The 57,671-nt window shown below is 56.9% G+C and carries 52 protein-coding genes (1 of these 52 only partly in view); 23 read left to right on the plus strand and 29 right to left on the minus strand.

The features are described 5' to 3' along the window. Both QCE58_RS11780 and QCE58_RS11785 read left to right on the plus strand, forming a co-directional pair. A protein-coding gene (locus QCE58_RS11780) for a S8 family peptidase (RefSeq protein ID WP_250521277.1) crosses the window boundary here: on the plus strand, window positions 1-525 show its end. Its footprint begins 2,088 nt before the window's first position; only the last 525 of its 2,613 coding nucleotides appear in the window; its start codon lies off the left edge, out of view; its stop codon occupies window positions 523-525. Between the two features lie 24 nt (window positions 526-549). Then, window positions 550-2,046 (plus strand): S8 family serine peptidase, encoded by a 1,497-nt coding sequence (locus tag QCE58_RS11785; protein WP_250521278.1) that lies wholly within the window; start codon window positions 550-552, stop codon window positions 2,044-2,046. A gap of 523 nt (window positions 2,047-2,569) precedes the next feature. Here the strand turns inward: QCE58_RS11785 and QCE58_RS11790 are convergent. Continuing rightward, a complete protein-coding gene (locus QCE58_RS11790) occupies window positions 2,570-3,283 on the minus strand; it encodes a ParA family protein (RefSeq protein ID WP_250521279.1) in 714 nt (237 codons plus the stop codon). Window positions 3,284-3,818: 535 nt separating this feature from the next. Here QCE58_RS11790 and QCE58_RS11795 point away from each other — a divergent pair. Beyond that, a complete protein-coding gene (locus QCE58_RS11795) occupies window positions 3,819-4,622 on the plus strand; it encodes an H-NS histone family protein (RefSeq protein ID WP_250521280.1) in 804 nt (267 codons plus the stop codon). Between the two features lie 1,154 nt (window positions 4,623-5,776). Here QCE58_RS11795 and QCE58_RS11800 read toward each other — a convergent pair. From QCE58_RS11800 to QCE58_RS11815, 4 genes are all read right to left on the minus strand, one after another. Further along, window positions 5,777-6,688, minus strand: a complete 912-nt coding sequence (locus tag QCE58_RS11800) for a LysR substrate-binding domain-containing protein (RefSeq protein ID WP_250521281.1) — start codon at window positions 6,686-6,688, stop codon at window positions 5,777-5,779. A 63-nt stretch (window positions 6,689-6,751) separates the two neighbouring features. Further along, window positions 6,752-7,699: a CoA ester lyase gene (locus QCE58_RS11805; RefSeq protein WP_250521282.1), complete on the minus strand. Its 948-nt coding sequence runs from the start codon at window positions 7,697-7,699 to the stop codon at window positions 6,752-6,754. Further along, window positions 7,696-8,874, minus strand: a complete 1,179-nt coding sequence (locus QCE58_RS11810) for a CaiB/BaiF CoA-transferase family protein (protein ID WP_250521283.1) — start codon at window positions 8,872-8,874, stop codon at window positions 7,696-7,698. The genes QCE58_RS11805 and QCE58_RS11810 overlap by 4 nt, the downstream gene beginning before the upstream one ends. Before the next feature lie 35 nt (window positions 8,875-8,909). Then, entirely contained in the window at window positions 8,910-10,688 is a 1,779-nt protein-coding gene (locus QCE58_RS11815) for an L-lactate permease (protein WP_250521284.1), read from the minus strand. A 348-nt stretch (window positions 10,689-11,036) separates the two neighbouring features. Between QCE58_RS11815 and QCE58_RS11820 the strand changes: the two genes are divergently transcribed. Next, a complete protein-coding gene (locus QCE58_RS11820) occupies window positions 11,037-12,026 on the plus strand; it encodes a D-2-hydroxyacid dehydrogenase (RefSeq protein ID WP_250521340.1) in 990 nt (329 codons plus the stop codon). A gap of 167 nt (window positions 12,027-12,193) precedes the next feature. Here QCE58_RS11820 and QCE58_RS11825 read toward each other — a convergent pair whose 3' ends face one another. From QCE58_RS11825 to QCE58_RS11835, 3 genes are all read right to left on the minus strand, one after another. Further along, window positions 12,194-13,576, minus strand: a complete 1,383-nt coding sequence (locus tag QCE58_RS11825; RefSeq protein ID WP_250521285.1) for an MFS transporter — start codon at window positions 13,574-13,576, stop codon at window positions 12,194-12,196. Between the two features lie 92 nt (window positions 13,577-13,668). Next, window positions 13,669-14,079, minus strand: coding sequence for a carboxymuconolactone decarboxylase family protein (locus tag QCE58_RS11830; RefSeq protein ID WP_250521286.1), 411 nt, complete (start codon window positions 14,077-14,079; stop codon window positions 13,669-13,671). 44 nt (window positions 14,080-14,123) lie between these two features. Beyond that, the gene (locus QCE58_RS11835; protein ID WP_250521287.1) at window positions 14,124-14,801 is read right to left on the minus strand and encodes a GntR family transcriptional regulator; all 678 of its coding nucleotides are present in this window, start codon (window positions 14,799-14,801) and stop codon (window positions 14,124-14,126) included. Between the two features lie 366 nt (window positions 14,802-15,167). On the opposite strand from QCE58_RS11835, the gene QCE58_RS11840 reads away from it, so the two are divergent. From QCE58_RS11840 to QCE58_RS11890, 11 genes are all read left to right on the plus strand, one after another. Next, entirely contained in the window at window positions 15,168-15,635 is a 468-nt protein-coding gene (locus QCE58_RS11840; protein ID WP_250521288.1) for a nuclear transport factor 2 family protein, read from the plus strand. An 87-nt stretch (window positions 15,636-15,722) separates the two neighbouring features. Further along, entirely contained in the window at window positions 15,723-16,250 is a 528-nt protein-coding gene (locus QCE58_RS11845) for a type II 3-dehydroquinate dehydratase (RefSeq protein WP_250521289.1), read from the plus strand. 27 nt (window positions 16,251-16,277) lie between these two features. Beyond that, on the plus strand, window positions 16,278-16,676 hold the full coding sequence (locus QCE58_RS11850; protein ID WP_250521290.1) for a hypothetical protein: 399 nt from the start codon (window positions 16,278-16,280) through the stop codon (window positions 16,674-16,676). Continuing rightward, on the plus strand, window positions 16,673-17,518 hold the full coding sequence (locus QCE58_RS11855; RefSeq protein ID WP_250521291.1) for an alpha/beta fold hydrolase: 846 nt from the start codon (window positions 16,673-16,675) through the stop codon (window positions 17,516-17,518). Before QCE58_RS11850 ends, QCE58_RS11855 begins: the two co-directional genes overlap by 4 nt. A 118-nt stretch (window positions 17,519-17,636) precedes the next feature. Continuing rightward, entirely contained in the window at window positions 17,637-19,097 is a 1,461-nt protein-coding gene (locus QCE58_RS11860) for an NAD-dependent succinate-semialdehyde dehydrogenase (protein WP_250521341.1), read from the plus strand. Between the two features lie 174 nt (window positions 19,098-19,271). Then, window positions 19,272-20,177: a LysR substrate-binding domain-containing protein gene (locus QCE58_RS11865; RefSeq protein WP_250521292.1), complete on the plus strand. Its 906-nt coding sequence runs from the start codon at window positions 19,272-19,274 to the stop codon at window positions 20,175-20,177. Between the two features lie 115 nt (window positions 20,178-20,292). Then, entirely contained in the window at window positions 20,293-21,486 is a 1,194-nt protein-coding gene (locus QCE58_RS11870) for a CoA transferase (RefSeq protein WP_309779577.1), read from the plus strand. Window positions 21,487-21,499: 13 nt separating this feature from the next. After that, window positions 21,500-22,465 (plus strand): hydroxymethylglutaryl-CoA lyase, encoded by a 966-nt coding sequence (locus tag QCE58_RS11875; protein ID WP_250521293.1) that lies wholly within the window; start codon window positions 21,500-21,502, stop codon window positions 22,463-22,465. A gap of 1 nt (window position 22,466) precedes the next feature. After that, window positions 22,467-22,850, plus strand: a complete 384-nt coding sequence (locus QCE58_RS11880; protein WP_250521294.1) for a VOC family protein — start codon at window positions 22,467-22,469, stop codon at window positions 22,848-22,850. 135 nt (window positions 22,851-22,985) lie between these two features. After that, window positions 22,986-24,299 carry a dicarboxylate/amino acid:cation symporter gene (locus QCE58_RS11885; RefSeq protein WP_250521295.1) on the plus strand — a complete coding sequence of 438 codons (1,314 nt, stop codon included), beginning with the start codon at window positions 22,986-22,988 and terminating at the stop codon, window positions 24,297-24,299. 93 nt (window positions 24,300-24,392) lie between these two features. After that, on the plus strand, window positions 24,393-25,373 hold the full coding sequence (locus QCE58_RS11890) for a D-2-hydroxyacid dehydrogenase (protein ID WP_250521296.1): 981 nt from the start codon (window positions 24,393-24,395) through the stop codon (window positions 25,371-25,373). 383 nt (window positions 25,374-25,756) lie between these two features. Here the strand turns inward: QCE58_RS11890 and pdxA are convergent, their stop codons facing one another. The 4 genes from pdxA to QCE58_RS11910 form a co-directional block, all read right to left on the minus strand. Then, a complete protein-coding gene (gene pdxA / locus QCE58_RS11895) occupies window positions 25,757-26,758 on the minus strand; it encodes a 4-hydroxythreonine-4-phosphate dehydrogenase PdxA (RefSeq protein ID WP_250521297.1) in 1,002 nt (333 codons plus the stop codon). Window positions 26,759-26,783: 25 nt separating this feature from the next. Continuing rightward, entirely contained in the window at window positions 26,784-28,046 is a 1,263-nt protein-coding gene (locus tag QCE58_RS11900; protein ID WP_250521298.1) for a four-carbon acid sugar kinase family protein, read from the minus strand. A 91-nt stretch (window positions 28,047-28,137) separates the two neighbouring features. Beyond that, on the minus strand, window positions 28,138-29,466 hold the full coding sequence (gene dctA, locus QCE58_RS11905; protein ID WP_250521299.1) for a C4-dicarboxylate transporter DctA: 1,329 nt from the start codon (window positions 29,464-29,466) through the stop codon (window positions 28,138-28,140). Window positions 29,467-29,601: 135 nt separating this feature from the next. Then, entirely contained in the window at window positions 29,602-30,702 is a 1,101-nt protein-coding gene (locus tag QCE58_RS11910; protein ID WP_250521300.1) for an Ldh family oxidoreductase, read from the minus strand. Between the two features lie 210 nt (window positions 30,703-30,912). Between QCE58_RS11910 and QCE58_RS11915 the strand changes: the two genes are divergently transcribed. After that, window positions 30,913-32,790: a sigma 54-interacting transcriptional regulator gene (locus QCE58_RS11915; RefSeq protein WP_250521301.1), complete on the plus strand. Its 1,878-nt coding sequence runs from the start codon at window positions 30,913-30,915 to the stop codon at window positions 32,788-32,790. Between the two features lie 431 nt (window positions 32,791-33,221). Here the strand turns inward: QCE58_RS11915 and QCE58_RS11920 are convergent, their stop codons facing one another. From QCE58_RS11920 to QCE58_RS11950, 7 genes are all read right to left on the minus strand, one after another. Continuing rightward, on the minus strand, window positions 33,222-34,043 hold the full coding sequence (locus tag QCE58_RS11920) for a CoA ester lyase (RefSeq protein WP_250521302.1): 822 nt from the start codon (window positions 34,041-34,043) through the stop codon (window positions 33,222-33,224). 24 nt (window positions 34,044-34,067) lie between these two features. Beyond that, a complete protein-coding gene (locus QCE58_RS11925; protein ID WP_250521303.1) occupies window positions 34,068-34,928 on the minus strand; it encodes a MaoC family dehydratase N-terminal domain-containing protein in 861 nt (286 codons plus the stop codon). A 31-nt stretch (window positions 34,929-34,959) separates the two neighbouring features. Then, a complete protein-coding gene (locus QCE58_RS11930) occupies window positions 34,960-36,285 on the minus strand; it encodes an MFS transporter (RefSeq protein ID WP_250521304.1) in 1,326 nt (441 codons plus the stop codon). Window positions 36,286-36,340: 55 nt separating this feature from the next. After that, window positions 36,341-37,588 carry a CoA transferase gene (locus QCE58_RS11935; RefSeq protein WP_250521305.1) on the minus strand — a complete coding sequence of 416 codons (1,248 nt, stop codon included), beginning with the start codon at window positions 37,586-37,588 and terminating at the stop codon, window positions 36,341-36,343. Window positions 37,589-37,591: 3 nt separating this feature from the next. Further along, the gene (locus QCE58_RS11940) at window positions 37,592-38,374 is read right to left on the minus strand and encodes an enoyl-CoA hydratase/isomerase family protein (protein ID WP_250521306.1); all 783 of its coding nucleotides are present in this window, start codon (window positions 38,372-38,374) and stop codon (window positions 37,592-37,594) included. Between the two features lie 34 nt (window positions 38,375-38,408). Further along, a complete protein-coding gene (locus QCE58_RS11945; RefSeq protein WP_250521307.1) occupies window positions 38,409-39,236 on the minus strand; it encodes a GntR family transcriptional regulator in 828 nt (275 codons plus the stop codon). Between the two features lie 62 nt (window positions 39,237-39,298). After that, window positions 39,299-40,507 carry a CaiB/BaiF CoA-transferase family protein gene (locus QCE58_RS11950; protein ID WP_250521308.1) on the minus strand — a complete coding sequence of 403 codons (1,209 nt, stop codon included), beginning with the start codon at window positions 40,505-40,507 and terminating at the stop codon, window positions 39,299-39,301. Window positions 40,508-40,992: 485 nt separating this feature from the next. On the opposite strand from QCE58_RS11950, the gene QCE58_RS11955 reads away from it, so the two are divergent. Continuing rightward, window positions 40,993-41,310 carry a hypothetical protein gene (locus QCE58_RS11955; protein ID WP_250521309.1) on the plus strand — a complete coding sequence of 106 codons (318 nt, stop codon included), beginning with the start codon at window positions 40,993-40,995 and terminating at the stop codon, window positions 41,308-41,310. A 61-nt stretch (window positions 41,311-41,371) separates the two neighbouring features. Here QCE58_RS11955 and QCE58_RS11960 read toward each other — a convergent pair whose 3' ends face one another. The 5 genes from QCE58_RS11960 to QCE58_RS11980 form a co-directional block, all read right to left on the minus strand. Beyond that, window positions 41,372-42,187 carry an alpha/beta fold hydrolase gene (locus tag QCE58_RS11960; protein ID WP_250521310.1) on the minus strand — a complete coding sequence of 272 codons (816 nt, stop codon included), beginning with the start codon at window positions 42,185-42,187 and terminating at the stop codon, window positions 41,372-41,374. 75 nt (window positions 42,188-42,262) lie between these two features. Continuing rightward, a complete protein-coding gene (locus QCE58_RS11965) occupies window positions 42,263-43,480 on the minus strand; it encodes a pyridoxal phosphate-dependent aminotransferase (protein ID WP_250521311.1) in 1,218 nt (405 codons plus the stop codon). Beyond that, on the minus strand, window positions 43,477-44,118 hold the full coding sequence (locus QCE58_RS11970) for an RraA family protein (protein WP_250521312.1): 642 nt from the start codon (window positions 44,116-44,118) through the stop codon (window positions 43,477-43,479). Before QCE58_RS11970 ends, QCE58_RS11965 begins: the two co-directional genes overlap by 4 nt. Further along, the gene (locus QCE58_RS11975) at window positions 44,118-44,798 is read right to left on the minus strand and encodes an RraA family protein (RefSeq protein WP_250521313.1); all 681 of its coding nucleotides are present in this window, start codon (window positions 44,796-44,798) and stop codon (window positions 44,118-44,120) included. The genes QCE58_RS11970 and QCE58_RS11975 overlap by 1 nt, the downstream gene beginning before the upstream one ends. Window positions 44,799-44,819: 21 nt before the next feature. Next, entirely contained in the window at window positions 44,820-45,479 is a 660-nt protein-coding gene (locus QCE58_RS11980) for an RraA family protein (RefSeq protein WP_250521314.1), read from the minus strand. Window positions 45,480-45,612: 133 nt separating this feature from the next. Between QCE58_RS11980 and QCE58_RS11985 the strand changes: the two genes are divergently transcribed. Further along, complete coding sequence (locus tag QCE58_RS11985; protein ID WP_250521315.1) at window positions 45,613-46,548, plus strand: LysR substrate-binding domain-containing protein; 936 nt, start codon at window positions 45,613-45,615, stop codon at window positions 46,546-46,548. A gap of 12 nt (window positions 46,549-46,560) precedes the next feature. Here the strand turns inward: QCE58_RS11985 and QCE58_RS11990 are convergent, their stop codons facing one another. Next, window positions 46,561-47,439 (minus strand): LysR family transcriptional regulator, encoded by an 879-nt coding sequence (locus tag QCE58_RS11990; RefSeq protein ID WP_250521316.1) that lies wholly within the window; start codon window positions 47,437-47,439, stop codon window positions 46,561-46,563. A gap of 199 nt (window positions 47,440-47,638) precedes the next feature. On the opposite strand from QCE58_RS11990, the gene QCE58_RS11995 reads away from it, so the two are divergent. From QCE58_RS11995 to QCE58_RS12010, 4 genes are all read left to right on the plus strand, one after another. Then, the gene (locus QCE58_RS11995) at window positions 47,639-48,811 is read left to right on the plus strand and encodes a CaiB/BaiF CoA-transferase family protein (protein ID WP_250521317.1); all 1,173 of its coding nucleotides are present in this window, start codon (window positions 47,639-47,641) and stop codon (window positions 48,809-48,811) included. Further along, window positions 48,808-49,647 (plus strand): MaoC family dehydratase N-terminal domain-containing protein, encoded by an 840-nt coding sequence (locus QCE58_RS12000; RefSeq protein WP_250521318.1) that lies wholly within the window; start codon window positions 48,808-48,810, stop codon window positions 49,645-49,647. The genes QCE58_RS11995 and QCE58_RS12000 overlap by 4 nt, the downstream gene beginning before the upstream one ends. Before the next feature lie 48 nt (window positions 49,648-49,695). After that, window positions 49,696-51,042, plus strand: a complete 1,347-nt coding sequence (locus QCE58_RS12005; RefSeq protein ID WP_250521319.1) for an MFS transporter — start codon at window positions 49,696-49,698, stop codon at window positions 51,040-51,042. Between the two features lie 173 nt (window positions 51,043-51,215). Further along, entirely contained in the window at window positions 51,216-52,028 is an 813-nt protein-coding gene (locus QCE58_RS12010) for a CoA ester lyase (protein WP_250521320.1), read from the plus strand. Window positions 52,029-53,614: 1,586 nt separating this feature from the next. Here QCE58_RS12010 and QCE58_RS12015 read toward each other — a convergent pair. Next, window positions 53,615-53,845 (minus strand): hypothetical protein, encoded by a 231-nt coding sequence (locus tag QCE58_RS12015; RefSeq protein ID WP_250521321.1) that lies wholly within the window; start codon window positions 53,843-53,845, stop codon window positions 53,615-53,617. After that, on the minus strand, window positions 53,842-54,465 hold the full coding sequence (locus QCE58_RS12020) for an aminotransferase class V-fold PLP-dependent enzyme (RefSeq protein ID WP_309779581.1): 624 nt from the start codon (window positions 54,463-54,465) through the stop codon (window positions 53,842-53,844). Before QCE58_RS12020 ends, QCE58_RS12015 begins: the two co-directional genes overlap by 4 nt. A gap of 238 nt (window positions 54,466-54,703) precedes the next feature. Between QCE58_RS12020 and QCE58_RS12025 the strand changes: the two genes are divergently transcribed. Beyond that, a complete protein-coding gene (locus QCE58_RS12025) occupies window positions 54,704-54,976 on the plus strand; it encodes a hypothetical protein (RefSeq protein ID WP_250521322.1) in 273 nt (90 codons plus the stop codon). Window positions 54,977-55,059: 83 nt separating this feature from the next. Here the strand turns inward: QCE58_RS12025 and QCE58_RS12030 are convergent, their stop codons facing one another. Next, a complete protein-coding gene (locus tag QCE58_RS12030) occupies window positions 55,060-55,380 on the minus strand; it encodes a hypothetical protein (protein ID WP_250521323.1) in 321 nt (106 codons plus the stop codon). Between the two features lie 229 nt (window positions 55,381-55,609). Then, window positions 55,610-56,005: a response regulator transcription factor gene (locus tag QCE58_RS12035; RefSeq protein WP_250521324.1), complete on the minus strand. Its 396-nt coding sequence runs from the start codon at window positions 56,003-56,005 to the stop codon at window positions 55,610-55,612. Window positions 56,006-57,671 lie beyond the last annotated feature (1,666 nt).

A 57,671-nucleotide genomic window follows, 5' to 3' on the forward strand; every position in this document is an offset into this window, starting at 1 on the left:
TGTCGCGGTCTTGCACGCCTCACGCTCGTTTACTCCCCTCCTCTTGATTTCAAATACGGAGCGGAAGTCGCGCGCATCAACCTCGAGTTGGCACTTCGTCAGCGCAAGACAAACGCCAAGGCCGCACCTGACGACGATGAAGACGATGCTTCTGACGAAGAAGACGCATCTAGCGCTGGATGGCAAGGACGTGCGAAGCCGGTACATGCACACGGCCTCAAGAGAACTTCTCGCGAAGCCGCGTTGCTCGTTGACGGATTGAAGTGGAGTCCGGTTAAGGTGCTCGAGGGCAACTTCAAGGGCACCGGCCGGTCGGCAGAATGGCGACTGTGCGTCAACTACGTCCTGCGAGACCAGGCTGAGTTCCCTAAGGACGGCATCCCGTTCGCGGTCGTGTTGACTATCTCCGACCCGAGCTGCACCGCCAACGTGTACGGTGACCTCGCACAGGAATTGGTGGCGACGTCGGCCGTGCGTCTGAACGATATTCGCGCGGCGATGCGCATTCGCCCGCAAGCAAAGTAAACGAAATAGTCGGAAGTCAAGCACATGTCTGAAAATAGCAAAAAATATATCGTCATGCCGCGAACCATCGGAGAAAAGGAGTTCGTGGGTCCATTCGCCCAATCGGGTCGCAAGTCAGCGGTTCTCCAGTCCTTGCTGCAAAAGGCGTTTCCGCGAGGCGCACAGATTCCTGTTACCGCTTCGGCGCTCGACGATGGGTTGGCGGTTCTTGAGCTCACTGACACGCAGGTAGGCGCGTTCGAGGCAGCCAATCCGAAAGTTCCCCTTCATCCTGTTCGCAGATATCGTCTGGCCGCGGTCGATATCGACAAGGTCCTGATGACGAGTGCGCCTTTCAACTTCAGTGGCATTAACGCCATTCCCGGCAAGGCATTCAAAATCAAGGTGTGCGACGCTGAAGGTAACCCGTTAGCTGGCGTCACCGTGGTATTGAAGGAGCCCGGTATGGCTAAGCCTTTCTCGAGCGTCACAAATGAACGTGGCCGCGTCACTTTTGACTCAGCGAGCGGATGCGCTGAATACATCCGGGTTGCCCCATTCTCGGACTACTGGGCAGAAATGAGGCGCGGCCTGACATCGACCAAGCCCATAATTTTTACGTTGAAGAGCGTGACGCCGGCAGCAGCCGATTGCTTGAAGTACCATTGCTCTCAAGCACTCGAGCCCGACGTTTGCCAAAAGGAGGAGCCGAGAATCAAAGTTGCGGTCATTGATACGGGAATCGACGCGCATTGCGACCTCCCGAATGTGTCCGAGCGCACGTCGTTCACTCAGGCTGACGAGGAAGATGACCTTGGTGACAATGGGACTGGGCACGGTACGCACGTTGCTGGAATTATCGGAGCAAATGGCGTTTCACGAGGCTTGGCGCCCAATGCTGAGCTGATTAGCGTTCGAGTGTTCGAACGCGATTCTGCGACAACTGACACGACCTACGTGTATGAGGGAATCAAGGCTGCCATCGATGCCGGGGTCGACGTGATTAACCTGAGTCTTGGACAAGAGGCCGAGGATGACGTCCTTCGCGCAGCCATTGAAGACGCCGAGGCTGCCGGAATATTGGTTGTGGCAGCATCTGGGAATGAGGGGAGCAACGTTCCTCAGTACCCGGCCGTGTATTCAAGCGTGATTTCAGTAGCCGCTTTGGGTCGTAGAGGGACCTTCCCCGCGAATTCTGAACACTCGGCGCACCAAGCGCGGGCTATTGGCAGTGATACGGATGACTTTGTCCCAAATTTTTCGAATTGGGGAGCGGTGAATCTTGCAGCACCGGGCGTGGCCGTCATTTCGACCATTGGCACGAAAGGCTATGCCGCACTGGACGGGACGTCGATGGCTTGCCCGGTGGTGTCTGGACTTGCCGCCAAGCTATTGGAATCTTCGCCACTACTGAGGGGACGGACGCGTTCGCAAGCGCGCTTGGCGGACTTGAAGGCTTTGCTATACGACCAGTGCAATTTGCTCGGCTTTGGCACCTCTGACGTAGGTAGAGGTCTGCCTCACATGGGTGGAGTAACATGACAAGTCGTTTTGTTCTTGTCTTCAGGGGGCCTGGAGACATACCGCAGGAGGAGCTTCGTTCGATATGCGAGCACGCCAGCGCACGTGTCCTTGCTATCCGCCCCTCGAAAGCTGTAGTAGTTGAGGTAGATGGGTCTGGTGATACCCTGTTGGCAGACGTCAAAAAGTCCAATCAATGGGTAGCCAGCAAGCAGCGAACCTACAAGCTCGCTTGACGTCGCACGTCTTCCAAGGAGAGCCTGTCAATCGGCAGGCCATTTATCCTGATTGGCGAATCCGTAAAGTGTCGAGGCTCGCTGACGCAGCTACCTTTCCGGTCGAGCAACTCCTCGAAGCGTGTGAGCCTTTGACGACGAACTGGATACGTCTGGCCAAGTTTGACTGCAAGGCGCCCTCTGAACGAGGTACGCGGCGAGTCGTCGGAACTGCTCGGTGTAGCCACGGTCCCGATTTCATCTGAATATGCGCACAAATTGCAAATTGCAATGGCTGCGGGTTCCGACCTCGAGCGAGTCATAACGGACTACTGTTCGCAGAACATATGCGACGAACGCTGTGCCCAACGTCGGTACGTTCGAATGTCTCTGTCGCTTTCAGCCTTGAGCGCAAAACGTTTCTCTGCCGGAAATTCGTCGAGTAGGCATTCGACTACCCAAAGCATGTCATCTCGTGCCGCTTTGCCCCCGCCGAGGTCGAACACAGACAGTCCTGCTCTGTCGAGCCGGCAGAACTCTTGAAGGTGCCTGACATAAGCCTCGAGAATGGGGCCATGTTTCATGAGTTGGAGCACCCATAGGAGCGTTTCACTGCTCGTGTCGACTCTTGTTAGCACGAAGGCAAACCGCTTATTCAGACGTGCGCACTCCTTAGCAGTGTCAATCGCGCCGGGCAGTTCCATACCGCAGTCTCGTACAGGAATAAGTACGAAATCAGCCAACGCTATAGCCGCGGCGGTCACATCGGGATAGTGCGAGGGAGTGTCGACCACGAGCCACGCCCCACCGGACATGGCGTCCCCCGTCAGCCAGCGCCGCAGGCCGTCTGCACTGCTCTCTTCAAGGAGTTGCGGCGTCGGCGCAGACCGGTCCTGCCACCAATGCCGAACGGCTTGTTGCTGACACAAGTCTGCAAGGACGACCTGCCCTCCCCGACGAAACTCCAAACCGACAGCAAGCTCAACGGCAAGCGTTGTTCGGCCGACGCCGCCTTTCGTGTTCGCAATGACCAAGACTGGCATTTCAGCATCCTCCGCGGTGACCGTAGAACAGTATGCTGCCGAGAGTCCGCCTTTACAACTCTGTTGAGATGCCTGCGAAATGGCCATACGGTATGAACATCCGAGCAGTCCTCCGTTGCCACTTTTATCAAGAAATGCGAAGCTGGCAACAAGAGCAATGTCTCCACTTCGTGTGCGAGCAAAGCGGTTGGAAAAGACGGAAAGCCGCTCGCGGGTGCTGCCAAAACGTCGTTCATGAAAAAGTGCGAGGCTGATGCCGGCAAATAATCTTTGAGCTAAGAAGGCTGGTCTGATTGCCGTTGGGTGTGCGTCCGGCTTTGAGCCAGCCAGCCTCCTTCGCCGCGTGTCGATTTATGGAAGTTGAATTTTCGCCGCCCGCTTTTTTGTGGCTGCCCCGTTCCCGTATCACGCTCCTCAAAAGTCTCCTCGCCCCCGGGATTTACCTGATTGAGCTTCCGATACAAGCGAAGGTGTTTCGGTACTCTTTTCAAGAATGCTGTGTCATAGTTCCTTGTGCTACCACACGGAGAAGACCATGGCGACACTAGAACAAATCCAGGCGCGAATGAAGAGGTTGCAAGCACAAGCGGAAGCCATTCTCGCCAAGAACGCACAAGCCGCAGTCGACCAGATTCGCAAGTTGATGTTGAAGCACGGCTTAACCACCGCGGACATCGAAGCCAGAGCAAAAGCAAAAAGAGACGCCAAGGCCAACGTTCGCACTGCCGCCAGCCGCGGCACCAAGGCACCAATCGCTACCAAAGGAAAATTGCCAGCAAAGTATCAAAACCCCAAAACCGGCGAGACTTGGAGCGGGCATGCTCGACCGCCGGCTTGGATTAAAGACGTGAAAGACCGTACGAAATTCCTCATCGAGGGCACCAGTACCGCGTCTTCAACAAAGACGTTCGGCGCGTCCGGCGGCAAAACCCCGGTTCGTAAAATGCAATCAAAGGGTGCGTTGCCAGCAAAATTTCGAGACCCCAAGTCCGGAGCTACATGGAGCGGTCGTGGTCCAGCGCCTGGGTGGCTGGCCTCTGCCAAAAACCGGACCAAGCTTTTGATTGAACAGGTATCGTCCGCTCCGGCAGATTCGTCGGCGACTCACGAATCGAGCCCGTCGAAAGCCGCACCGAAGGTCCGCGCTGCGACCAAGAAGGTTGGCGCCAAGAAGACGGTGGCATCCAAGAAGTCTGCAGGCGTGAAGAAGGCCGCGACGAAGGCTTCGGCAAAGTCAACCGTCGCTGCAAAGAAGGCTTCTGCTCGCAGAGCGACAGGGACAACCACGACAGCAGCAACAGTGCCTATACCTGAAGCAGCGACCATCGTGTCCGCCTGAGATTGAGGGCTAGCCGCAGGCTCCGGCGCTTCTTCAGAAAAAACGCCCGCTCAGTGGCTGGATGAATCCATACCATGTAGAGATGAGCAAGACAAACTCAGTGCGAATCCTGATTCGGCGATTTGCTAGAGTGCGGTCGCCGCAGAGGCGGCGCCGCGTCATGCATTCTGATTCTTCGTCCGCTGAGCAGCATTCCAGCCTTGCATGAGTTTGAGTTGACGGTACGAAAGGAGTCGATGGAATGCGGCAGAGAACAACGCCTTAATCCCGGCAACACGACTCCCAAAAAAAACGGCGCCACGTCATGGCGCCAAAAGGACAAGCTTCGAACGAAGCTTGTCCCTGAGAGAAGGGAATAGCGATTACTAACGCGGCGTGCTGACAAGGGTATTGACAGAATCTGTAGCGAATCGCGTGCCGTGCAGCAGCGGCAATTTAATGGCGGTTGATGATGGAACGTGAACATCCATCCAGTCGAACCTCTGACAGCTCGTCAACCAAGGCCAATTCGGCGTCTCAGAGGAAGCCCCCGCCTCGTTCTGGGCATAAACATCATGCGCGGCTGGCCCAGCACTATCTGCGGGCTCTTGCTCAACCGCACCTTTGTTTCCTACGTTCATCATTGACTTTTCCTGGTTAGACATACCATTCATCTCACGCGGCGTCGATGAGTTACTTCAAGCAGGTCCACGGCTCGCTCGAAGGCTCGCTGGATTTCGGCGCCAGACGCCGCATCAAGTTGTGCCTCGAAGACCTTGACAAGGTTACACATCGCGTCGAACTCATCCGGTCGAAGCACCCATACGCCCGTCGATGCGCCAGAATTGATGGAGATTCCCATCGCGCGTTTAGCCGCGACTGCAATTGCCCTGTACTCGGAACTCGACTCTGAGCTTGAAAGGAGATTCGAAACAGCAATAACTTCCAAGAGCGTTAAACCCATTCCGGCTGAAGCTTTCCCGACTCCAAAAGCTTCTAATGCGAGATGACAGCGGGTGAGTATCAGATTCGCAGTAGCCGGTGACAGACGTTGGTTACGTTTCAACGAGTCGCCCTGTTCAGAAATTTCGTATCGACGAGGCGACTGGTCCGGACCAGTGGGCTCGCTAGTCCAGCGTCAATCTCCGAAGAGCGCGAATAAGAAAACATGTGCTTCACGTCGTGTCTTGTTTCCATAGTGCCGAGTGCTCTTGAATCAAGCGCTCGATTGTTCTTTGTACAGCCCGCGACGCCGCATTTTGCGGTATTGCGTTTGGAATGCAGAGGCTAATTGTGCGTGCTAACTCGGGCTCGACAATCGTACGATATGGCATCGTAGCGATAGGAAGCTTTCCGAGAGCGCTCGAAAGGATGGTCCCCACATTTCCCTGTGCGGCGACTGCAAGCATCGTGGGAAGGGAATCAATGTCGCCGACTGCGTTCAGTCCTACCCCCTCTCGGGCAAATACTCTTTCGACAAGCAACCGCAGCCCGCTGGATTGCGTCGGGAGAACGAGCGGTATGCCGTCGAGGTCTCGGAGACGAACCGTCGCAGATTTTCTCCTTCCAATTTTCGAAAGCCCGTAGAGCGAAAGGTTCTCGTTGATAAGAGGGAGCACAGTGATTCCAGTCGTCTCAATGTCGCGGAAAAGCACGCCCATATCGAGCCGGCCATTTGCGAGCAACTCTACTAGATATCCGCTCATGCTTTCAAACAACTCAAGCTGAATCCCTGGCGATTTTTCTCGCAGCTCTGCGAAAAGCTTCGGCGCTATGACTGCGGCTACACTCGTAGGCAGCCCAACGGCGACGCGACCGACCTCGTTGTTGCATCCGAGAGAGACCTCGTCCCGCATCTGGTCAAACTGTCTCAAAATCGTTTTCGCGTGGCGGTACAGCGTGGTGCCCGAATCTGTTGGCCGCACACCGGATGGACTTCGCAAGAGGAGCTCAACGCCGACGTCCTCTTCCATCGTCGCAATCAAGTGGCTCAATGACGGCTGAGATATGGCCAGCTTCAGTGCTGCCTTCGAGAGGCTGCCGGCCTCAACTACGGCCGCGAAGTATCGCAATTGCTTGACGTCCATGACGAGAGCAGATGACCCAGAGAGCGCCAGAATACACTTCGCACTCTCGAAGACCAACACGTATCATTTAGTTTCGGCCATCAGCAGAATGCGGCGTGCCATCCGCAGATTGGCATAGTCGACCATCTTGCCGTTGACAGATACAGCAGCCAAGCCTTGTGCCTCAGCCTCTTCCATCGCGCTCACCATCGCCCGAGCTTGGCTAACCTCTTCAGTCGTCGGCGTAAACGCCGCCCGTGTGACCTCAATCTGCGCCGGATGAATGACCTGCTTCCCGTCAAATCCCATCGCCGCTGCTTTGAGTGCCATTGAACGCGTAAGCACCAAGTCGCGAAATCCACCAAAGGGACCATCCACCGCGCGCAGTCCGTTTGCACGTGCTGCAACCAAGATGCGCATCATCGGGTAGCTCCAGAGGTCCTGGGTTACTGATACGTAATTTCCGACATCGTCTCGGCGCGTTACCGCATAACCTGCGTGCGTTCCGCCTACTTCGACGTTCCGCGCACCGATTGATGCGGAGAAGTCTCCGACACCGAAGTGGAGCCCGACCAAACGGCCACGGGCGGCGGCAATCGTCTCAACGTTGGCAAGACCACCTGCCGTTTCGATGAGCGCTTCGAGCCACAGGTCTTTACAACCACTCGCTTCGTTCTCAATCAAATCTTCAGCTTGACGCAGCGTATCGACACACTCCACCTTCGGAATCAGAATCGTGTCCAGACGCGCGGCACCTTTCAAGGTCTTGATTTCGTCTTCGACGAGCTTCCCATCGAACGAGTTGACCCGTACCGTGACGACCTTCCGTCCCCAGTCCAACTCGTTGAGTGCCTTGACGGCACCCTCAAGGGCCTCCGCCTTTTCGCTCGGAGGTACTGCATCTTCCAAGTCAATGAACACTCCGTCGGCCGCGCTTGCCGCCGCCGATTGCACCATCTTATACCGATGCCCAGGTACGGCGAGAACCGAGCGAACCAAGCGCATCGACGTTTGAAGTTCAGGCTTACTCATGCTTTCTCCACGGCTTCGCCGGTCGGCTCTTTCGAGGACAATCCCAACTCTGCCAGAATTTTCTCGTTGTGCTCACCAACCGCAGGAACTTTGCCCATCACAGGCTCGACACCAGGGATGATGACAGGGGGAAGAAAAAGGTCGTGCGAGCCTGCTTCCGTCTCCACGGGGCGAAGACGTCCACGCTCCAAAACCTGTACATGGTTGATTAGCCCGTCCACATCGTTCATGCGTCCGTTGGCGATTGCCGCTTCATCTAAGCGCTCGACGACGGCCTCGGAACTCAGGTTCGAAAAGTACGTCTCAATTACCACTTCGAGTTCCGCGCGATTTTTGAGCCGAAGTGAATTGGACGTAAATCGAGCATCAACTGCGACACCTCCATCCAGCAGGACGACGTTGCAGAAATTCTTCCATTCTCGCTCGTTCTGAATCCCGAAAAAAACGGTGCTGCCATCACCCACTTTGAACGGACCATAGGGGGCAATGGTCGCGTGACGAGCGCCGGTCCGCGGCATTGGCTTCTGCGTTGCGCGCGTGTAGTACGCCGGATAGCTCATCCATTCGGTTATGGAGTCGAACAGTGACACCTCGAAAGCCATGCCTTTGCCAGTCTTGTCTCGCTGATGTAGGCCCATCAGGATGCCGTTCAACGCATACATACCCGTTGCAATATCGACAATCGAAAGGCCGCACTTCGCGGGCGTCTCGGGCGTGCCGTTGATGGACAAAAACCCGGCCTCGCATTGGACCAACAGGTCATAGGCTTTCTTCTTTTGGTACGGGCCAGTAGAACCGTATCCCGAGATATCGCAGGCAATGATTTTCGGATGGCGGCTTACAATGCTTTTTGCGTCGAGACCTTGGCGCACGGCTGCTCCGGGGGCGAGGTTCTGAATGAACACATCCGCCCGGTTGAGAAGCTCTTCGAGCGCCTCCTTGCCCTCTTCGGTCTTGATGTCGATGGCGAGGCTTTCTTTCGAGCGATTTGCCCAGATGAACTGGCTGGATTGCCCGTCCATCACCGTGTCGTATTGCCGCGCAAAGTCGCCTACTTCAGGGCGCTCAATCTTGATGACCCGTGCGCCCCAATCGGCGAGATGACGGCTGGCCAACGGCGCGGCAATCGCCTGTTCAATCGAAACTACAAGGATATCGTCGAGTGGGTAAGTCATAGTCAATTTCCTGAAAGAGTCCATGGCGCAATGACTCACGGAACCATCCAGCCAAGGACGCTCGTGGACTGCAGATATACGAGGATGCTCATGCCGGCAATCATGAGGAGTGTCCAACCGAAGACGCGTCGGAAGAGCAACCCTTCCTTTCCAGCCATTCCCACAGCGACCGCTGCGATTGCCAAGTTTTGCGGTGAGATTGCTTTCCCAACGACACCGCCTGAGGAGTTCGCGGCTGCGAGCAAGATGGGCGACAGTCCAGTGTGCTGCGCCGTAGTCGTTTGCAGCACGCCGAACAGCGCGTTTGCAGACGTGTCCGACCCCGTCAGCGCCGTTGCAATCCAGCCCAACACCGGCGAGACGAACGCAAATGCAGGTCCAGCATTGGCCGCAAAAATACCGAGCGTAATAACTTGGCCCGAATAATTCATCACGTACGCTACACCGACGACACAACAGACCGTGAATACCGCCCAGCGCAGTTGATGCAGTGTCGCCTTGTAAGCGGACAGAGATTGCTTGAAAGAGAGGCCGAGAATCGGGCCAACAATGAGACCCGCCAACAAGACAATCGACCCAGCAGAAGCCAGCCATTCAAACTTGGCTTTCGTGTTCACATGCTTTCCGCTTGCCGTCGTGATGTCAAGCAGAGGCCAGTCGAAGCTGGACGTTGCAGAGGCGAATGCATGTCCAATCCACTTCACCTGCATGAGAGCAACAAGTCCAATAATGACCATGTATGGTGCCAGCGCCCGAAGAATCTCCAATGCGCTGTGCGTCGGATAGGTTGCGGCGGCGGCGACGGTTCCGTTTGAGCTGCCCACGCTCGCGCGACCTGTAGCCGCCTCCTCCTTGTTGAGTCGCGAGTCGACTCGGACGCCAACAGCCGACGCGGCCATCGCCGGAACACCAGTTGCCATCGCCGGAGTGGCCCACGAGGACGCACCGCCGATGGTCTTTGCGGTCGTAAATTGCGTCTTGCTATCGAATCGCATCGCTGAATTGGGCTGCCAGACTTTCAAAAACAACAGCGCAGCACAGGTCGCAGAAAGAGCCGAAACGATGTCGACAAGTTCAAGAGGCAGGAACGTCGAACCAATGCACTGTGCTGTTGCGAACACGGCTCCGGCCACAAGCGCCAACGGCCACACCTCCTTCACGCCACGCTTGCCGTCCGCGACACCAATAAGAATCAGCGGCACAAACAACGCCAGGAGTGGTGTCTGACGGCCTACCATCATGCTGAGCGATTCGACCGGCAGGCTGGTAACCTTGGACAGCATCGAAATAGGTAGCCCCAACGAGCCGAATGCCACCGGGCTCGTATCCGCCAGAAGGCAGATTGCGGCCGCTTTCACTGGGTCCAATCCGACCGCAATCAACATCACTGCACAAATCGCGACCGGCGCCCCGCCCCCAGCCAGGGACTCGAGGAGACCACCGAAGCAGAAAGCGATAAGCACGGCCTGCACGCGAGTGTCCGGACTGACTTGGGAAAGGCAGTTTCGCAGCACTACGTCATGCCCGCTCGCCTGCGTGAGCCTGAAGACCCAGATTGCGTTGATACCAATCCAGATAATGGGGAAGAATCCCGTCGACGCACCCAAAGCCGCCGTGCTACCGGCTTGTGCGTAGGGCATGTGATAGACGACTGTCGCAACTGCCAACGAACATACGAGCGCGCAAAGGGCAGCCCATCGTGCTTGGACTTTGAAGACGCCTAGAAGGATGAACAGGACTGCAAGCGGAAGTGCCGCAACAGCGGCAGACGCGCCAATAGAATGCCCGAGCGGGCTGTAGATTTGTTGATACATGAGTGTCTCCGTGCCTGACGTCGAGGCTTCTTCTGCTGTGTGTTTCGAATGTACTCAAGAACCACGACCGACATGAAATACTGTTTTCGACTACGGGGTATAGATGGCGTCTATGTCCGTAGCAGCCCCGTTGACACTAAGTTGAAGCGGTCGCTACTGTGGCGCCGGGTCAGTCGCGACGTAGTACTTCGTTGGAGCGACCGTGCGTACTGGCCATCCTCCTGTATCTCGAAAGGGACTCACGTCAGCTTCTCACTTCTGCCTAAAAGGGGCGGTCGCGAGCCTGCCTGGTTGGATTCGAATTTTGAGTACATCGTCTCGAACACATCGAAGCTTCTTTCACTGAACATGTCCTTACCGTCCTCCCCCCTGCGCGTGGTCTTTCTCGACCGCTCGACGATTCCTCCCGTAACAATCCTCAAGGAATTGCCATTCAGTCACGCTCTCACGGTGCATGACGCGACGAGTCCAGACGAGGTGGCAGAGCGAATCCGCGACGCCGATATCGTAATTACGAACAAGGTGACGTTGAGCGCCGAGGCTCTCGAGCAGGCCAGAAACCTTCGACTCATCGCGATTGCGGCGACCGGGACGGATAATGTGAGCCTTCTCACGTGCGACAAGCTCGGCATTGCGGTGACCAACGTCCGCAACTACGCGGTACATACGGTGCCCGAACACACTTTTGCATTGATTTTTGGGCTGCGTCGAAGCCTTGCGGCATATCGCTCTGCCGTTCAAGCAGGTCGTTGGCAGGAATGCGGGCAGTTCTGCTTCTTTGACTACCCAATCAAGGACTTGGCCGGTTCAACACTCGGCATCATTGGAGATGGCGCGCTTGGGAAGGCGACCGCTGATATTGGGCGCGCGTTGGGACTGAACGTGCTCTTTTCTGCGTTCAAGGGTCGCGACGATATGGGTGCGTTGTACACCCCTTTCGAGAGAGTCTTGGAAGAGTCGGACATCATCTCGCTTCATTGTCCGCTCATCGACGCAACACGGGACCTTATCGGCGACGCAGAGTTCGCGAAGATGAAGCGACGCCCGCTTCTCATCAATACGGCGCGTGGCGGTCTCGTCAACGAAGACGCACTCGTTCGAGCACTGAAGACCAACCAGATTTCTGGGGCTGGATTTGATGTCGTTACGCAAGAACCGTTGCCGGTCGACCATCCGTTCAACGAGATACTGAATCATCCCGCTTTTACACTTACACCGCACGTCGCTTGGGCCAGCGAGGAGGCTATACAGTCTCTCGCTGACCAACTCTTGGATAACGTGACTGCATTCGTTCAGCGGACACCGCGGAACATCGTAGGCTCACAGGTCCGCCCGTAACGCTTCCCTCATAGTTGCTCAATGCATCGTTGTGTAGTCAGCGCGGGTCACGGTAATGTCAATGCCGGCCCCTTCGTGCGAAGAGTCCGGCAGAATGCGCTGTCCTTTTACCCACATCCGCGCGGGCTTATTCGAGTAGGTCGGGGCAATCCCCCGACCTTCTAAACTCATTCGATACCAGCCACATAGGCAGGGGATTTCCGAAGCTGCCGCGAAAGGCCCAATGACATAAGCGCCGCGAGTAGGAACGACGAGCCGAGGAGGAGCAACCCGGTAGTATCAGACCCAGTCGCACCTCGAAGAATTCCTAGAATATACGGGCCGAAGAACCCGCCGATTTGGCCGATTGAGTTCACCAATGCCAGTGCTACGGCTCCCTTTGCACCGGGAAAATGCTGTGATGGAAAGCTGTAGAGCAATGGGACGGCTGCTTGAATACAAGCTCCGAGACACAAGCCGGCGAACGCAACCGCTGCATTTGACGACAGACTGGATGCGAGCATCCCTACTGCGCATGTAACCAACACAATTGTCAACACCCGTGCGCGATGCCCGTGCTTACTGACATACCAAGACACGACGAACAAGGCGACTGTCGCCGTCAACCAAGGAATGCTTGCAAGAAGACCCGACTGGACGTTTGTAAGCGAAAACTTGTGCTTGATTATCTGCGGTAGCCAGTACGTCACCGAATAGAAGCCCAGCATCATGAACGTGTAGACCACCGAGTAGTACCAGACCTGCTTGTTTCGGAAGACAAGGCTGACCGCTTTCATTCCATGCGCATCCTCGTCGTCATCTGCTTTCCTGTCTCGATTGACCAACTCATTGAGAGCTGCAGCTTCAACCTTCGTTAGCCACTTCGCAGAGCCTGGATGACTTGCCATCACGATATAGCAGATGACGCCTACGACGACGGCGAGGCCTCCCTCCAATATGAACACCCATTGCCAGCCGGCGACGCCAAGGAACCCGTCCATGAGAAGAATCGCCGCCGTAAGCATGCTTCCAAGCGCAAGTGAGATAGGGATTCCGAGTTGATACAGTGCGTAAGCCTTCGTCAGCTCACGCGCCGGAACGAAGAGGCCGAGATAGAACAATATCCCAGGGTAAAAGCCTGACTCAGCCAGGCCCAAGAGCAAGCGCATGACATACAGCGATGCCGGCGTCTTCACTAAGGCTGTCGCGACACATACCAAGCCCCAGGTAATCATGATTCGCGCAATCCACACCTTTGCACCGTATTTCTTCAGCGCTAGATTCGACGGAATCTCGAAGATGAGATACGCGATGAAAAACAGGCCGGATGCCAAGCCGAATGTCTCAGGAGTCAACCCGATTGCATGCTCCATATCCGGACCAGCTACCGAGATGTTCGTTCGGTCGATGAACGATACAAACAGCCCAATGACCGACAGTGGGATGACGTGACGGAGCACCTTCGAGATGAGCTGCGCCTCCTCCGCTGTCCGCGGTTTTGCCTCTCGGCGGCCCACGGCCGCGTCTTCCCCGACGTCACCGGGCGTTTGCTTCGGAATCGCTGGATTCATAATCGCTAGTCTCCTCCAAATTGTTTCCTGCGACATGTTCCAAGTAGTCCTCAATTTTGACGAGAGGCATCGGAACAAGACGCTCACGCGTTTTACTTGCTACCGTCGTGTACAGAGACCGTCGGCTCGATTCCCTTGATGCCGCAGACATCTGCCCAGACCTCGAAACCATGCTGGAACGTGACGACGCCGCATTCCGGCAACGTGATTTCGATAGCTTCCAGAATCTCTTCCTTAGAGACGCCCAAGTCGAGCGCGACCCGGATATGCGCTGCAATTTGCCCGGGAGTCGCGCGAAGGACTGTCAGACTCGTGATGAAAATGAGTTCTTTGGTTTCCTTCGAAAGACGTCGCTGGTCGGTATAACAGGCTGCAACGAGGTTATTCGCAGCCTTGAGCGCGTCCATATCGGCGGCGGCCATGCGCTTGTGATACGGCAGAACGTAGCCGCGCACGCGCGCCATCTCGTTGATGTAGTCCAGCGCTTCGTTAGTTTCAGCCATTCGGTAAGCTCCTTTGAGCAAGTGGTGAGTTGAAGGTTCTGAGCTCAAACGAGCCCGCCATACTGTTGCTTGAAAATTTGCGGTAACGCCGCAAAGCGTGCTTGAGATACGTGATACTTGGCTGCGCGCGAAGCGCCCTCTGCATCGCCCGCGATAATCGCGTTGCAGATTGCCTGTATCTCCCTCAAGCTTTGCGGCAGCCGCTTATCCGCCGAAAGCGAATATCGGCGCAGCTGTTGAATTCTTGCGTGCAGCAATCGAAGCGCCGTGGTGAGCTCGGGATTGCCCGCGCCGGAAAGAAGCGCTTCATAGAACTGGTTCTTTGTGACAAGGATTTCATCGAGCGTTCCGCCGTTTATGGCACGTTCGATTCGACCCACTGCATCGGCAACCTTCCTCTTCTGCTCGATTGTCGCCTTCGCGGCGCATAACTCGCAGGCCAGCGACTCAAGCGCGCCTCTGATTTCGAACAAATGCTCAGCGCGGTCAAACGAAATCTCCGAGACAATCGCGCCCCGATGAGCTTCCATGTTGACGAACCCTTCTGCCTCCAACTGGCGCAGAGCTTCGCGCACAACGGTACGGCTTACGCCATACCGCTCACACAACTCTCGCTCGCTCAGGCGCGAGCCCGCTCGGAGTTCGCCCCGGCCGATGGCGGCACGAATTCCTAACGTCAGTCGAGTTCGCGTCGACGCCACGACCTCTTCGTTCTCTTCCAAGTTCTCTCTCACTCCGCCCCTCACGTCTGTCGTACAAAGTCTGCCAGCGAAGAGCAATTCTATCTGGGAATTGGCGCCCGGCGCGTGTGCGAGCCGTCTGTTCGTGCTTTCAATGGGCGGATTGTATGACAACAATAGCCGTGCAATCAATACCCGGGAAATCCCTTATCTCCAGATGGTCCCTCGCATAAACCCGCTTAAAAACAATGGCATATGTCAGATGCCGAAAGACATTTCTATTGTTTCATGCCGTGAGTGACACGCTTCTAGCGTCTTTTTCATTTACCCACCGCTTCGATTGTCGTACATTGCACGCAAGCTACTTCGTGGCCGGCTTTCCATCAACACGCAAAATCGGAGACGCACATGTCTGCTGCTACATCGGACCAACAACTTCTTGAACGCATGCGCATCCGCGAGGTCCTGGAGGACTATCTGGGCTCGTTGGACGACAAGGACTACGACGCCATCGCAAACTGTTTCACTGAAGATGCCGTGTCGCACTACAACAACGAGCCGCACGAACTGAAGGGCGGCAAAGGAGTTGCCGAATGGCTTCACCGGATGGCCGCGTATAACGCCACCATCCACGCGCTTGGTAATGCCCGAATCAAGGTCGACGGAGACAAAGCAGTTGCTCACAGCATCGTCACCGCGACGCTGCACGCTGGCGACGAGGGTTTCGGACGAGTCCAGGTGCGGACCATCGACTATGTGGACCAACTCGTGAAGGTCAACGGCGAATGGAAAATCGCAAACCGCATGCATAAGCCGACGATGCAGTATGACGCTCCGTCGCAATCGATGGTGCTGTACAAGGGCAAGGCGAAGTAAGCGCATTCGCTTCACGCGCTTGAGCGCCCTGTAGCTTCTTTAAAGCTTTCCATCCCGCCAACTTAACAACTTGAACCGTGTACGACTATGGCAACTAATTCGTTTAGCTGGAACCGCGCTGGAACCCGCCCGCTTCACATCGTCCTTCTCGACGGCCCCAACATGCCGAACCTGGGCAACCGCAACAAGCGTGTCTACGGGCCTATCGCTTCAATCGACGCTCTTCAAAGCTTCGTTAAGGAAGTTGGCGAAAAGCTGGGCGTGACGGTCGAAGCTTTCGCGTCCAATCACGAAGGCTACCTTCTCGATGAAATCCACCGAACAGCTGCTCACGCTGACGCGTACATTCTGAATCCGGCGGGCCTGACTAAAACCGGCGAACCGACGCGGCACGCCCTCGAAGAGACCGGCAAGCCCTGGATTGAAGTGCACTTCTCGAATATTTCTGCTCCCCCGTGGTCTGGCCGTGGTCTCCCGGGCGGCCCGTGGGAGTCAAACTTCACCCGCTCCGCCACGGGAATGTCTATGGGCCTGCGTCACCACAGCTATTTGGCCGCCTTGATTGGACTCGTTTCGGCAATTGATGATGAGGATTTCCTCGGCAAGCAGGCGTGAGCTGGTTGCGCACCCGAGATTAGCGCCATGACTGAATTATCTAAGCTCTTTCGAGAGAAAGAATGGCTCGCTCGTGTCAGCAGCGACCCTGAGTTCAAACAGACGTCCCGCTGGACCGACGTGACCTTCGTCATCACCGTTGACGGCGAGAAAAAAGCGTACCGGGTTCACGCGGCGACCTTGTCGCCCGCTGATGTGGCAGCGGGCGAAGCGATTGTGGAACTAGAGGGCTCGACCCGGGTTTGGTGCGAGTTCCTGAAGCCCTTTCCGCCTCCTCATCATCACCACGTACTTGCGATGGACCGTCGTTGCGACGACTTCAGTATCGCTTCGGGCAGACATGCACTAATTCAGAATCTGCGCGTGCTTACCATTGTGCTCGATTTAATGAGGACGTGCGGCGTGCAACCAGAGGCATCAAAATGACCAACGTTGAACCAATCGCCGGGCGGTACATTACTGTCGACATCGCGGGTCGTCCAAACCGAATCTACTTTGAAGAATCGGGAGCTGGTCAGCCTGTGGTCTGCCTTCACACGGCCGGCGCCGACTCTCGCCAGTACCGTCACTTTCAGACCGATGAGGCGGTGCTGTCGCGCTTCCGGGTCATCGCGTTTGACCTGCCATGGCATGGCAAATCGTTGCCGCCCGAAGGCTGGTGGACCGAGGAATACCTGCTGTCATCCGAGTTATACGTCGAAACTGTGATGACGGTAATACGCTCGCTTGGCCTCGTTCGGCCTATCGTCATTGGCTGCTCCATGGCGGGCTCACTTGTCTTGGAACTAGCAAGGCTCCACGGAGACGAGCTGGGCGGTGTCATTGGCTTCTCGGGAGCCGCCCATGTCCAAGGACGATTCCAAGATTGGCCGTTGGCACCGGATATAAACAGCAATCAGTCGGTACCGTCCTGGACGTACCCCTTAATGGCACCGCAAAGTCCCTTGTCGGCACGCAAGGAGGTGTGGTGGATTTACGCCCAAGGCGGCCCAGGAGTCTACAGAGGTGACACCTACTTCTACAGTTCCGGGCTTGACCTTCGAGGGCGTGAGGCCGAAATCGACACAAAGCGCTGCCCAGTGTATCTCTTCACGGGCGAGTTCGATTACGCGTGTTCCGCGGACGAAACTGAGGCAACCATCAAAGCCATTCCCGGAGCGAAGGGTGGCCGGATGAAGGACATCGGGCATTTTCCAATCTCGGAGAATTATCCTTTGTGTCGCGAGTATCTGATGCCAGCCCTCGACGAACTGAGCAGTCTTCCGTAACGCAAGTACCGCGAGACATACAGCGCGCCGCGAACCGCGCCACATGTATCGCCGCACTACGCTGACCTTTTCCTACATCGCTTTGTTTTTGCGACGCTTCGCGAGCATTCTGATAGCTATGAACCCAATCACACTTCGCGACCCGTCCCTGCTGCGGGACCTATGCTTCATTGACGGCACATGGCAAGGTGCCTCGAATGGGGAAACTTTTTCGGTCATCAATCCCGCGACGGGCGCAGTCGTCTGCACCGTGCCCAAGATGGGCCGAAGCGACGTTAGTCGAGCCGTCGAAGCCGCGAATGTTGCTTGGCCCGCATGGCGAGCCCTTACAGGGAAGCAGCGTGGCGTGGTGCTTCGGAAGTGGTACGACTCACTGATTTCGAACATCGATGACCTCGCCCTAATCCTGACGACCGAGCAAGGAAAGCCTCTCGCGGAGGCGAAGGGAGAGATTCAGTATGCAGCGTCCTTCATCGAGTGGTTCGGCGAGGAAGCAAAGCGCACGAATGGCGATGTGATTCCGACTATCGCCGGCGACAAACGGCTCGTTATTACAAAGGAACCCATCGGCGTCTGCGCTGCAATCACTCCATGGAATTTCCCTGCGGCGATGATTACGCGCAAGGTCGGCCCAGCGCTAGCCGCGGGCTGCACGATAGTGGTCAAACCTGCGGAAGCGACACCGCTTACCGCCCTCGCGCTGGCCGTGCTCGCAGAGCGCGCGGGCGTTCCGAGCGGCGTGCTCAGTGTTGTTACCGGGGACCCTGTCGAAATCGGCGAAGAGTTGACTCGGAACCCGATGGTGCGGAAGCTCTCTTTTACGGGGTCCACACGGGTTGGGAGCTTGCTGATGGCGCAAAGCGCACCGACTATCAAGAAGCTCTCGCTTGAGCTCGGAGGAAACGCGCCATTCATCGTATTCGAAGATGCTGACCTCGACGAAGCGGTGATAGGCGCAGTCGCCTCGAAATATAGGAACTCGGGCCAGACTTGCGTTTGCACCAACCGCTTTTACGTGCACGACAAAGTCTACGACGATTTCGCGGAACGTCTTTCTGCAGCCGTTCGCGCATTGAAGGTCGGCCCCGGGACAGATGCTGACTCGATTGTTGGCCCTCTGATTAACGAAGCTGCTGTGCGCAAAGTCGAGGCCCACATTAGCGACGCGGTTTCGAACGGCGGAAAAATCCTCGTCGGCGGAAATCGCCACAGCCTCGGACGTAGCTTCTTCGAACCTACGGTCATCGCCGATGCGTCGCGGTCGATGCTTGTTGCGCGGGATGAAACTTTTGGTCCGTTGGCGCCTTTGTTCCGCTTCACATCAGAGGAGGAGGTCATCGGGCTTGCGAACGATACGGAGTATGGGCTGGCATCGTATTTCTATACTCGCGATGTTGGACGGGTATGGCGAGTAGCCGAAAAGCTTGAGTACGGAATGGTCGGCATCAACACCGGTCTCATATCGAACGAGGTCGCTCCGTTTGGCGGAATCAAACAGTCAGGCCTCGGCCGGGAAGGCTCCCATTACGGAATCGACGAATATATGGAGCTGAAGTACATGTGCATGGGCGGCATCTGACAGCAGACGGCCGCTACCGCTTACCGAACTTTTGGCGCTCCTCATTCCGACGAGCGCTTCTCTGGGGTTCTCATCGCCCCGTCAGCAGCCGTCCAACGAGTTGGTTGCCGGGGCGGTTGTCGTGTATGGCTAAAATATGATTCCGTCACACCGACCGTTTCCGGTTCGCTCGCCATGTCGAACTACTTCCATTACGACCTACAATCGCTCCGACTCTTCATTGTAGTCGCCGAACTCGGAAGCTTGACGAAGGCTGCTGAGCGTACGAGCCTAACACTGGGAGCGGTAAGCAAGCGAATTGCGGACCTGGAGCGAAGCACGGGGTGCTCACTGCTGCTTCGGCAACCTCGTGGAGTCGAGCTAACAGGCGCAGGCAAAGGGCTGTTGGCCCATGCGCGGCAGGTGGTTGAACGCGTCAATCGGATGGCCACAGAGATGAGCGACTACGCGACCGGAGTCCGAGGCCATGTACGGATGTGGGCAAACACATCCGCCATTGTGCAGTTCCTCCCACGCGACGTTCGTATGTTTCTCGCCGACAACCCTAGCGTCAAGATTTCACTTGAAGAGCGCCTGAGTGGAGACATCATCGGGGCAGTACGAGGCGGCGAGGCCGACATCGGCATCTTTGCCGACAATGTTCCAGCCTTGGGTATCGAGAAGGCTGTTTACCGTTGCGACAAACTCGTGCTTCTCGTCCCCAATAATCATCCCCTCGCAACCGAGCAGAGCGTATCGTTCGTCGATACTCTCGACTATGAGTACGTCGGCCTGAACGAAGGCAGTTCTCTGCTGGCACGGTTGCTAGCCGCTGCATTCTCCGCTGAGCGCACGCTCAAGGTGCGCATCCAGGTCAGCAGCTTCGACGGGATATGCCGCATGATTGAGCAAGGACTGGGCATCGGAGTTCTGCCGGAGGCGGCGGTCCGAAACGAAATCCTCGCCGCCGGGCTGCGTCAAGTTCGACTCTTGGACGATTGGGCGGATAGAACGCTGTTCATTGGTGCTCGCTCGGTCGATGCGCTGTCACCGGAAGCAGCACGCCTCTTCAACTTCATGGCCGGGCGCACCCACGCGTAGCGCCCGGGGACCCTTTCCAACTCGGAAAGGGTCCTTGAAAATTCATCGATTTTCAGTTCTCACAGATTGTCGCACAGTGAAGCATCGGTTAAACGACGTTTCATAGGAGACAACCGTGACGAAAAAGCCGCTCGAAGGCATTCGCGTGCTGGAGATGGGTCAGCTCATCGCTGGTCCTTTTGCAGGAAAAATGCTGGCCGAATTCGGCGCTCATGTGACCAAGATTGAGCCGCCAGGAACCGGTGACCCGCTGCGCAAGTGGCGGCTGCTTCACGAAGGAACGTCTGTCTGGTGGGCTGCTCAGTCCCGCAACAAAGAATCTTTGACACTCGACCTTCGCTCGGCAGAAGGGCAAGAAGTCGCTCGCAAGCTCATTGCCGAGAGCGACGTGCTCATCGAAAACTTCCGCCCGGGAACGCTTGAGGGATGGGGGATGAGCTGGGACGAACTCCATGCCCTTAATCCGCGTCTGGTCATGCTGCGGGTATCGGGATATGGTCAGAGTGGTCCTTACCGTGACCGACCGGGGTTTGGCGTTGTGGCAGAAGCAATGGGCGGCTTACGCCACCTCAGCGGTGAGCCGGGTCGTACGCCCGTTCGCGTCGGGGTTTCCATCGGCGACTCCCTTTCCGCGCTGCACGGCGTAATCGGCATCCTCCTGGCACTTCGTCATCGCGACCAGAACGGTGGCGATGGGCAGATGATTGATGTCGCTCTCTACGAGTCCGTCTTCAACATGATGGAGAGCCTTCTGCCCGAATTCTCCGCGTTCGGCGCAGTACGCCAGCCGGCCGGTAGCAGCTTGCCGGGTATCGCCCCGTCGAACGCTTATCGCTGTGCCGATGGCAAATATGCGCTCATCGCAGGTAATGGAGACAGCATCTTCCGACGCCTGATGGACGTCATCGGACGTCGCGACCTCGCGGACGACCCCTCTCTTGCGCAAAACGACGGCCGCGTGAACCAAGTCGAGCGCATTGACGCGGCTATTGGAGAATGGGCGAGCCGGCAGCCACTCGGGGATGTTCTCGCCGCGCTCAACGAGGCGCGAATCCCCGCGGGCAAGATTTACGACGTCGCCGACATCGCTCAGGACCCGCACTACCACGCCCGAAACATGATTCTCGAGACAAAATTGCCCGATGGGACGCCGGTTCAGGTTCCCGGAATCGTTCCTAAGCTTAGTGCGACTCCCGGAACGGTTGAATCTGCTGCGCCAACTCTGGGCGAGCACACGGACGCCGTATTGGAGCGAGTTGGCATCGACCAAGCAACGCGAGACGCATGGCGCTCGCGGGGCATTATCTAAGAGGGGAGCCGTGATGAAAGGCAAACGCGTTTATATCCAAGAGGTCGCTACTCGCGACGGCTTTCAGAATGAAGCGCAGTTCGTTGACACCGACGCGAAAATCGCGCTGGTTGACCAGCTGAGCGCATGCGGGTACGCCAAGATTGAAGTCACTTCGTTCACATCTCCCAAGGCAATACCCGCACTGCGTGACGCCGAGGCTGTCATGCATGGCATCAAGCGCCATGAAGGCGTGATTTACACGGTGCTCGTCCCAAACATCCGAGGTGCTGAACGAGCTCTGTCGTGTGGCGTGGACGAAGTTAATCTCGTGATGTCGGTCAGTGAAAGCCATAACCGCACGAATCTGCGCATGAGTCGCGAGCAGTCATTCGCCCAGCTTCGGGACGTAATCGGTGTCGTGAAGCAGACGAAAGTAGCAATTAACGTTTCGCTTTCCACCGCGATGGGATGTCCGATGGAAGGCGACATCGACCAGACTGAAGTGCTCCGATGGATGGAGCGCTTCGCCGCGGAAGGCGTTCACGGTGTAACTCTCTGCGACACGACCGGGATGGCCTTCCCTTCACAAGTCGGCACCCTATGTAGCGCCGCGCTCGCCCAGTTCCCGGAACTCGAACTGACTCTGCACTTCCACAACACGCGCGGTATGGCTCTTGCCAACACATTGGCAGCTCTCGGTGCGGGTGTCGACCGGTTCGACGCATCCCTGGGCGGACTTGGCGGCTGCCCATATGCGCCCGGCGCGACGGGCAATGTATGCACGGAAGAACTGGTGCATATGTTGGAGCTCGACGGCTACGACACCGGGGTGAACCTAGCTGAACTGCTTTCCGCATCAGGTTCTCTTCCCCGCCTTATCGGCCATGACGTTCCAAGCCAACTGCTGAAGGCTGGCCGACGCTCCGATTTGCATACGATGCCATGCCTGTCGAATGACGGTCTCCCGGAGCAACGCGCATTTGCCACCGGAGTGTGAGATGACCTTTATTGACCACCTTGACCATCTGGTGTTGACCTGCGTCGACCTCGCCGCAACGAAGCAGTTCTACATCGAAGTGCTGCAAATGCAAGTCGAGACATTCGGCGAGGGGCGCACCGCGCTCAAATTCGGAAATCAGAAAATCAATATACACGTCAGAGGCGCAGAGTTCGAGCCCAAAGCGCATTTGCCCGTACCTGGTTCGCTTGACCTCTGCTTCATCGCTGCGGTTCCGTTGGACGATGTCATTTCGCATCTCAAGCAATGCAATTGGCCAATCTTGGAGGGCCCGGTGGAGCGTACCGGTGCGGTCCAGAAAATTCGCTCCATCTACGTTCGCGACCCAGACCTCAACCTCATCGAAATCTCGGAACTTATCTGATTAGCGCAGTAAAAAGATTTACCCATCAGCTCGGCCCACAGTAATACCTGGGCCGATGGGACAGAACTCGTCCTAAGACGGTGAACGGCGAATAAGCCGACCCGCAAAGTTAAATATTCCTAGTAGGAGACAGCGATGAGCATCGCAACGGAAGCTAGCGTCGAGCCACAAGCCCGCCCCCGTGTCAAGAAACGGTGGTACCAACATCTTTATATCCAGGTACTAATAGCAGTCATTCTGGGTATCCTTCTTGGCCACTTTTATCCGTCGATTGGCGAGGCGATGAAGCCGCTGGGAGACAACTTTCTAAAGCTCATTAAGCTCATGATTGCACCGCTCATTTTTTGTACGGTGGTGCATGGCATTGCCAGCATGAAGGACATCAAGTCGGTTGGCCGGGTGGGCGTGAAGTCTCTCATCTACTTCGAAGTGATGACCACGCTTGCACTTGCAATCGGGCTGATTGCGGTCAACCTCATGAAACCCGGAAGCGGGATGCACATTGACCCGAAGACACTCGACGTCTCCTCGATTGCGGCTTACACCAAAGCTGCTCACGACCAGAGCGTCGTCGGTTTCCTGTCACACATCATTCCGTCCACTGTGTTCGGGGCCTTTGCCGAAGGCGACATCCTGCAGGTGCTGTTCGTTTCAATCATCTTCGCCTTCGCTTTGCAGATGCTCGGCGAACGGGGCAAACCTCTGCTCTCAGTCATTGATGCAGGCGCCAACACGTTCTTCAACATGGTCCGCATCGTCATGTACGTGTCGCCAATCGGCGCCTTCGGTGCTATCGCATTCACCATCGGGAAGTACGGAATCATTTCGCTGGCCTCTTACGGTCATCTGCTGCTGACCTACTATCTCACTGGGCTCGTGTTTGTGTTCGTGATTCTCGGCCTGGTCTGCCGTTTGGCTGGCTTCAGCCTCATCGCATTCCTCCGTTACATCCGCGAAGAGCTGCTGATTGTTCTTGGCACGTCGTCCTCGGAATCTGCGCTTCCTCGGCTCATGGCGAAGCTCGAGCGCCTGGGATGCGAGAAATCGGTCGTCGGGCTTGTTGTGCCCGCCGGCTACTCGTTCAATCTGGACGGCAGTTGCATCAATATGACTGTGCTCGCCCTCTTCATTGCGCAAGCAACCGACAGCACCCTCAGCATCGGGCATCAACTTACCCTCCTCCTCATTCTCCTACTTACGTCTAAAGGTGCAGCAAGCGTCAGTGGCGGAGCTTTCATCGTTCTGGCAGCAACGCTTAGCTCTGTTCCAGGTATTCCCGTCGCAGGACTGGTTCTGGTTCTCGGTGTCTACAGGTTCATTTCGGAAGGAGGAGCTCTCATCAATGTCATCGGCAATGGCATCGCAACCATCGTGGTCGCGAAATGGGAGCGAGCATTGGACCGCGATACGTTCAAGTTGGAACTCGCTCGCGGCCCCGGGGACGACTAGGCGAACGCTAATACTCAGAATCGGAAGGTGTGCTCGCGACGGACGCAGTGGGGAACACCCTTCCAACGAACTCACCTTTTGAGGAAATCTCCAATGTCATCGGCTTCGAATTTACGGGTTGTTTTCTTGGACAAGGCAACAATCCCTCCTACTACAAGGCTGAAGGAACTTTTGTTTCCTCACACGCTTGAGTTGCATGAGGCGACGAACCAAGGCGAAGTTGCCGAGCGTATCAGTGATGCAGACATTGTCATCACGAACAAAGTGAAACTCGGTCGCGAGGTCGTCGCGCAGGCACAGAAATTAAAGCTCATCGCGGTAGCAGCAACGGGCTCGGACAACATCGACTTGTCGGCGTGCAACGAGCGTGGCATTACTGTGTGCAACATCAGGAACTACGCCGTGAACACGGTGCCAGAGCACACGTTCGCTCTGATTTTCGCTCTCCGTAGAAGTCTCGCGCCGTACCGTTCGGCGGTACAGGCCGGACGGTGGGGGGAGTCGGGTCAATTCTGCTTCTTCGATTTCCCTATCAGCGATTTGGCGGGGTCGACACTGGGCATTATCGGTGACGGTGCCTTGGGGAAAGCCACGGCTGAAATCGGCAGGTCGCTTGGAATGAAAGTGTTATTCTCAGCATATAAGGGGCGTAACGACATGGGTGCGCTCTATACCCCTTTCGAGCAAGTCCTTGCCGAGTCCGACATCATCACCCTGCACTGCCCTCTGATTGACGAGACTCGCAGCCTGATTGGCGATACCGAATTTGAGCAAATGAAGCGCCGACCGCTTCTTATCAACACTGCCCGGGGCGGTCTCGTTGACGAGTCAGCGCTAGTGCGCGCCATAAAACGCGGACAAATTTCCGGTGCGGGATTCGATGTTGTTACCGAGGAACCGCTGTCGAACGAAAACCCGCTGAACGACATTCTCAGTCACCCGGGATTCATTCTGACTCCCCACATCGCGTGGGCAAGCAAAGAAGCAATTCAGTCGCTCGCTGACCAGCTCATGGATAACGTCAACGCCTATGTTCAAGGCGCACCCAGAAACGTGGTAAATAAACCTGACTGACGAATACGTGGCGGCAGTGGCAAGAGCATGCCGACCATGACCGCGACGACAACTATCGCTATTTTCACCAGCCTCCTCCGTACCAACTTACTTCCAAATTGTGCGAACCGTTTGTGGCGAATTGCTTGCGGCGTCGGGGACTGTGCGTTTGCCTGAATAGTTTCGTTGAAGGCGTCTCCAGAACCGTGCATTTGCACGATGCCTGCACTCGGTCGTGCCCATACCGTCGGGCGAACCAACTTTGGAGAACGCCTTTCAGTGAAAATAAGCAGTGGACAGCACATGACTCGTGCCGGGCTTAAAAGCCTTGCTGCCACAAACCGCGCATGAAGATGCTCTCTCGTATGGCACCGGGGTGACCCGGCGCCTCTCGCATCGTGCGCTCAAACTCGATGGGCAGCGAGTTCCGCGCCTTGTCTTAGCGCCTCGAGCATGCTTCCTTCGTCAGCGATTCCTTTGCCAGCGATGTCGAACGCAGTACCGTGGTCGACCGATGTGCGAATAACGTCCAAACCCACGGTCACATTCACACCAGCTTCCAACCCTAACACTTTCACAGGCCCGTGGCCTTGGTCGTGATACATCGCCACAACTAGGTCAAAATCGCCTCTACCGGCCCGGAAAAATAGAGTGTCCGCTGGGAGAGGCCCGGTGACGTCGACCCCAAGTTCTCGCTGCTGCTGGACTGCCGGAATGATTTTCTCTTCCTCTTCACGATAGCCAAACAATCCGTTCTCGCCTGCGTGAGGATTGATTCCGCATACGCCAATACGCGGGCTTTGAATGCCAGCTTTTTTTAAAGTTGCATTACCGCGTTCAATTGTTCTAGAGACCAGGCCCGGTTCGATTTTTCTGACTGCGTCTAGGATGCCGATGTGCGTCGTTACATGGATGACGCGCAACTGTGGCGCAACGAGCATCATCGAAACTTCGCTCACTCCTGTCAGTTCGGCAAGCAGCTCCGTATGGCCTGGATAGCGGTGACCGCCCGCGTGCAGCGCCTCCTTGTTCAGCGGCGCGGTGCATATCGCGTCAATCGCACCGCTTTTCGCGAGGTCAACGGCGCGCTTGATGAATTGATATGCAGCGTCACCCGCCACCGCGGAGAGTCGACCAAAGGGCAGGTCTGCGGGGATTAGACCAAGGTCGATACAGTCGATTTTTCCGAGTCGATATTCCGCCTCGCTTGGGTCTGCTATCCTCGCAATCGTTACGTCTGCTCCACAGATTGCAGCAGCCCGTTCGAGCCGCGCGGCGTCGCCAATGACGAGAGGACGACATATCGCCGATACGCTTCGGTCAATAAGCGATTTGACAACAATTTCAGCGCCAACGCCTGCAGCGTCGCCCATTGTGATACCAATGATAGGAAGTTGTTCTTTCATCAAAAATCTCCAACAAAAGTAGCTGTTAGCAGTTACCGCTGACACATTCAAGATTCGCGTTGGCTCTCAAATATGTCCAAGCGTCAAGCAAGGCTGAGTCGGTTCCAAATGCGCCCGCCTTCGTTATGAGGCGAAGTGTCGATTCCTGCTCGTCTGTGCGCGCTAGAAGCACGTTGATGCCAGTCTCAACTTCACCGATGACTTGCAGGGTGTGGAGACCGGCTACCACTGCAACGGCCCTCGCAGTGTCTCCACCCGTGGCTATCACACCACCGGATAGCCGCAGCGCAGGTTCGACGAGGCGGGCAAGCTGTTGGGAGAGCTTAGAACTCACTGAATTGACTTCGGAGCCTCGCGCGATAGTCACGAGAAGGTCGCAGCCAGCTTGCATGGTTTCCGCCCCAAAGTCTCTATGCTGGTTCCAGTCGGGATGAGTTGGCCCTTCGGTGAGCAACTCGGGTCGTATTTCCAGCACCCTCATATGACTGCCCTTGAGCAACTTCGCGCATTGGCGGTCACTGACTGCGGAAATACTGCCGACTACGACCAAGACGGGTCCGCGCCTTGACGCTCGAGCTCTGAACTCAACCGGTCTTGATGCGCTAGGCCTTTCTGCCGTCGCCAACTCGCGTGCGAGACCGCCCGAGCCCACCCAAAAGAACGGCACGTCCCTTTCCATTGTCTGACACGCAAGACTTCGAAGCCCATCGTCAGTTCTTGTGTCAATCACTAACGCTTGGAATCCTTCATCGATGGCATCCTTTATGTAGAAGGATAGGCTGTCATCGCGAGCTGCCAGGGCGCTCACATCGACGACTGCCGCTCTCATCCCCGCGGCGCGAAGCTGGTCGGCAAGATTTGATGCCCGGCCCCTACACTCGAGCAGCCAAGTTTCCGTCTCCTCAAGTTTCTCGCCGTAAACGTAGACGTTTCCATCGCGTACAGTTCGGCCCATCGCGGGAAAAGCGGGCGCTACAACGGGAAATCCGGCGACAGCTCGAAGAGCGCCCACCTCCTGCGCCCAGTTTCCCCTCATCGTCGAATCAACCTTCTTGTATAAGCGTTGGTCTGGCAGCCTCAACGAGTTATAGGTTCTCAAGGTGAGCTCGGCTGCATCATCGCTGCAGAGATGCCTTGTGTTTGTATCCACGGCCACTACATCGGCCAACTCGCCGCATCGTGGCATCCGCGATTCAACCGCCAAGAGAGCCGAGTACCCGCAACGGGCAAAGGCTGTCGCACAGTCGGCCGCCCCTGTCAGGTCGTCGGCTAATATCAGGGTTCTCATCTTTCCTTGAAGTGTTCGTGGTTCAGTTCGGCGATGCCGTTGCGGAAGCGACCATCACAGGCATGCGGTCTTGAGATGGTCTTTGCCCGCGTTACTGGCTGTTCCTTGATTCGCGAAGGCGAACTCGGAACTGCTTCATATCAATCGCGCCTTCCCAGCGAGCGACTACAACCGCCGCGACGCCGTTCCCGAGCATGTTGACAATGGCGCCGCCGATTGAGATGAACTGATATATGCCGAGAATGATTGCGACGCCGGCGACAGGGATGATGTGAGTACTCGCCAGCGTTGCCGTAAGAACGACCAGAGAGCCACCCGTTACAGCTGCCGCACCCTTCGATGTAAGCAGTAATACGGCAAGCAGCCCCAATGTGGCCCCAAGGCTCAGGTGAGTGTTCGTTGCTTGCGCGACGAACATCGCCAAAACCGTGAGGTTGATACATGTTCCATCTTGATTGAATGTGTAACCTGTCGGCACCACCAACCCAACAACGCTCTTCGGAACCCCCAAGCTTTCAAGCTTTGCCATCAATCTAGGCAGGGCCGCCTCAGAGGAAGAAGTTCCGAATACGAGGAGAATTTCGTCCTTGAGGTAGCGCATGAACGAAAACAGGTTGAACCCGGCAATCCATGAGACGGTGCCCAAGCAAGCGACTAAGAAGAACACCGCAACGATATAGTAGACGGCGACCAAATAGGCGAGCGAACCCAAAGACCCGATACCATAGCGACCGACGGTAAACGCCATGGCTCCGAAGGCGCCGATAGGAGCTACCTTCATCACATAGTTGATGGCGCCGAAGAAACACTGCGCCGCGAGGTCGATAACCTGAACAAGCGGTTTTCCACGTTCACCTAACGCGTTAAGAGCGAACGCAAACAAAATCGCCATGAACAGAACCTGCAGAATCTGCCCCTCCGAGAAGGCGCCGACAAAGGTGTCAGGGATGATATGGAGGAAGTAGTCCGTCACTCCTCCCATCTTTTTTACGCTACCGGATATGCTGCTCAGAGACGAACTGTCAATCGTCGTTACGTCTACGTTCATTCCGACGCCCGGACGAAAGATGTCCATTCCAACTACTCCGAGTACCAGAGCGACCGTCGTCAGAATCTCGAAATAGATTAGAGATTTGAGGCCAATCCGGCCCACTTGTTTTACACTTCCAACACTTGCGATGCCATGCACCACTAGGCAAAAGATAATTGGGGCAATAAGCATCTTCACGAGTTTGATGAAGCCGTACCCCAACGGCTTCATCTCCTGAGCGAACGATGGATAGAAATGGCCGAGCGTGACACCCAAGAGAATGGCCAACATAAGCTGGAATCCCAAGCTCTTATAAAGCGGGCGCCGCTTAGCTTTTTTGCCCGCAATTTCAACATCCGCGCTCGAAGGCGCACTGGTTCCGAAGTCCACGATTGTCTCCTTCTCCGACTTACAGTCGAATCTTTATTTGGTCAATGCACGACTTCCCCGGTCCAACCTAAGAGTTGGTACTGAACGACTCTTCTGGATAGAACGTCGGGGGTGTCTGCCGCTCTGAGGCTCTGGTTACGAGACCAAATGTGGACTTTCGTCTCGCTGCGCCGCCGGGACTTCAATTTCGAAACGGCGGCTCAAATCAATGAGCGTGTTGATGACTTCCGCAGGCATACTGATGCCGTCTTTCATTTGGCGCGCGAAAGTTCTTGCTTCAATCTCACCAGGTACGAAGACTTCCTCGACATCAGGCGCCCGCTTGCCCTGTTTGATGAAGTCGATTTGCGTATCCATATTGCTTTTGAATTCGTCGACTTCAGTAAGGAAATCCAGTCGGATTGCACAGAACGAGTGTCCTATGTTAAGCGGCTCAAGGTCTTCGTAAACGTCCTTGAGCGTCGGCCCGATGGCGGCTCCTGAAATCATCGAGGAGAGCATCCCGATGGCAATGGACAAGCCGGAGCCTTTGTAATCGCCCATTGTGCGCAGGAAGCCGTCTATCGCTGCACTTGGGTCCGTCGTTGGCGAACCATTCGCGTCCAACGCCCACTGCTCCGGGATTTTCGACCCTGTCTTCTGCGCCATAATAATCTTGCCCTTGGCGACAACGCTCTGCGCCATATCGAGGACGAGCGCTTCGTGGCGCAATGCGGGGAAAGCGATGCTAAATGGATTATTCCCGATTTTCCGCTCAGCTCCTCCGTGAGCTGGCATAAGGTTGCCGCCACCGATAGAGCTGCAGAAGCCGACCATGTCTCGCGACGAGGCCATCATCGAGTAGTAGGCCACAGCGCCGTTGTGATTGCTGTTGTTGGCCGTGACGAAGGACACGCCATGAGTATTAGCCAACTCGATGGCTTTGTTCATAGCTAGACACGAAACGACTTGCCCGGCGGCGTTGCGACCGTCCACGAGCGCCATCGCGCCTCGCTCCCTGACGACGGCGGGCGTGCCTAGGGGGTCGACGCTCTTCGCATCAATGCGTTTCACATACAAAGGGACTCTGAGGCAACCGTGGGAGAACACTCCGCGCGCGTCCGCAACTGCAAGCGTCTCTGCCACCAGCGCCGCGTCGTCCGCACGCATTCCGACTGCCCGGAAGATGTCGGCGACCCAGGCGCGAAGCGTGGCAAACTCAATATTGACCGTGGTGTTGAAGAAATAGTGTTTCAAGTCGTCTCCTGATTTCCAGCGGTATATGGCCGCGTCACCAACTAATGCAAGGTCCAGGCCAGGCGTTTGAGGGCCGTAGAGAAGCCCCGTACAGCAAAACGTTGCAAGGACAGGCCGCGAAACGTTGCACGACGTTGCATTTCGTCGCATTCCGTTGCATTCTCCGTATGGGCGCCTCGACCGGGGCGTTGCAAAGTCAACGAGGCGTGCATGACCGTAAAGATTGGCTTTATCGTTCCGAGCGAAGAGATGCGATTGCTGGCGATTGAAACGCTCTCTGGCCCGGCCGACATAAAAGTCCGGGTAGGCTTAGTGACCGATGCTGACGGCATAGCCGCAGAGCTAGTTGCTGACGGCGCCGAAGTGATAGTCGCGCGAGCAGAGACCGCGCGCTCACTGAAGCGCAGTCCGCTCCGCGCCCCGATTGTCGAGGTGCCGATAACAATTTCCGACCTCATATACGCGATAGAGGTCGTGAAGCCTCACGGACCAAAAGTTGGAGTTGTCTGTTTTCCGACGATGGTGTACGACCTGGAATGGGTGGGCAATCTTCTCGGCGTAGAACTGCGGAAGTATTTCATCACGAACAGCGACGACGTCGAGTCGGCGATTCTTAATGCGCGCAAAGACGGGCACCACTCCATCATTGGCGGCGGCATCAGCGTGAAATGTGCAGCGCGACATGGCATCAACGCGGGTTTGATTCCAATGGGTCGGGAAGCAATCAATCTTGCTTCTCAACAGGCTCATCAAATCGCGGCTGCCATGGACCTTGCCAGGGAGCGCAGCACGATTTTTTCTGCGGTCTTCGATAACGCCCATGAAGGCATCGTCGTAACCGACTACGATGGCAACATAACAGCGTTCAATCCCTCCGCTGAAAGGCTGACTAGAATTCCTCGTGCGAGAGCATTAGGCGCGAATGTGAACGACGTGTGGCCCTCTTTACAGTTGCCGTCCACAACGCGAAGTGAGTCGAAAGAGCCCGATGCCGTAGTTGAGGTCGGTGGTGCACGCCTTGTATGTGTTAGAGCGCCAATAGTCGCCAATAAGAAAGTAATCGGTGCTGTCGCAACATTCCAAGAAGTTGACCGCATTGAGAAGATGGAAGCGTCGATTCGAAGAAGGACGTACGCGAAAGGCCACGTTGCCAACTTTACGTTTGAGCATGCCATCGGCAAGAGCGCGGCGATTGCCGCGATTGAGCAAGTCGCGAAGGACTACGCGGCATCAAGCTACAGTGTGCTAATTTTGGGTGAAACTGGCACCGGTAAAGAGGTGTTCGCGCAGAGTATTCATAATTGTTCAAAAGTCGCCGATGGTCCATTCGTCGCAATCAACTGCGCCTCGCTTCCCGGCCAGATTCTCGAAAGTGAACTCTTCGGATACGTTGCGGGCGCATTCACAGGGGCAAGCCGTGACGGCAAGCCTGGCCTCTTCGAGGTTGCGCACAATGGGACCATCTTCCTCGACGAAATTGGAGAGATGGACTACGGCAATCAGGGACGGCTCCTTCGCTTTCTTCAGGAGCGGACCGTTCGCAGATTAGGCTCTGACCGCAATGTTCCCGTAAACGTCCGAATCATTGCGGCGACGAATAAGAATCTCCAAACTCTTGTCGCCGAGAAGAGCTTCCGAGAAGACCTTTTCTACCGGCTCAATGTGCTGACGCTTACATTGCCGCCGCTCCGGGATAGGGCCGGCGACGTGAGGCTCTTTGCAAATTCCTTCCTCAACCAGTATGGAAGAGAAAATGGCAAACAACTCTCCATGGAACCGGCTGCGCTGAAACGGCTGGAACTTCATCCCTGGCCGGGCAATGTCCGAGAATTAGAGCATTGCATGGCACGACTCGTAATCACGAGCAAGAGTCAGCGAATATCCGCCCAAGAAGTTGACCAGATACTGCAGCTTCGCGCGCCAGAGAAAGAGTCGTCGCACAAAGTCACGGAGATTATAGACGCGCTAACGGCATGCCGTGGCAAATATTCGGAAGCCGCGTCGATGCTCGGCGTGAACCGTTCTACGTTATGGCGTTGGATTAAGCAATATGGACTTCAAGACGCCCGAGAAAACAGTGGCAAGTGAAGAAGTGAGTTGCATGCGTGACGGTCGAAACTTGTCTTCTATAGACGGCGCTAAGCGCAGCGTCAGGCTGCGGCCACCTCACGCATGACACGCAGTCCGTCATCAAGACTTTTTTAGGGGCCGCGTCTTCGGCGAAAAAGGACGGTTGGCGCCTTCGAGGCGGTGGTTCCGGGAATCAAAGCAAGGCTTATATCTGGAGCTTGGCAAGTGGAATGTCGATGAACGGGACCTCTGGCCTACAGGTTTCTCGTCCGATAGCCACCTTTGTAGTACCACTTTGCGCGGAAGGCTGCGACCAGCATCCCGCGCTCTTTCCGTCTTGCTCGACTCTGCGATGCTTCCAACCCGTCCATACAGCCACAGGGGCTCGGCGGAGTTCGGTGAACGGGTCGACGACTCTCCTCGCCTTCCAACAGGCTCTTGCTTGGGCTTTACCTCGCGTCGGCCAGCTCAAGTAGGCTCTGCGCACGCAAGACGACGGGCTTGTCCACCATCTTCCCGTCGACCGAAACCGCACCTCCGGCAGAGATACGGAAAGCTTCGAGCACGCGCTTTGCCCAGTTGATGTCGGATTCCGAAGGCGCATACGAACTATTCACCGTCCCGACCTGCTTCGGATGAATGCAAAGCTTGCCAGCGAAGCCCCATCGCTTCCCGTTCAGGGTGTCGCGCGTGAGGCCTTCAACGTCATTGATGTCAGTCGTGACGCCGTCAATCGGAGCACGAATGCCTGCAACACGGGACACGGTCGACAATTGTGCGCGGTATGAATTCAGCTCGGCATTCTCGAGCTCCATGTTCATGTCGACCATGAAATCGAGGGTGCCGAACATAAGTTGCTTGACGAATGGAGCTTTCGCGATTTGCAGAGAATCCCACATGCCATGCGCGCTCTCGATAAGTGGATAGACGGGAATCTTGGCTTTGACGAGTGAGACTAGGTCCGTTACATCCGACGCGCTTTCAGCTTTCGGAAGAACAACGCCACGAACCCCTGGCAACTTGCACAATAACGCGTCTTGTTCGAACCACGGAGTTCCCCGTGCGTTCACGCGGAGGAACACCTCCCGGCCGGGACTAAGGTAGTCCGCAATCATGTGGCGTGCCTCGACCTTGTCATCAGGTGCAACAGCGTCTTCCAAATCGATGATGACTGCGTGAGCGCCGCTCGCAAGCGCTTTGTCAAAGCGTTCCGGCTTGTTGCCCGGCACAAAGAGAAAGGAACGGTGAGTTTGGTTGCGAGTTTGAGGCATCTTGCTTCCCTATCTAATTTCTATTCAGCGGTTTCGAAATTGAGCGCTCGCCAGCATGCCGAGTGCACCGCGGGCGTCTATGACCCGCATTCTTAACAGGCTGGAATCATCCGCGTCGGCCCATGCCTGGAGCTCGAACCCTTCATCAACAAGAAGCGGACTGACACCCTTGAACTCAAATCCGCTCAATCGATGTCCAGGCCTGCAACTACTCGCGAAGTTCTGCAAAAGTGTTGCGGTCAACGGACCATGCACGACGAGATTTCGATAGCCCTCTACTTCACAGGCATATGACTTGTCGTAGTGGATGCGGTGCCCGTTGAACGTCAGTGCGGAATAACGAAATAGAACGGTGCTATCCGCAGTGAAGGTCTGCCTGAATTCGCTGGGAGCATCAGGCGCAGGCTGTGTCATCGGAGATGCCGAAGATGCCTCGCGATAAACGATGTCTTGTTCTTCGAAAATGCAGCCTTCGCCGTCTACACTAATTCGATGTTCAACGGTGACGAAGCAGAGCTTCCCCGCCCGACCTTCCTTCTCGACATGCTTGGCGATACGGCTCGTGCGCGTCATCTCGGAGCCAATTGGCACCCCCCGTAGATACTGAATCCGACTGCCCGCCCACATCCGTCGTGGCAGCGGAACTGGCGGAAGGAAGCTGCCTGGTGTATCGCGTCGCGGATGTCCGTCCATGCCGAGCTCGCTGCGGCGGGCGACCGGGTTGAAAAAAAGCCATTGCCACCCAGGTGGCAGGGGATTGCCTTCGGCGACGTCCATCGAAACATCGAGTGTCGCCGCGAGTGCTTCTACCCGGCGTGCGTCGACGTGCTCATGCAGAATCTCAGTGCGGCTGGTCCAGCCGACATACAAGGTGTCAACGTCCATTTCCCTTCCCGTTCATCGAGTATCGACGGCCTTACTGCTCGCGCGCCAATTCAGCACGCGCGATGGCTTCCTTTCTTTGCTTCGCTCCCGAACGCGCTGCGAGCAAGAGCGCACCACCCACAACACCGGCCACACCAAGTGCCACGAATGAAGGGCCGAAACCAGGCGACAATGATTTCGTGTAGCCCACAATGAGCGGCCCCAGAAACTGTCCAAGAAAGCTCCCGCCTCCAATCACGATGCCAACCGCCGGCACAGCCTTACGCAGCGGTAGAATCTCGGTGAGATAAGACGAGATGAGCGGTGTCGGCATTTTAAGCATGAAGCCGACGGCAAGAATCAAGGCAATTTGGAGATAGAGAAGCTGCGCCGAGACGCCCGCGAGAACACACAGGCACAGACCCGAGATAATCATCGGCACCGCCGCGTGCCAGCGGCGCTCCTGCCCATGCTTGTCCGAGCGATTGGTGATGTAGTAGATGCCGAGCATCGACATGACGAACGGTGCGCCGGACAAGACGCCGACCATCATTCCGCTGATGCGGCTATCAGACTTGAAAATTGTCGGTAGCCATAGCGTGAGGCCGTACAAAATAATCTGGCTGCAGGCGAAACCGATGAGGAGCATCCATACCGAAGGTTCTTTGAAGATGGTGGCCCAAGAGTCCACATCCTTGTCCTTGTCCTTGTGCGTGGCCTGCTCTTCAGCCAGAGAGTTCTGGATTTTCTCACGGTCGGGCGTAGATAGCCAACGCGCTGCTTCGAGGTTTCTAGGAATCGCGAAAAACCACACGATGCAGAAGAGGACAGCCGGTAAGCCCTCGATGACCATCATCACGCGCCAGTTGTGATGTGCGAGCACTGCAGCAGATATCGGCCCTGCGAGAAAGCCGCCCGCCGCGACGCTCAGATTCCACACGCCGAAAGCGCGACCTCGCTCCGGCTTCAGAAACCATTGCGCCAGCAGCATCGACGTGGCCGCGTAGATTGGACCTTCTGCGAGACCAAGCACGAACCGAATCGCGAGGAGTTCCTCAAAAGTGCGGGCGAAGCCGGTCACCATGGCAATGCTGCCGAATAAGACGAGGCAAATCCCAATCAACTTTCTGGGTCCGAGCCGAAGCGCGAGAATGCCCGCAAGCAATTGCGTGACGATGTAACCCCAAGCGAATGCTCCGCCAATCCATCCTGCCTGAACCGACGTCAGACCCATTTCCTTTGTGATATGGGGCAAAGCCATTCCCACGTTGACGCGGTCGAAGAAGGAAATCATGTACATGATGAAGGCGGCCGGCATGATAATCATCCAGCGCTTCTTCAACGTGTCCGGTATTGAGATTCCGGTATTTGCATCCATTTGCTCGTCTCCTGCGGATTAGCCGCGCGTGCGGCACCGTCATCGTTAAATTGCTTCAGTTATTTGTAGGGTCGCGCTCGGGGCCAGCCACCACACCTGCATCGTGCAGCTTTCCGATAGCTCCGCTATCCAGCCCTAACAGTTCGTACAGGACCTCGTCTGTGTGCGTTCCAAGATACGGCGCGGGTTGCATCGGTTTGCGCGACAACGCGCTGGCTCGCACCGTTGCTCCCGCGCTGATGTGCTCGCCAATACCTGGCGTTTTCATGCGTTCGAAAATCGGGTTTGCCGCTGAGACGCGCTGGTCGTTTGCAAGCAGTTCTGTCACCGTCTGGTACTGGCCCCAGCAAACCTTGTTTTCTTCGAGGGTGGCTTTAGCTTCTTCGAAATTTCGGCCGGCGAACCACGGTTCGATGAGGGCTGCGATTTCATCTCTCGCTTCGAAGCGCTGGGCTTCATCGGTGAAGTCGAGACCTATCCGCGTTTGGAGCGCTCCAACCGCCTCCGCGATGCCGCAGCAACGGACCAGTGCCTGCCATTGGCCCGCTGAAATTGCGACGACCATGACTCGCTGAGCGTCCTGCGTCGCGAAATCGCGCCCGAATGCGCCGTAGAGATGGTTGCCAATCGACGGCCGGTCCTCTTGCAGCAATTCGGCCTCGGCCAGCAAGCCGAGATGCGACAGCGCGCCGAAGGCGGTGTCCGATAAGGCAAGCTTCAATTCACTTCCGGCTCTGGTCAATCGCCTATGATTGACGGCGGCAAGCACCGTGAACGCAGCCTGATACGCGCACGCAATGTCCCAAGCCGGCAGCACGTGATTGACGGGTCGTTGCACGGAACCACCGCCCGTCACCGCAGGGTAGCCGGTTGCACAGTTGACCGTGTAATCAACGGCCGTACTCCCATCGCCATTACCCTGAATCGTGCACGAAATGACATCGCGCCGCCGCTTTTCGAGCACGTCGTGCGCCAACCACGGCGTACCCATGTTGGTGAGCAGCACGCCGGCATCATCGCCAGGCGCGGTAACGAGCGCCTGAATCAGTTCGCGCCCTTCCGGCTTGCGCAGGTCGACTGCCACCGAGCGCTTACCTTTGTTGAGCGATGTCCAGTAGATGCTCCGCCCTCTGCCGCTCGGATGGGGCATGCGCGGCATGCGGCCATAGTCGATGCCACCGCCAATCATATCGATGCGAATCACATCGGCACCGAATTGCGCGAGCGTGAGCCCAGCGAGTGGAGCAGCGATGAACGCTGAACTCTCGATGACCCGCAGTGAGTTGATAAAAGGATAGGTCATGGCTTACCGGAAGTTGGGCGTGCGTTTCTTAAGGAATGCGCTGACACCTTCTTTCGCGTCGTCCGAACAGAAGATGTGGTCACTTTCCATCAGCGATTGCGAGACAAGCGACGTCTCCGGTGCGTCGAAACACGCGTTAATGAGTCGCTTGGCTGAACGCATGGCTTGCGCTGGTCGTTTCGCAAGCGTTGCGGCGAGTGCTTCTGCCTCTTTTCGCGCCTCGCCACTGCCCACGACATCACTCACCAGCCCCCAGTCGAGCGCAGTGCGCGCGTCGATGGGTTCGCCGGTCAACACCATGCGTTTCGTGCGGGCCTCGCCAATCTTCCGGGCAACGCGATACGTTCCACCGCTGCTCGGGAAAAGGCCGAGCTTGATTTCAGGCAGGCACAGTTGTACTTGCGCTTCAGCGATGATGAAATCGCAACACGCTGCGATTTCCAGTCCGCCGCCGTAGGTGTAGCCGTTGAGCGCGGCGATGGTCGGCTTCGGAAACGTGCGAAGCAGTTCGAACACCTTATTCTGGAAGATAAGCTTCTTTTCGAGCACGGCGCCCGGAGTCAGCATGTCGCGAATTTCGCCGATATCGGAGCCCGCGCAGAATGCGCGCTCTCCCGCACCGGTCAGCACAAGGGCGCGCATTTCGTCATCGCGCTCGAGTTCGCGAAGCGCGGCGTAAAGCTCGCGCGTGAGTGGCGCCGACACCACGTTCATCGGCGGATTGTCGAGCGTAACAACCGCGTAACGGTCATTACGCTGAATGCGGATTTTCGAAGAGGCGTTCATCAGGCGCGCCCCCCGAGATTGAATACAGCGCGGCTTACGTCTCGTCGTCCGCTACCCGAAACCGCGCAGACTGCGTATAGCGGCTGCGTGGGTAGTAGCTCACGGTGACCTGCAATAGTTGCTGATTCGCGTCGTAATAGAAACGCGTCATCTGCAACGCGGCCTCTCCAGGCGCGGTCTGCAGGATGGAGGCGAGTTCCTCGTCCAGAATCGCGGCCGTCACGTCCTGCCGAATCTCTCGCACGCGCACGTTGAACATCTTCTCGATGTTCTGATACACCGGCGAGCTCGACACAGCCGGCTTCTTTTGCGCCGCTGCGAATCGAGGCGCAACGTACACCTTCACGAAGCTCATCGGCAAGTCGTCGCCCGGCGTCTTGCGGACAAAGGTTGCTTCCGACAGCAGCAAACCTTCCTTGCACTCGATGAGCGCGCCCAGCTGGGCGTCCACAATGACTTCCCGAATCGAATGCGCGTGCATCTCCGTGTTCTCGACGAACTGCAGGAGCGCCTCGGCCGAGTTCAGAGCCTTGAACCGACCCTGTTCCTGCGCTGGCTCGCGCACGATTGTCCCGATGCCCGGGTGCGAGGAAATCAGGCCGCGGTCCCGGAGCATCCGCAGCGCAAAGCGCACGGTTTGCCGGCTCACGCCGTACCGCTCGGTCAGTTCCTTCTCCGAGGGCAATGTGCTTGCGGGCGGATACTTGCCCTCGTGGATTTCGCGCGAAAGCATTTCCGCGAGCGTCGAGTACAGCGGCTGTTGCCCTGCGCTGCGCGCGAGGCGTTCCGGCGCTGCGTCGGTAGTGGTTGCCATGAGGTCCCGTGTCAATAGCATGCTTCGAATGTGCGTATTGTCGCCCATTTTTAGCGGCCTCCTGTCGGGAACCCCGGTTTTGCAAAGATTTGTGACTCATGGCGCGCTCCTCAGACCGTGATTCCGTACTGCTGCAACTGCGCTTCGGTGTAACCGAGACGGTCGATGAGAATCTCGCGGTTGTGGGCGCCGAGCGCCGGCCCTGCTGAGTCGATGCGGCCTGGGGTCTCAGTCAGTCGCCCAACAACGTTTTGCATGCCGATGGGCGCACCGAGTTCGCTGTCGGGCACATGGCAAATATTTTCCCGGGCCTTGATTTGTGCGTCTTCAAAAATCATCGAGACGTCATTGACAGGCGCCGCCGTCGCACCGAGCTCTTCGGACCGGTGCATGACCGTTTCCAAGTCCATGCATCCAATCGCTTGCTGAATTTGCTCGTCGAGCGCCTTGTCGTTGTCCAGACGTGCACGGTTGGTAGCAAAACGGGGGTCTTCGACCAAGTCGGGCCGGCCAATCATGTCGCAGATGCGCTCGAACGCCGCCTGCGAACTACCGGCAATGGCGAGCCACTTGCCGTCCTCGGTCTGGTAGGTGTTTCGCGGCGCGGTGAACGGCAGACGACTGCCATTGCGTTGCTGAATCTGGCCGAGCTGGTCGTAATTGACGACATGCGGTCCGAGGAGTGTCAGCAGCGTCTCATAGATGGCGAGGTCGACAACCTGTCCGCGTCCGGTCCGGCGCTTCTCATTAAGCGCGACCATCGCAAGAAAGGCGGCCATCATGCCGGTGCTCGCATCACCAAGCGCGAAGCCCGGAAGCAGCGGCGGTTGGTCAGGGTTGCCGCTGATAAAAGCGTAACCAGCGTAGGCCTCGGCCAGCGTACCGAAGCCCGGCCGGAACCTATAGGGACCGGTCTGACCGAAGCCCGTGATTCGCACCATGATGAGCCCAGGATTGATTTCTTTCAGCGTGTCGTAGCCGAGGCCCCACTTCTCCAGCGTACCCGTGCGGTAGTTCTCGATGACGATGTCGACGTCTTTGACGAGCTGCTTGACCGCTTCCACACCGATTTCCGTCTTCAGGTCGAGCGTCACTGAACGCTTTCCTCGGTTCAGGACTTTGTAGAACAGCCCCACACCGTCCTTCGTTTCGCCCCAACGGCGAATTTCGTCACCCACCTGCGGACGCTCCACCTTGATGACGTCCGCGCCGTGGTCGGCGAGGAACATGCCGCACATCGGCGCAGCGAGAAAGTTCGAGATGTCGAGAACGCGCACGCCTTCGAGCGCTCGTGAGGGTTTTGCCGAAGAATTTTCCATGTCCGCCTGTCCGCCTGTTCGAATGTACGTACATTCTCACAAGCGGAATGTGGTGGGTAGCTGGAGTAAACCCGCAGGTGAGCATTGGAATAGTCGAAGTAGCAGCGCCACAAAGGAGCGGGAGCTTCCTAGCTCTGGTACGCTACTCCCGGCTGCAATTTGGCAGACAGTACGACTCGCCGGGACATTAGCGATAGCTTGATGCAGTGCCTGAGCCGTCTGGGAGCGATAGACGATGGGCCGGGGAAGGAATAGACAACACCTCCCGAGAGAGGCCAAGATAGCCCCATTACAGGGGAGCCGGACTGGCTGGGCCGCTTTCCCGATACCATGTTCAAAGGTTTTCTTTACGACGGCTGTGCTGAAGACCGCCCTCTCAATTCACGACCATACCCCAAGACCGCAACCTCTGTGCGGTCCATGGTCGTAGATGCAGCTGAGAAGGTCGGAGGGTGATACTGCGAAAACTGTTATTAGGCGAGCTTGTGCAAGTACGCCACGTATATCGCCGCGCCGATATGCTGCCTGGAAAGGTGCAATGCGTCAGCTCGGATTGCGGCAATCGTACGGCTCGTCCGCTGTGGCTTCGGGAATGCCCTGATGCCCCTCCCCCGGTGCGTCACGAGGTCGAGAACGGCGAGTTGCGGGTCATCGCCGGCAACCATGCCTTGCCGCTGCAAGGACTCGTCGTCAGCTATCTCGAAAATCGCGCATCCGATGCCATTCGATTTGTTGCCGAACTTGCGTGTCAAGAAGCTGACCGGTACATGCGGTCGTCGCAGGCACCGTTCGCACCGGCTTGACAGTCCTTAGGGGCCCGTCGCTTTAAGAAAGCGGTACCCCAATGGAATGCCTCTCCTCCGTTCAGTAGGTGGATTCTGTTCTTTCGATGAAATCAGCGATGGCCGTCCACATCACCACGGGATTCGAATACATCGGGAAGTGTCCGCAGTTCGAAATCTCGGCCAATTCGACACCCCCGCGCTCGATATGGCTCAGATAAGACAGGTTTGAGTTCTGCTCGCCGTACATGAACATGCGCGGGAACGGAAGTCCGAGAAACCTCCGCATCAAATCTCCATCGTCCGATAGGCTGACCATTGATTTGAAGATGCCTGGAACCGCGTCGGCGCGTACCTTGTGGCGCAGACTGGAGGAATAGAGAGCACTTGCATATGCTGGGGCGTGAAGCGCACGTTCGATGAAATCGTCGAAGAACCGCTCCACACTGTCGGCGGGATACTGGTCAATCTGCCTGCTGAGAAAGCAGTCCTCGGGCGCGATGTTCCCCTCGATATCGGAGAAAGATAGGACGCGCTCCGGGAGCCGCGACCCTAGCATTAGCGCTGTCAGGCCACCCATAGAATGCCCTACCAGGTGGAAGCGCTCGAAGCCGAAATGGTCTGCGACCTCACGGGCCGTTTCGACGAGGAAGGGAATGCATACTTTACCGAGTTCGGCGCAGTCGGTCTCTCCGCACCCCGGCGCGTCGTATGCCGCGAAGGCGCGTCCCTCGAATTCTCGGTGTCGGACGATGTCGGCGTAGTCCTCTTTCGTGGAGCCGAACCCATGCAAGAACAGGACGGGCGCTTTCGGGCCGTGTCGGTACAACGCCGACACGGTCACTGATGTCCCCGATACCGATAAAGGAATCGACGACCGCTGGAATTCAGATTTCATGGCTTCGCGAATGTACGACAGGCCTCGAAAGACCTTTCTTGTTAATACCTGCCTATGATGCGGTTGTGTACCGGCTCAGCGCTCAAGGGTCTCGCAGAAACCTCGAATGGCGTCGCCCGCTCGTGCCAAGGACTTGTCGTCGAGCGCGTAAGCAATCCGAATGTACGGCCCGAGGCCGAAAGCGCTGCCATGGACTGTTGCAACACCAGCCTCATCAAGCAAAGCGTTGACCACCGCCTCATCGCTGTCCAGATGCGTACCGGCCCTTGTCGTCTTCCCAATCAAACCTTCGCACGATGCGAACGCATAGAACGCGCCTTGCGACACAAGGCAATGCAACCCGGGTGCTTGGTTGATTTGTTCGACCACCCGGTCGCGGCGTCGCTGGAAAACAGACCGTGAATGATGGATGAAGTCTTGAGGACCGTTCAGGGCGGCAAGCGCTGCATGCTGCGAGATGCTCGATGCGCCAGAGGTCTGCTGCCCTTGCAACTTTTCCATGGCATCAATAAGCCAGCGCGGACCCGTGCCGTATCCGATGCGCCATCCGGTCATCGCATATGCTTTAGACACGCCGTTCATCGTGAGCACGCGCTCACGCAATCGCGGCTCGACCTGCGCTATCGTTGTGAACTGCAGGCCGTCGAAAATCAAGTGCTCGTAGATGTCGTCCGACAGGACTAAGACATGTGGATGCGCGAGTAGGACGTCGGCGAGCGCTTGCAGCTCTGAACGACTATAAACGGCGCCGGTCGGATTGGACGGCGAGTTCAGAATCAACCAGCGCGTCTTGGACGTGATAGCCGATTGCAGCGCGTCCGGCGTCAGCTTGAAACCCGTGTCGGCAGTGCACGGCACGATGACCGAAGTAGCGCCGCATAGTTGAACGATTTCTGGGTAGCTAACCCAGTACGGGGCGGGAATGACAACTTCGTCACCCTCGTTGAGTGTGGCAGCAAGCGCGTTAAAGATAACTTGCTTCCCACCGGTGCATACCAGGGTGTCTTGCCATCCCACAGTGAGGTCGTTCTCGCGCTCGAACTTCTGCGCAATCGCTTCGCGCAATGCCCGGAGGCCGGCGACCTGAGTATAACGAGTCTGACCGGACTTGATGGCAGCAATGCCAGCATCGCGCACGTGCTCGGGCGTATCGAAGTCGGGCTCTCCCGCGCTAAGCGAGATGATGGAGGCGCCGCTGGCTCGGCGCGCTGCCACGCGGTCTATCACCTTGTAGGTCGCCGACGGGCGCGCATCTGCAAGGAAACGGTTCAACTGGGCAGATACCGTGCTCATCGCGCCTCCCGCCAGCTCGTCAGACCCATGAGTTCAAGCGTGCTGCGCCCCTCGCGAAGCTCGTTCATCATCCTGGCCTCTTTGTCCGCTCGTGCTTGCCCATCATCGATGGTGCGCAGAGCGTGTTCAGCCGGGAGAATGAGAACTCCGTCGTCGTCAGCAACGACGAGGTCGCCGGCTTCGACAAGTGTGCCAGCAAAGCTTATTCGCCGGCCAACCGACGGCGAGCTTGCCTTAATCGTCCCTCGCATCGAGACGGCTCGCGAGAAAACCGGAAAGCACCTTGCGACCAAGGCCGCAATGTCGCGAACGCCACCATCGATGACCAGGCCGACGACTCCGGCGGCCTCAGCTGCAACGGTTAGGACCTCGCCCCAGTATCCAGCGATGAAGCCTCCCGTTGACACTACCAGCACGCTACCTCGAGGTACGCGTTCCATGGCGATATGTATGGAGAGGTTGTCGCCCGGAGAGCACTCGAGAGGAAAAGCGGGGCCAGCGATGGACGCGCCCGGCCACACGGTTCGGATATTGGAGTCAACTGCAGCGGTTGAGATGCCTGAGGCTTCATAGAGCGTCGAGGTTCCCAAGGCGCGTGCTTGCTCGCGGATGCGCTCGTCGTACGTCGTCGTAGCCATCAATCCTTCCTTTGCAGTGTGTGGTAGCCCAGAGCAGCGCGCGCCTCGCCAAGCGTTTTTCCTTGTGCGAGCTGTTCTCGGATGCGAGACTCGTTTTCCTCAATCTCACGCGCCGTGGCGGCGACGTCCCGAGCACGCGCTCGGGGAACGATGACCACGCCATTTGCGTCTGCGACGACGATGTCTCGCGAGGCGACACGTACGGTTCCGATTCCGACCGTGGAATTCACCGACTCCACCTGAACGCGGTCTTTCCCGGTTCGCATGAAGCGACCAGCAGTGAACAGCGGGTAGCCGTCTCCCAAGGCCTTGTTCACATCACGGCAGACTCCGTCAATGACCGTGCCGGCAATATCTCGCATCCCTGCATATTGGGTCATGATGTCGCCCCATATCGTGCAGTCCGTCCTTCCATCGTTGTCGATGACAACAACATCGCCCTGCGCGATTTCGTCTATGAAGTCACCGACGGTGCCAGGCGGCACGCTTGCGGGAACGTATTTGACTGTGAATGCCGGTCCGACAACGACCTCGGTGTAATCGGCAAGCGGTGCGATACCAAGCGCCTGTCCGTGGATGCCCAGCTTGTCCAACGCATCTGACACGCCGGGGGTATCGAGGCCCGCGAAGAGCTCGACAAGCTCGCGGTCTTCCGCGCTTGCCTTTTTGGGATTCATCATAGGGAACTCCAGAGAGGAAAATTACTGAGCCCGGATGGCCTCGAATTCTTTGTCGTGCATGACATCGGCGACAGAGCGTCCCGCCCGAACGGCGGCGACCATTCCATCTTGACGGCGCACGATGCGCTCACCAAGGTCGAGAACTTCATCGATTCGCGCAGCCGGCACGAACACGGTGCCGCAGCGGTCAGCAATCACGAAGTCGTCTTCATGAACGGCGACTCCTGCAATCTGAACAGGCTTGCCAGAGTCGACCTGAATGACGCGATTGCGCGCGCTAATCATCGTTACGCCACGACCGAAAACCGGGTAACCGACAGCTTCGCTGCCTTCGATGTCTCGGCTTACTCCGTCGATAATCGAGCCGCGGACCCCTTTGGCGACAGCAGCGTTTGCCAGGATGTCACCCCAACACGAGATGCCCTCGAGCCCACCACTGATGACCAGAACACGGTCGTCGCTCGTGATTGCCTCAACAACCGGGGTGATGAGATGGACCGTCGGTGCGGCATCCGTCTTGGGAGCGAGCTGGATAGTGCTCGCACGGCCGACAATCTTCGGGCAGTCCCAAAGAGGGCGAAGACCGAATGTGGCGCCTGCCAGTCCCAGAAAATCGAGTGCATCAGAGACTGTGTTCGTGTCGAGCGAGGCGAGTCGCTCAAGAGTTGACGCGTGAGTCATCGATAAAGCTCCGTTTGCGTGATGACGCAATGGTCGGACGATGCACTTGATTTGTAAATTCGCAATACGGTATCTGTCTGATACGATTTAGCAATCAACGCATTCGAAATGCTTGCAGTCTGAGGACACGGAAATGACCACTATCGATTTCCGGCTTATTCGTCAGCTCTGGATGTTCCTGGCGGTAGCCGAAGAAAAGCACTTTGGACGGGCTGCGCAGCGATTGAACATGTCGCAGCCGCCGCTTACAGAACAGATAAAGGTTCTTGAGCAATCGCTGAAACTGACGTTGTTTGACCGCTCAAGACGCGGTACTCAGTTGAGCGCCGCCGGGGCGGCCATACTGCCTGCGGTGCGGCAGTTCGCAGACCAAGTCGAGCGCCTCGAACGCGTAGTGCGCGAGGTCGCGGCAGGTCAAACCGGCGTGCTGCAGGTCGGCGCAATTACGTCTGCAATGCTGGAGACGGTTCCTGCAGTCCTAGCAGCACTGAAGCGGGACCATCCGGACCTCACAGTGTTCATTCGAGAGATTGATAGCGTGGAAGCGATACCTGCACTCGAATCTGGTGAGCTTGATGTCGCGTTCGTGAGGCTCGACGGCAAGGTCGGCCACGGAATCTCGACTTTGCCGCTGGCGGAGGACCGACTCGCCGTTGCCATCCCGCGCGACCACCCGCTCGCGGATGTGCCTAGAGTTCGTCTGCGGTCACTCGCCGACCAGCCCTTGATAATGTCGTCGCGGCAGGTCAGTCCCGCGTACTTCGATTTTCTGACGGCAGTCTGTCAGTCACACGGCTTTGCTCCTCGAGTGCTGCATGAGGTGCGGTCGGTGATGTCACAAATTGCCTTCGTCGGATGCGGTCAAGGTCTCGCGCTCGTTCCCGCATCGATGCAGAAGCTTGCGTCTGAAAACGTTGTCATCAGGCCTTTGAAGGAGCGAGTTATAGTAGTCACGGCCGCTCTCGCTTGGAACCCTGGGCGTCACCATCCCATGGTTGACGCGGTTGTTTCTTGGGCACAACGTGCCGGCGGTCGCTCGGCCATTAGCCCTAATTCGCTCAATCGGTAAGCACCGAGCGAGTCATTTGGACGGCTGACACAGGATGTCTACCAACTCATCGCGATATAAATTCTTCTCTGCTGGATTGCGCTGGAAGCATACGTGCAGGTTTCGTTGAGACCATGGTTCAAGTAGCTCAATGACTGCGACTTTTCCTTCATCCGACGCTTCGATGGCCGTCCGAGGCACGATGCCGATTCCGGCTCCAGATGAAACGAGCCTGGCAATTGCGCGATAGCCGGAAACCTGCACGCGAACATCCAATCGCCCGTCCAGCGCACTCGCATGATTCATTAGAAACGTGTGCAAAGCAGCTCCCGATTGCAGGCTAATAAATGGCTGGCCCAGGCACCCTTTGAAGCTGACAGGACTTTGTTTGGCAAGCACGTGTGTAACCGGTGTGAGCAGAACAAGCTGGTCCTGTTTGTACGGTACAAATCGCAATGCCGGGTGTTCAGACTCTAGTGCCACAACACCAACATCCGCTCGGCCTGCAACGACAGCGCCGACGATGTCGTGGCTTAGCCGCTCTTCTAACGTGATGCGAACGCTCGGAAATGCAGCGAAGAATCTTGCGAGGTCGTCCGGAAGATGCGAGCTGATTGCGTTGTTGTTCGCGAACACTGTGACGTGGCCCGTCATTCCCTGAGCGAACGGGAGAAGGTCCGAGCGCATTTGCTCCAGTTGCGCAAGGCAACGCCTTGCATGCTCAACAAGAACCTGTCCGGCGGCAGTCAGCGCTACACCTCTTGGATGTCGACTTAACAAAGTCACGCCGACTGCGTCTTCGAGATTCTTCACCCGAAGGCTCGCGGACGACGGTGCTAAGTGACATCGCTCAGCACCGCGCGAAACGTTGCCCTCCTCCGCGACAGCGACAAACACCTTCAGGTCAGTCAAGTCATAGCTCATCGAGTTCGGATTCGGCGAAAGGTACCAATCCTTTTATAGCACATAGGCTTCTTTAAAAAGACCGCGCGAATTGTGCTGCAGTGCACGATTTCGAATTTATCGAACGCTGCCTTTGCTAAATCTCGCTGTAAATTTCCGCGCCCTGCTCCGATACTGCGAGCCATCGACAGAACTCTAGGAGACACTGATGGCGACATCAATCGAAGGCGCAACCTCCCCCAAGCCGCTTGCCGGTGTGGTAGTGGTGTCCATCGAACAGGCACTTGCCGCCCCGTTGTGCACAGGGCGTCTTGCAGAAATGGGGGCTCGCGTCATTAAAATCGAGCGCGCAGAAGGCGACTTCGCGCGAGGCTACGATGCAGCGGCAAACGGCCAATCGTCCTATTTCGTCTGGACAAATCGAGGCAAGGAGTCTGTCGTTCTGGATTTTAAGAGCGCTGATGACGCGGAGCTTTTACATCGGCTCATCGCTGAGGCAGATGTCTTCATTCAGAACCTGGCTCCGGGCGCTCTGGAACGGGCAGGTTTCGGCAGTGAAAAGCTGCGTGAACTCCATCCGCAGCTCATCACCTGCGACATCAGCGGGTACGGCACAAATAACGCTGCCAGCAACCTTAAGGCATACGACCTTCTAGTGCAATGCGAAAGCGGTCTCGCAGGAATCACCGGCGCGCCGGATGCATGCGGGCGAATCGGCGTCTCAATCTGTGACATCGGCGCAGGGATGAATGCGACTATCGCAGTTTTGTCGGCCCTCGCGTTTCGCTCAAGCACCGGCAAGGGCTCCGGGGTATCCGTTTCCTTGTTCGACGGCGCCGCCGACTGGATGACCATCCCCTACGTCCACGAAGTCTATGGAAGCGGTGCGCCCACTCGGCAGGGACTGAAACATCCCTCAATCGCCCCCTACGGAGCGTTCAAGACGAAAGACGGCGACGAAATCGTCATCAGCATCCAGAACGAGCGCGAGTGGCGACAGTTCTGCTCGGCGTTCCTCCAACAGCCCGAGGTTGCTGAAGATTCACGCTTCTCATCCAACACAAGTCGGGTGCGTAATCGTGGAGCGCTTGACTTGGTGATTGCCGACGCATTTTCCGGAGTCGACTCAAACGAAGCACTTATACGGCTGTCGGCGGCGAACACCGCTTACGGTCAAGTCCGCTCGATTGCTCAGATGGCCGAACATCCAGCGTTGCGGACGTGGCCGATGACGGTTGATGGCGAAGAACTGCGAATGATTGCTCCGGCGGTTCGCGCGCCCTGGGATAGTCAGCACTTTGATGCTGCACCCCTATTGGGAGAGCACACCGAACGCATCCGCTCGGAGTTCGCAACGAAACAAGTGGGAGAACTCGCATGAGCACCGTCGACATTACTCGCCTGCGCGAGTGGATTGGCAACAGCCAGTCGGACCGTGACGTACTCTCGTCGCGCCAAGCGCGACTGATGGCAGCAACGCTCGGAATTTCTCAATCGGACTTCGTCGACGGCACACCACTGCCTCCACTTTGGCACTGGCTCTACTTCCTCAGTGGCGAGCCGGCTTCGGCGCTCGGTCGAGACGGCCACCCAGCAAGAGGCGGTTTCTTGCCTCCCGTGCCGTTGTCGAACCGCATGTGGGCCGGCGGCACGCTCGAATTCCACGGCGACCTGCCGCTGGGCGCGGAAGTTGAAAAGCGCTCGAGTATAGCGTCGGTTGAGCACAAGCAAGGACGAAGTGGCGAGCTTGTTTTCGTGACGGTGCTGCATGAAGTCGTGCACGAAGGCAAGGTCCTCGTCACGGAGCACCATGACATTGTCTACAAAGAAGCGTCCAGGGCCGGTGCTACGGCCGCGAAGCTGGAGATGCCCCAACCGCAGCAAACGCGTCGGGTGAAACCAGATTCGACGATGTTGTTCCGCTACTCCGCACTGACGTTCAACGGCCATCGCATTCATTACGACGCGGACTACTGCCGCGAAGTCGAAGGCTATCCGAATCTCGTGATTCACGGTCCACTGAATGCAACGCTTCTTGCCGGCTTCGCCGAAGAAGTGAGCGGACGTCGGCTGAAACACTTTCGCTATCGCGGAGTGCAGCCCTCGATACTCGGTAACGAATTGGAGTTCAACGCCGCGCAAGACGGTGACCAACTCGTAGTTTGGGTGAGCTTACCCGGCGGTGCCGTCTCGATGCGAGCGGAAGCCTCGTTCTAGACCCACACAAGCTTGCCTTAACGAAAACTCTCAAGATTGGAGACAAAGATGCACCCGAAATCCCCCCCTGGTCAGGAAGCGTTGACTCAATCGAAGGACTCAAAGCGCATTGAACGCCGCGCAGCAATCGCGAGCGTCATCGGGACCACGATTGAATGGTACGACTTCTTCATCTACGGCACCGCGGCAGCTCTAATTTTCCCAAAGCTTTTCTTTGCGCACGGAAGCTCAGAAGGTCTAATGGAATCGTTCGCCACGATTTTCGTGGGCTTCCTGTCGCGACCGTTGGGCGGAGCAATCTTTGGATACATGGGTGACCGGGTAGGCCGCAAATCGACTCTTGTCGCCACACTGACCTTGATGGGCGTGGCAACATTGCTCGTCGGTCTTCTGCCGACCGCGCAGCAGATTGGCCCCGCCGCCGGCTGGCTTCTCATTGCACTCCGTTTCATCCAAGGGATTGGCGTGGGCGGGGAATGGGGTGGCGCTGTATTGCTCTCAATGGAAAGCCATCAAGGCAAGCGTCGTGGCTTCATGGCATCATTGCCGAACGTGGGCGTCCCTCTTGGGTTGGTCATCTCCGTGCTCGTTTGGAGTGTGTGCAGTCGTTGGAGCGGCGACTCGTTGATGGAGTTTGGTTGGCGCGTTCCGTTCTATGCAAGCGGTGTGCTTCTAGTGTTCGGGCTTTTGATTCGGATGGGCGTTCCTGAAACCAAGGACTTCGTCGAAGCAAACAAGTCGGCCGACCGCACCAAGAGCCCGATTCGGGAAGCTATCAGGACCGAGTGGAAGGCGATTCTGCTGTCGGCTCTGGTGCGACCCGGCGAGCAGGCTGCGTTCTACATGCTCACCTCGTTTGCGATGCTCTATGGGTCCAAGAATCTCGGTCTCGGCAAGGAATTTATCCTAAACGCGGTTCTGATTGCTGCAGTCGTCGCTTGTTTCGCATTACCGTTCTTTGGGCATCTCGCAGACCGCATTGGCCGTCGGAAGACCTACATGTCGGCAGCAATCTGCATGATGCTCTTCGCGTTCCCGTACTTTGCGTTGCTCAATACGAAAATCCCGCTTGCTGTCATTGCCGGTACGGTCATCATCATGGTTATTCACGCAGCGCTCTACGGGTCGCAGGCAGCTTTCATTGCTGAGTCGTTTCCCGCCAACATTCGCTACAGCGGCGCTTCGCTCGGCTACCAAGGCGCCTCAATTATCGCCGGCGGACCCGCTCCGATGATTTCCCTGTGGCTGTTCCAGACCTTTCACTCGGCGTACGCTGTTGCGGCATTCCTTGCGTTCATGTCCTTGATTAGCGCGTGGGCCGCGTTCTACCTCGGGCGGCAGATGGTCGCCGAGCAGAACTCAGTATCAGAGCGCCTCGTCAAGGTCGCACACTAATGTAGGAAATCGCTTTGCAGCGTCTGTCTCAAGGAGTAACTCCTGTGCTCCGCGGACCGACGCTTTCTAACGCTCTGTTAGAAAGCCTCGCTCTTCAATCCTTGAGGCGCTACCAACTTCGCTCGTCGGGTTTTGAAACCCGCGTGTGAGCTCAGCCTCTACACGGAACCGCTATGTACCCGAAATCCTATCTCTTCGTTCCTGGTAATCGACCCGAACGATTCGACAAGGCATTCGCAGCCGGCGCTGACGCTGTCATCCTTGACCTTGAAGACGCAGTGCCATACGCAGCAAAAGCTCAGGCGCGAGAAGCCGTTGTAACGTGGCTGAAGAACGGCGGTAGCGCATACGTGCGAGTCAACGCCGCCGATACGACGTGGTATCAGGATGACATCGAAGCTCTCCTCGGTTGCCGGGCCCTTCGCGGAATCGTCGTTCCGAAGGCCGAGCGAGCCGATGTGCTAGCGAACCTGTCGAAAATGCTTTCCGATAGCACTGCGCTGCTGCTGCTCATCGAGACGGCGGCAGCCTTTGACAACCTTAATACCTTGGCAAGGACGCCAAAGGTCGAGCGATTGATGTTCGGGACAATCGATTTTCAGGTCGATACGGGCATCAAGGGCGACGGCGACGAACTTATCTATTTCCGTTCGCAACTGACTCTCGCATCACGGATTGCCGGCATCGCGGCCCCGGTTGATGGGGTGACCCCAGCCATCGATGATGTAGAACTGCTTCGGCAAGACACGATTCGTGCGCGCAATCTCGGTTTTCGAGGCAAGTTGTGTATCCACCCGAAGCAGCTAGCACCTGTTCACGCGGCCTTCCTTCCCCCTCCGGAAGACATCGAGTGGGCGCAGCGAGTGCTGAGCGTTGCCCACGAAGGCGACGGTTCTGCGATTAGTGTCGACGGAAAAATGGTAGATGCCCCTGTGATTGCTAAAGCGAAGGACATCCTGAACAACTCCGCCGCGGAGCGCGCCTAACTTGACCGGATGAGCGACCTAGACAATGAGGCTTAATAGCGAGATGCTGACAGAAAACATGCGACACGACACCGAAGAAGTTGAAGCGAGCCGCACAGGCTCGGGTTCCAACACCACGCATGGCGACCAGTCGCAGTCGTCGCGGCGAGATGGGCAACAAGTCGACTGGATGGACGAAGCACTGCCATTTCACAGCATCGAATGGTAATCCAGGTCCAATCGAACGGAACGCCGGCATTACCTCCGACGCGAGAGAAAGGGATAACGTAGAAGTAGGTCGATTCTATGGAGTCGCAAGAGAGTTCGCAAAGCTCGCCATTTTCCGTGCGATAGCCGAAACCGGAAGTATCCAAGCTGCAGCATGCCGCCCACACCGCATTCCATTTAACCTCACAACTCGACTTCGGCAGTTTGAAAAGCACTGGGCGTTGACCTCTTCATTCGGGAGAAGAAGAGGTTTGCGCTCTCGGCGGCGGGACTGGTATTTCTGGATTACGTCCGCCGAATACTGGACTTGTGTGATGAGGCTCGGACTTTACTGAGCGCCGATGAGCCACACGGACTCTTGTCCATCGGCTCGCTGGACAGCAATATAGCTGTGCGTCTTCTGTCGGTGCTCGTGGCATTCCACCGCGCGTATCCCCGCGTTCCCAGGCGCTGCGCGCCCTCGCCACGACGTTGGCTCAACCGCGCGCTGGATTGGACGAGTAAGCGCTCCCCGCAACACTTGCTCGCCTGTCCATTTAACTTCTGCCGCGCCTCGCTGGCCAAGACATGGTTCGTCGCCACCCAAATTGACGCGAAGAACAGCCTCAGAAGCCGTATCGTGCGGTCTATGACGAAGCGACGCGGGACCTGATTGCCGACAAGGAGGTTCGATTCTTGACACCGGTCGTTATTCAGAACTAGCTGCACTACATCTTGACAGCAAGATGGCCGCGTCCAACTCATGAAGCACCAGCACAGGATTATCGGACACATCTTCGCTTTCGGGCGTTCGCTCCGCGATGTAAACATATATAGTCGGTGCCAAATATATTCTGCATTCAGCCGGAATCGGGCAGGAGACCGACGTGCATATCGCATCGCTCTACATCAAGAATTTTCGAGGAATCAGCGAACTGACCTGGGCTCCGCAGCCAGGCATCAATGGGCTCATCGGGCCAGGGGATAGTTGCAAGACGACCGTCTTGGACGCAATCGAATTATTGTTCGCGGAGCGGCAGAATGTGTCCTTCGACGACCTGGATTTCTACGACGCCTCGCCTGCCAACCAAATCTGTATTGCAGCCGTTGTCGTGGACCTTGCGGAGGCCTTCCTGCGTGACAACAAATACGGGCTCATGCTCGGTGGATGGAAAGCGGAGACTCACGAATCGCGGGCCGAACCGGCCGAGGGCGAAGGCTTTTTTCCTGCCTTGACGCTCGCGCTGACGGTTGATGAGACACTCGAGCCCGTCTGGTATATCCCGAATCAAAACGACGGGACCGACAAGTCCAGACGAGTCCAGTTCGCCGACCGAAAGCAGATGGCTCCGGCGCGCCTCGGCGTTTACGCCGACCGACACCTGTCGTGGGGGCGCGGTTCAGCGCTGTCGCGGGTCGGCGAACACCCCGAACGCCTGCCAGCGGTTCTGAACGAGTTGCTGCGCGACGCGCGCGATGCGTTTGCTCAACGCAGCGCCCAGACCTTCAAGAACACCATCGAGTCGGTTGCACCGGACATCTCCCGCCTCGGTGTCGAAGTGCGGACTCAGCTTGCCGCGAACCTCGACCACACGAGCTTCTCGACGAACGCGAATGGTGTTGCTCTTCACGATGGGAACGTGCCGCTTCGATGCATGGGCACAGGTTCGTCGCGCCTTGCAGTCGCGGCGCTCCAGAGCGCGGACTCGCCCGCTACCAGTGGCACCGCATTGGCAGCGATATTAAGACCTTCTGACGTGTTCTTCGTGAAGGCGATTTCCAACGGCGATGCATTGAAGAAACGAGCAACCGTTGCACGGGTATCTTCGACTCGACGGACCCACACCGGTTTGGGTCCGGCCATCTCATAACCCTCGGTCAGAAACGAGAGGCAGTGCAGGTTCGCTACGCTTTTCAGTTCCGCGGATTCCAGAATCGACACTTCGTTTTCGTTGCGAGCGTCGACCCCGAGGCCCAGCCGGTGCCAGCGAACGAAATTGCGCGATGCAAGTGGCCGCGATTCGAAGCGCTGCGTCGCATCGATGCGAGCGTTCCGACGAAGGGGATTGCCGAGATTTTCTTGAAGCACGAACGGGACAGACTTAGCGCCACGCTTCAGGAGTCCATCGATGCGATGGCTGTGTCGCCGGGACCGCCCGCGACATATGGGGGCGACTGTGAAGGACGATGAGCAACGGAAGCGCTGCTCGCCATACTGGAGTCGGCGAGGCTGAAATAAAAATCCGAGCATGAGGCTGAATGCAATGGAATGGGGGCGAGCTACGACGTTCCTGTCTCGGAAACGGGCCTTAGCCTGAATTATCCGTAACAGTAGAATTTACAACCACCTTTCGTTTTCGCTAAGCGCAAGTTGAGGCTATATCAGACAAGCCGGCAAGCTTTCTCCTACGAATGCGACGATAAGACGGGAAAAATTGGGGCGGTACGCCCGCATCAATAGTAAGCTTGAGCACCGGAAGGAGGCCTGGATGATACGCAAGATGCTTACCGCTTCTCGCCTCCAGCAGGAGGTCGACCGGCGCATTCATCGGCTGCAAGAGGTCATCGAGGATGGCGTGAAGATTCGGGTGCCGCGCCCCCAACTGCAGGAAACCGATGGTACGGGCTGTAATTGGAACATGAGTCACTTCGGGAACGCGGTCGGGTTTGAACGCGACATCGAACGTGTGCTGAAGGCGGTACGTGCCGAATACAACCTCAGCACCGAAACGAAAGAGAAAGCCGACCCCTTCGGCGAATAGCCCAAAGCACGTGAAGTGGTCGAGCCGCGTTATCAGCCTACAGGCAAGCGCCTGCACTCGGACGGAGTCGACGGGGCGAAGTCTCAGCCTTCTATTTCATCCTCGGCTTCGTCTTCGTCCGGCTCAACAAACTCCAGGTTGTTCTCGACTACCTCGACGCGGATTTCTTCTGCGTCATCTTCGATATCAATTTGGCTTGGCGGCGTTGCGACGACTTTGAAGTCAAAGCCCAACGCGCTTGCGTGCGCAACGTATTCGCCCTCGTCATCGTCGCGCAAAACCTCATCGTCAAGCATCGAGCGGCGCTCAGGGTGAAAATCCTTCCCCGTGAGGACGAGTACTTCTTCGTCACCAGTTGCGGTCTCGACGACCAAAAGTTCAACCGTTCCGGATGGCTCGAGCATGATTTCTCCCAGTGTTTGAGGTTTCGGACTTCGCCGAGGCGCGTGAAGTTTCCCGGCCCGGTCTCTCCACGTCGGTGTAGATATGACGCGTCCGGTAAGCCCGACCAAGTGCGGGAAGGTCGGGCATGCACGGCAACTTAGATAGCGCGCCTCGAGTTGACAGCAAAACTGACTCGTCAAGAAGTGGGGCACTCCCGATTGTGAGATTGCTCGCCGAACAAATTGGTCATTACTTTCCTGAACTTCGGCTGGCGAGCGACTTGATGTCTTCAAGGAAGGCCTCGATATGAACGGGCTTCTCCACGACCAGGTCGGCAGAGCCGTCAGCATCGATGCCTCTTACCGCTGACCACAAGATGACCGCTATGTTCTTTAGGGCCTCGTCCTCGCGTAACTGGCGACAGACTTCGAGCCCGTTCAGTCCCGGCATCATGAAGTCGCAGATAACTACATCGGGCCGCAGTTCGTGCGCCTTCTCCAGCCCCTCTCGTCCATTCGCCGCGGTGCTTGCCGTCAAGCCTTCCATTTCGAGCATCATCGCCCAGACATTGCGAATGTCCGGTTCATCGTCGATAAGCAAGACCACGGGCGAACGCGAGGTCAGCGGACCACCGGAAGCAGACATTTATTGGCCTGAGACACTGTCGGGATTCGAAATCAAGCGCACGGCCTATGCCCGAACTGAGGCAAACTCAAAGGTTGCGAGCGCTGACCTTCCTGAGAAGGCGTATGTCCAACCACCCCGACGGTGCGATAGCCGACGAGACGTTCGCCGTCTGCTAGCGGTCCTCCGCTGGTTCGTATTATTCTTCGGTCTACCACGGGCTCGGATGCCTCGACGACCTCCAGCCATCTCTTCAGGCAGAGCGGCTCTTTGCGTGCGGCATGTCTGCGCAAGGCAGGTCGTCACAAAGGGTCTCGACAGACTCGTCTGCCGGCAGGAGGCGGAGATGTGCTCGGGGGTACAGCCTCCGCGCCAGCGAAAGGGCCTCTTCTCGGTTGTTCACAATCTTGACGACAACGACCCCGTCGCGTGGAATCTCGGCACGCCACACACCTCCCGCGGCGGGTCGTATGATGATTTCGGCGTCATCAGCGCCCTCGTTTGTAAGCACGTTGGCCGCCTTCCCAATAAACCTTTGCAGTTTCTCACGCCAAACGTTCGATAGGATAAATTTGCTGATTATATTGACGCTGGCAGCACAAAAAGCAATATTGACCGGTTTTTGTCGAACGACTCTTGTGGTGTTGGGCGCTGGTTTCCTCTGTCACGCGCCGAAAGCGGTGAGGGTCGTGTATCGAACGTTCGCGCTTAAATGGTCACTAACCGCCCGTCGCTCCTAATGCTGATTTCGAACAACAAACAGAATTTTCAATGATGAATAATTCCTTTCAAACAGGTAAACTTCGGGCATATTCAAAACTCTTGAATCTAAAGATTCGAGGCGCCCCAAACAGGCACGCCGGCTGAATGGAAATGATTAGACGATTTGAGCACCCTTCGGGAGAGCACATGCATAGCGCTCTGGGCCTCGACGCCGAGATTCGACATCTCGAGCGGGTCCTTCGTGGTGAGGGAGCGCATTCGACCTTCGCGCGGACTTACTGGCGGGAGAGAGTTTTGCAGGCGCTGTCAACGCCGGGAATGATAGTTGTTCAACGAAGCCGACTCAACGCATTGCTTTCGCAAATAGACGCCTAGGCGGTTCGAGTCAAATCTCACAGCCTGCGCTCCACGGAAAGTCCATCGCAATATGGGCCCGGTCGCTTATCCCTCGCAGGGCATTCACGCACTCAACGTCGCGCGGACGAACAGCCAGCCATGATTCCCACGCCGTTATGCCGGCGGAATGAGCGGGAATTGAGTAACGCGGGCGTCGCAACAGCTTCGCACGGTCGCACATGTCGCTAAAGGGTGCTCGCGTCGGCGGATGATGTTGGACAGCGATGAAAAACCATAAGGGCCGCAAATCCAGCCCTTATGCAAAGCGACTAGCGTCATAGTGCTCTTCGCACCTCGTCTTTCAATTTGCGCTTTAGTACTACAGCCTCATCCCTACGTGGGCGGGGGCCGGGTCGGGCGTATTCTCTAACGTGTTAATCGAGTTGATGACACGGTAGGCTTCTACAAGCGCTTTTTCCTTTTCCACATCATGCCCACCGACGACACGGGCCATCTCTGCATGAGATAGCTCCTTTTCCTGGGATAGGTCAACAACAGTTAGTGTGCTCATTTCGGTTCACCCATTACGAGTAGCGTGACGGCAACGGCCGGGACTGTGATTGAGCGG

Origin of the sequence: Caballeronia sp. LZ028 (genome assembly GCF_031451415.1) — a bacterium.
GTDB lineage: Bacteria > Pseudomonadota > Gammaproteobacteria > Burkholderiales > Burkholderiaceae > Caballeronia > Caballeronia zhejiangensis.

Coding starts and splice junctions, on each gene's coding strand:
- QCE58_RS11800 (WP_250521281.1), bottom strand. CDS start 6,688: ATGGACGTCAAGCAATTGCGATACTTCGCGGCCGTAGTTGAGGCCGGC.
- QCE58_RS11820 (WP_250521340.1), top strand. CDS start 11,037: ATGTCCTTACCGTCCTCCCCCCTGCGCGTGGTCTTTCTCGACCGCTCG.
- QCE58_RS11915 (WP_250521301.1), top strand. CDS start 30,913: ATGACCGTAAAGATTGGCTTTATCGTTCCGAGCGAAGAGATGCGATTG.
- QCE58_RS11790 (WP_250521279.1), bottom strand. CDS start 3,283: ATGCCAGTCTTGGTCATTGCGAACACGAAAGGCGGCGTCGGCCGAACA.
- QCE58_RS11975 (WP_250521313.1), bottom strand. CDS start 44,798: ATGATGAATCCCAAAAAGGCAAGCGCGGAAGACCGCGAGCTTGTCGAG.
- QCE58_RS11890 (WP_250521296.1), top strand. CDS start 24,393: ATGTCATCGGCTTCGAATTTACGGGTTGTTTTCTTGGACAAGGCAACA.
- QCE58_RS11995 (WP_250521317.1), top strand. CDS start 47,639: ATGGCGACATCAATCGAAGGCGCAACCTCCCCCAAGCCGCTTGCCGGT.
- QCE58_RS12000 (WP_250521318.1), top strand. CDS start 48,808: ATGAGCACCGTCGACATTACTCGCCTGCGCGAGTGGATTGGCAACAGC.
- QCE58_RS11885 (WP_250521295.1), top strand. CDS start 22,986: ATGAGCATCGCAACGGAAGCTAGCGTCGAGCCACAAGCCCGCCCCCGT.
- QCE58_RS12020 (WP_309779581.1), bottom strand. CDS start 54,465: ATGCTCGGATTTTTATTTCAGCCTCGCCGACTCCAGTATGGCGAGCAG.
- QCE58_RS11810 (WP_250521283.1), bottom strand. CDS start 8,874: ATGACTTACCCACTCGACGATATCCTTGTAGTTTCGATTGAACAGGCG.
- QCE58_RS11900 (WP_250521298.1), bottom strand. CDS start 28,046: ATGAGAACCCTGATATTAGCCGACGACCTGACAGGGGCGGCCGACTGT.
- QCE58_RS12030 (WP_250521323.1), bottom strand. CDS start 55,380: ATGCTCGAGCCATCCGGAACGGTTGAACTTTTGGTCGTCGAGACCGCA.
- pdxA (WP_250521297.1), bottom strand. CDS start 26,758: ATGAAAGAACAACTTCCTATCATTGGTATCACAATGGGCGACGCTGCA.
- QCE58_RS11850 (WP_250521290.1), top strand. CDS start 16,278: ATGACTGAATTATCTAAGCTCTTTCGAGAGAAAGAATGGCTCGCTCGT.
- QCE58_RS12025 (WP_250521322.1), top strand. CDS start 54,704: ATGATACGCAAGATGCTTACCGCTTCTCGCCTCCAGCAGGAGGTCGAC.
- QCE58_RS11950 (WP_250521308.1), bottom strand. CDS start 40,507: ATGGAAAATTCTTCGGCAAAACCCTCACGAGCGCTCGAAGGCGTGCGC.
- QCE58_RS11825 (WP_250521285.1), bottom strand. CDS start 13,576: ATGAATCCAGCGATTCCGAAGCAAACGCCCGGTGACGTCGGGGAAGAC.
- QCE58_RS11875 (WP_250521293.1), top strand. CDS start 21,500: ATGAAAGGCAAACGCGTTTATATCCAAGAGGTCGCTACTCGCGACGGC.
- QCE58_RS11930 (WP_250521304.1), bottom strand. CDS start 36,285: ATGGATGCAAATACCGGAATCTCAATACCGGACACGTTGAAGAAGCGC.
- QCE58_RS11845 (WP_250521289.1), top strand. CDS start 15,723: ATGGCAACTAATTCGTTTAGCTGGAACCGCGCTGGAACCCGCCCGCTT.
- QCE58_RS11815 (WP_250521284.1), bottom strand. CDS start 10,688: ATGTATCAACAAATCTACAGCCCGCTCGGGCATTCTATTGGCGCGTCT.
- QCE58_RS11940 (WP_250521306.1), bottom strand. CDS start 38,374: ATGAACGCCTCTTCGAAAATCCGCATTCAGCGTAATGACCGTTACGCG.
- QCE58_RS11795 (WP_250521280.1), top strand. CDS start 3,819: ATGGCGACACTAGAACAAATCCAGGCGCGAATGAAGAGGTTGCAAGCA.
- QCE58_RS11945 (WP_250521307.1), bottom strand. CDS start 39,236: ATGGGCGACAATACGCACATTCGAAGCATGCTATTGACACGGGACCTC.
- QCE58_RS12005 (WP_250521319.1), top strand. CDS start 49,696: ATGCACCCGAAATCCCCCCCTGGTCAGGAAGCGTTGACTCAATCGAAG.
- QCE58_RS11855 (WP_250521291.1), top strand. CDS start 16,673: ATGACCAACGTTGAACCAATCGCCGGGCGGTACATTACTGTCGACATC.
- QCE58_RS11965 (WP_250521311.1), bottom strand. CDS start 43,480: ATGAGCACGGTATCTGCCCAGTTGAACCGTTTCCTTGCAGATGCGCGC.
- QCE58_RS11985 (WP_250521315.1), top strand. CDS start 45,613: ATGACCACTATCGATTTCCGGCTTATTCGTCAGCTCTGGATGTTCCTG.
- QCE58_RS11970 (WP_250521312.1), bottom strand. CDS start 44,118: ATGGCTACGACGACGTACGACGAGCGCATCCGCGAGCAAGCACGCGCC.
- QCE58_RS11925 (WP_250521303.1), bottom strand. CDS start 34,928: ATGGACGTTGACACCTTGTATGTCGGCTGGACCAGCCGCACTGAGATT.
- QCE58_RS12010 (WP_250521320.1), top strand. CDS start 51,216: ATGTACCCGAAATCCTATCTCTTCGTTCCTGGTAATCGACCCGAACGA.
- QCE58_RS11805 (WP_250521282.1), bottom strand. CDS start 7,699: ATGAGTAAGCCTGAACTTCAAACGTCGATGCGCTTGGTTCGCTCGGTT.
- QCE58_RS11865 (WP_250521292.1), top strand. CDS start 19,272: ATGTCGAACTACTTCCATTACGACCTACAATCGCTCCGACTCTTCATT.
- QCE58_RS12035 (WP_250521324.1), bottom strand. CDS start 56,005: ATGTCTGCTTCCGGTGGTCCGCTGACCTCGCGTTCGCCCGTGGTCTTG.
- QCE58_RS11935 (WP_250521305.1), bottom strand. CDS start 37,588: ATGACCTATCCTTTTATCAACTCACTGCGGGTCATCGAGAGTTCAGCG.
- QCE58_RS11920 (WP_250521302.1), bottom strand. CDS start 34,043: ATGCCTCAAACTCGCAACCAAACTCACCGTTCCTTTCTCTTTGTGCCG.
- QCE58_RS11840 (WP_250521288.1), top strand. CDS start 15,168: ATGTCTGCTGCTACATCGGACCAACAACTTCTTGAACGCATGCGCATC.
- QCE58_RS11960 (WP_250521310.1), bottom strand. CDS start 42,187: ATGAAATCTGAATTCCAGCGGTCGTCGATTCCTTTATCGGTATCGGGG.
- QCE58_RS11785 (WP_250521278.1), top strand. CDS start 550: ATGTCTGAAAATAGCAAAAAATATATCGTCATGCCGCGAACCATCGGA.
- QCE58_RS11860 (WP_250521341.1), top strand. CDS start 17,637: ATGAACCCAATCACACTTCGCGACCCGTCCCTGCTGCGGGACCTATGC.
- QCE58_RS11830 (WP_250521286.1), bottom strand. CDS start 14,079: ATGGCTGAAACTAACGAAGCGCTGGACTACATCAACGAGATGGCGCGC.
- QCE58_RS11880 (WP_250521294.1), top strand. CDS start 22,467: ATGACCTTTATTGACCACCTTGACCATCTGGTGTTGACCTGCGTCGAC.
- QCE58_RS11980 (WP_250521314.1), bottom strand. CDS start 45,479: ATGACTCACGCGTCAACTCTTGAGCGACTCGCCTCGCTCGACACGAAC.